At 66.1% G+C, this 56,147-nt stretch carries 49 protein-coding genes and 1 pseudogene (1 of these 50 running past the window's edge); 19 read left to right on the forward strand and 31 right to left on the reverse strand.

From position 1 onward, the window contains the following. Positions 1 to 4: 4 nt before the first annotated feature. Positions 5 to 571, reverse strand: coding sequence for a hypothetical protein (locus QRO95_RS06665; protein WP_236494342.1), 567 nt, complete (start codon positions 569 to 571; stop codon positions 5 to 7). 236 nt (positions 572 to 807) lie between these two features. Here QRO95_RS06665 and QRO95_RS06670 point away from each other — a divergent pair, with 236 nt between their 5' ends. Continuing rightward, entirely contained in the window at positions 808 to 1,989 is a 1,182-nt protein-coding gene (locus QRO95_RS06670) for an efflux RND transporter periplasmic adaptor subunit (protein ID WP_285302036.1), read from the forward strand. A gap of 2 nt (positions 1,990 to 1,991) precedes the next feature. Beyond that, positions 1,992 to 3,935: a MacB family efflux pump subunit gene (locus QRO95_RS06675; protein WP_285302037.1), complete on the forward strand. Its 1,944-nt coding sequence runs from the start codon at positions 1,992 to 1,994 to the stop codon at positions 3,933 to 3,935. Positions 3,936 to 4,012: 77 nt separating this feature from the next. On the opposite strand, the gene QRO95_RS06680 is transcribed toward QRO95_RS06675, so the two are convergent. Together QRO95_RS06680 and QRO95_RS06685 are read right to left on the reverse strand one after the other, a co-directional pair. Then, complete coding sequence (locus tag QRO95_RS06680) at positions 4,013 to 5,722, reverse strand: PAS domain S-box protein (RefSeq protein WP_343237323.1); 1,710 nt, start codon at positions 5,720 to 5,722, stop codon at positions 4,013 to 4,015. A gap of 435 nt (positions 5,723 to 6,157) precedes the next feature. Continuing rightward, positions 6,158 to 6,811 carry a TetR/AcrR family transcriptional regulator gene (locus QRO95_RS06685; RefSeq protein WP_285302040.1) on the reverse strand — a complete coding sequence of 218 codons (654 nt, stop codon included), beginning with the start codon at positions 6,809 to 6,811 and terminating at the stop codon, positions 6,158 to 6,160. A gap of 123 nt (positions 6,812 to 6,934) precedes the next feature. On the opposite strand from QRO95_RS06685, the gene QRO95_RS06690 reads away from it, so the two are divergent. Further along, positions 6,935 to 9,223 carry a TonB-dependent receptor gene (locus QRO95_RS06690; protein WP_285302041.1) on the forward strand — a complete coding sequence of 763 codons (2,289 nt, stop codon included), beginning with the start codon at positions 6,935 to 6,937 and terminating at the stop codon, positions 9,221 to 9,223. 17 nt (positions 9,224 to 9,240) lie between these two features. Next, entirely contained in the window at positions 9,241 to 10,137 is an 897-nt protein-coding gene (locus tag QRO95_RS06695) for a tyrosine-protein phosphatase (protein WP_285302042.1), read from the forward strand. 53 nt (positions 10,138 to 10,190) lie between these two features. Here the strand turns inward: QRO95_RS06695 and QRO95_RS06700 are convergent, their stop codons facing one another. The 4 genes from QRO95_RS06700 to QRO95_RS06715 form a co-directional block, all read right to left on the reverse strand. Further along, positions 10,191 to 11,855, reverse strand: coding sequence for a tyrosinase family protein (locus QRO95_RS06700; protein ID WP_285302043.1), 1,665 nt, complete (start codon positions 11,853 to 11,855; stop codon positions 10,191 to 10,193). Between the two features lie 276 nt (positions 11,856 to 12,131). Beyond that, positions 12,132 to 12,389: a hypothetical protein gene (locus tag QRO95_RS06705; protein ID WP_032127215.1), complete on the reverse strand. Its 258-nt coding sequence runs from the start codon at positions 12,387 to 12,389 to the stop codon at positions 12,132 to 12,134. Then, positions 12,386 to 13,738, reverse strand: coding sequence for a TFIIB-type zinc ribbon-containing protein (locus QRO95_RS06710; RefSeq protein ID WP_285302044.1), 1,353 nt, complete (start codon positions 13,736 to 13,738; stop codon positions 12,386 to 12,388). The genes QRO95_RS06705 and QRO95_RS06710 overlap by 4 nt, the downstream gene beginning before the upstream one ends. 20 nt (positions 13,739 to 13,758) lie before the next feature. Next, positions 13,759 to 14,898, reverse strand: coding sequence for an SPFH domain-containing protein (locus QRO95_RS06715; RefSeq protein WP_049401484.1), 1,140 nt, complete (start codon positions 14,896 to 14,898; stop codon positions 13,759 to 13,761). 216 nt (positions 14,899 to 15,114) lie between these two features. Here QRO95_RS06715 and QRO95_RS06720 point away from each other — a divergent pair, with 216 nt between their 5' ends. After that, the gene (locus QRO95_RS06720) at positions 15,115 to 16,161 is read left to right on the forward strand and encodes a hypothetical protein (RefSeq protein WP_285302045.1); all 1,047 of its coding nucleotides are present in this window, start codon (positions 15,115 to 15,117) and stop codon (positions 16,159 to 16,161) included. 22 nt (positions 16,162 to 16,183) lie between these two features. Here the strand turns inward: QRO95_RS06720 and QRO95_RS06725 are convergent, their stop codons facing one another. The 6 genes from QRO95_RS06725 to QRO95_RS06750 form a co-directional block, all read right to left on the reverse strand. Continuing rightward, a complete protein-coding gene (locus QRO95_RS06725; RefSeq protein ID WP_285302046.1) occupies positions 16,184 to 17,476 on the reverse strand; it encodes a transporter in 1,293 nt (430 codons plus the stop codon). 46 nt (positions 17,477 to 17,522) lie between these two features. Beyond that, positions 17,523 to 18,272, reverse strand: a complete 750-nt coding sequence (locus QRO95_RS06730; RefSeq protein ID WP_285302047.1) for a hypothetical protein — start codon at positions 18,270 to 18,272, stop codon at positions 17,523 to 17,525. A 13-nt stretch (positions 18,273 to 18,285) separates the two neighbouring features. Further along, positions 18,286 to 18,990: a C39 family peptidase gene (locus QRO95_RS06735; protein ID WP_180837209.1), complete on the reverse strand. Its 705-nt coding sequence runs from the start codon at positions 18,988 to 18,990 to the stop codon at positions 18,286 to 18,288. 99 nt (positions 18,991 to 19,089) lie between these two features. After that, complete coding sequence (locus QRO95_RS06740; RefSeq protein WP_180844317.1) at positions 19,090 to 20,406, reverse strand: adhesin; 1,317 nt, start codon at positions 20,404 to 20,406, stop codon at positions 19,090 to 19,092. 43 nt (positions 20,407 to 20,449) lie between these two features. Then, positions 20,450 to 21,067 (reverse strand): hypothetical protein, encoded by a 618-nt coding sequence (locus QRO95_RS06745; RefSeq protein WP_180837205.1) that lies wholly within the window; start codon positions 21,065 to 21,067, stop codon positions 20,450 to 20,452. Then, positions 21,064 to 21,594 (reverse strand): hypothetical protein, encoded by a 531-nt coding sequence (locus QRO95_RS06750; RefSeq protein ID WP_049422221.1) that lies wholly within the window; start codon positions 21,592 to 21,594, stop codon positions 21,064 to 21,066. Before QRO95_RS06750 ends, QRO95_RS06745 begins: the two co-directional genes overlap by 4 nt. 396 nt (positions 21,595 to 21,990) lie before the next feature. On the opposite strand from QRO95_RS06750, the gene QRO95_RS06755 reads away from it, so the two are divergent. After that, a complete protein-coding gene (locus QRO95_RS06755) occupies positions 21,991 to 23,346 on the forward strand; it encodes a sigma-54-dependent Fis family transcriptional regulator (RefSeq protein ID WP_285302048.1) in 1,356 nt (451 codons plus the stop codon). Here QRO95_RS06755 and QRO95_RS06760 read toward each other — a convergent pair whose 3' ends face one another. Next, on the reverse strand, positions 23,347 to 23,655 hold the full coding sequence (locus QRO95_RS06760; protein ID WP_106468122.1) for a DUF6958 family protein: 309 nt from the start codon (positions 23,653 to 23,655) through the stop codon (positions 23,347 to 23,349). After that, complete coding sequence (locus QRO95_RS06765; protein ID WP_285302049.1) at positions 23,648 to 23,965, reverse strand: hypothetical protein; 318 nt, start codon at positions 23,963 to 23,965, stop codon at positions 23,648 to 23,650. The genes QRO95_RS06760 and QRO95_RS06765 overlap by 8 nt, the downstream gene beginning before the upstream one ends. 3 nt (positions 23,966 to 23,968) lie before the next feature. On the opposite strand from QRO95_RS06765, the gene QRO95_RS06770 reads away from it, so the two are divergent. After that, positions 23,969 to 24,274 carry a hypothetical protein gene (locus tag QRO95_RS06770; protein ID WP_285302050.1) on the forward strand — a complete coding sequence of 102 codons (306 nt, stop codon included), beginning with the start codon at positions 23,969 to 23,971 and terminating at the stop codon, positions 24,272 to 24,274. Here QRO95_RS06770 and QRO95_RS06775 read toward each other — a convergent pair. After that, complete coding sequence (locus tag QRO95_RS06775; RefSeq protein ID WP_285302051.1) at positions 24,253 to 25,134, reverse strand: TolB family protein; 882 nt, start codon at positions 25,132 to 25,134, stop codon at positions 24,253 to 24,255. The genes QRO95_RS06770 and QRO95_RS06775 overlap by 22 nt on opposite strands. Beyond that, on the reverse strand, positions 25,131 to 26,171 hold the full coding sequence (locus QRO95_RS06780; RefSeq protein WP_285302052.1) for a hypothetical protein: 1,041 nt from the start codon (positions 26,169 to 26,171) through the stop codon (positions 25,131 to 25,133). Before QRO95_RS06780 ends, QRO95_RS06775 begins: the two co-directional genes overlap by 4 nt. Positions 26,172 to 26,262: 91 nt before the next feature. On the opposite strand from QRO95_RS06780, the gene QRO95_RS06785 reads away from it, so the two are divergent. Genes QRO95_RS06785 through QRO95_RS06800 form a run of 4 tightly spaced genes read left to right on the forward strand, consistent with a single transcriptional unit; the run spans position 26,263 to position 28,310 of the window. Then, positions 26,263 to 27,189, forward strand: a complete 927-nt coding sequence (locus QRO95_RS06785; RefSeq protein ID WP_285302053.1) for a LysR substrate-binding domain-containing protein — start codon at positions 26,263 to 26,265, stop codon at positions 27,187 to 27,189. Next, the gene (locus QRO95_RS06790) at positions 27,186 to 27,647 is read left to right on the forward strand and encodes a helix-turn-helix domain-containing protein (protein ID WP_285302054.1); all 462 of its coding nucleotides are present in this window, start codon (positions 27,186 to 27,188) and stop codon (positions 27,645 to 27,647) included. Before QRO95_RS06785 ends, QRO95_RS06790 begins: the two co-directional genes overlap by 4 nt. Before the next feature lie 10 nt (positions 27,648 to 27,657). After that, a complete protein-coding gene (locus QRO95_RS06795) occupies positions 27,658 to 28,083 on the forward strand; it encodes a VOC family protein (RefSeq protein ID WP_071228312.1) in 426 nt (141 codons plus the stop codon). Further along, positions 28,080 to 28,310, forward strand: a complete 231-nt coding sequence (locus QRO95_RS06800) for a hypothetical protein (protein ID WP_285302055.1) — start codon at positions 28,080 to 28,082, stop codon at positions 28,308 to 28,310. Before QRO95_RS06795 ends, QRO95_RS06800 begins: the two co-directional genes overlap by 4 nt. A 7-nt stretch (positions 28,311 to 28,317) precedes the next feature. Here the strand turns inward: QRO95_RS06800 and QRO95_RS06805 are convergent, their stop codons facing one another. After that, positions 28,318 to 29,013, reverse strand: a complete 696-nt coding sequence (locus QRO95_RS06805; RefSeq protein ID WP_285302056.1) for an HAD family phosphatase — start codon at positions 29,011 to 29,013, stop codon at positions 28,318 to 28,320. A 34-nt stretch (positions 29,014 to 29,047) separates the two neighbouring features. After that, the gene (locus tag QRO95_RS06810; protein WP_049401502.1) at positions 29,048 to 29,977 is read right to left on the reverse strand and encodes a LysR substrate-binding domain-containing protein; all 930 of its coding nucleotides are present in this window, start codon (positions 29,975 to 29,977) and stop codon (positions 29,048 to 29,050) included. Between the two features lie 116 nt (positions 29,978 to 30,093). On the opposite strand from QRO95_RS06810, the gene QRO95_RS06815 reads away from it, so the two are divergent. Next, positions 30,094 to 31,131 carry an NAD(P)-dependent alcohol dehydrogenase gene (locus QRO95_RS06815; RefSeq protein ID WP_285302058.1) on the forward strand — a complete coding sequence of 346 codons (1,038 nt, stop codon included), beginning with the start codon at positions 30,094 to 30,096 and terminating at the stop codon, positions 31,129 to 31,131. 82 nt (positions 31,132 to 31,213) lie between these two features. Here the strand turns inward: QRO95_RS06815 and QRO95_RS06820 are convergent, their stop codons facing one another. Together QRO95_RS06820 and QRO95_RS06825 are read right to left on the reverse strand one after the other, a co-directional pair. Next, positions 31,214 to 31,954, reverse strand: coding sequence for a DNA/RNA non-specific endonuclease (locus QRO95_RS06820; protein WP_164079510.1), 741 nt, complete (start codon positions 31,952 to 31,954; stop codon positions 31,214 to 31,216). Positions 31,955 to 32,242: 288 nt separating this feature from the next. Beyond that, positions 32,243 to 33,547 (reverse strand): hypothetical protein, encoded by a 1,305-nt coding sequence (locus QRO95_RS06825; protein WP_404830337.1) that lies wholly within the window; start codon positions 33,545 to 33,547, stop codon positions 32,243 to 32,245. A 151-nt stretch (positions 33,548 to 33,698) separates the two neighbouring features. Between QRO95_RS06825 and QRO95_RS06830 the strand changes: the two genes are divergently transcribed. From QRO95_RS06830 to QRO95_RS06840, 3 genes are all read left to right on the forward strand, one after another. Beyond that, entirely contained in the window at positions 33,699 to 35,273 is a 1,575-nt protein-coding gene (locus QRO95_RS06830) for an alpha/beta fold hydrolase (RefSeq protein ID WP_032127239.1), read from the forward strand. A gap of 87 nt (positions 35,274 to 35,360) precedes the next feature. Next, entirely contained in the window at positions 35,361 to 36,812 is a 1,452-nt protein-coding gene (locus tag QRO95_RS06835) for a S41 family peptidase (protein ID WP_285302060.1), read from the forward strand. Positions 36,813 to 36,860: 48 nt separating this feature from the next. Then, positions 36,861 to 37,013 (forward strand): hypothetical protein, encoded by a 153-nt coding sequence (locus QRO95_RS06840; protein WP_157805904.1) that lies wholly within the window; start codon positions 36,861 to 36,863, stop codon positions 37,011 to 37,013. Between the two features lie 12 nt (positions 37,014 to 37,025). Here the strand turns inward: QRO95_RS06840 and QRO95_RS06845 are convergent, their stop codons facing one another. From QRO95_RS06845 to QRO95_RS06870, 6 genes are read right to left on the reverse strand one after another with little or no spacing between them, the layout of a single operon-like run. Next, a complete protein-coding gene (locus QRO95_RS06845) occupies positions 37,026 to 38,045 on the reverse strand; it encodes a sugar kinase (protein WP_285302061.1) in 1,020 nt (339 codons plus the stop codon). A gap of 10 nt (positions 38,046 to 38,055) precedes the next feature. Then, positions 38,056 to 39,243: a GDSL-type esterase/lipase family protein gene (locus tag QRO95_RS06850; protein WP_285302062.1), complete on the reverse strand. Its 1,188-nt coding sequence runs from the start codon at positions 39,241 to 39,243 to the stop codon at positions 38,056 to 38,058. Between the two features lie 14 nt (positions 39,244 to 39,257). Further along, positions 39,258 to 40,010, reverse strand: coding sequence for an SDR family NAD(P)-dependent oxidoreductase (locus QRO95_RS06855; protein ID WP_180837175.1), 753 nt, complete (start codon positions 40,008 to 40,010; stop codon positions 39,258 to 39,260). 60 nt (positions 40,011 to 40,070) lie between these two features. After that, a complete protein-coding gene (locus QRO95_RS06860; protein WP_285302065.1) occupies positions 40,071 to 41,375 on the reverse strand; it encodes an MFS transporter in 1,305 nt (434 codons plus the stop codon). Next, positions 41,372 to 43,600: an oligoalginate lyase gene (locus QRO95_RS06865; RefSeq protein ID WP_285302066.1), complete on the reverse strand. Its 2,229-nt coding sequence runs from the start codon at positions 43,598 to 43,600 to the stop codon at positions 41,372 to 41,374. The genes QRO95_RS06860 and QRO95_RS06865 overlap by 4 nt, the downstream gene beginning before the upstream one ends. Then, the gene (locus QRO95_RS06870) at positions 43,597 to 45,036 is read right to left on the reverse strand and encodes a polysaccharide lyase 6 family protein (RefSeq protein ID WP_180837169.1); all 1,440 of its coding nucleotides are present in this window, start codon (positions 45,034 to 45,036) and stop codon (positions 43,597 to 43,599) included. Before QRO95_RS06870 ends, QRO95_RS06865 begins: the two co-directional genes overlap by 4 nt. A gap of 241 nt (positions 45,037 to 45,277) precedes the next feature. On the opposite strand from QRO95_RS06870, the pseudogene QRO95_RS25300 reads away from it, so the two are divergent. The 3 genes and pseudogenes from QRO95_RS25300 to QRO95_RS06890 all read left to right on the forward strand — a co-directional run bounded on the left by QRO95_RS25300 (position 45,278) and on the right by QRO95_RS06890 (position 49,686). Then, positions 45,278 to 48,170: pseudogene (locus tag QRO95_RS25300) on the forward strand (TonB-dependent receptor). Between the two features lie 102 nt (positions 48,171 to 48,272). Next, a complete protein-coding gene (locus tag QRO95_RS06885) occupies positions 48,273 to 49,016 on the forward strand; it encodes a FadR/GntR family transcriptional regulator (RefSeq protein WP_049401514.1) in 744 nt (247 codons plus the stop codon). A gap of 178 nt (positions 49,017 to 49,194) precedes the next feature. Continuing rightward, positions 49,195 to 49,686: a hypothetical protein gene (locus QRO95_RS06890; protein WP_285302070.1), complete on the forward strand. Its 492-nt coding sequence runs from the start codon at positions 49,195 to 49,197 to the stop codon at positions 49,684 to 49,686. Between the two features lie 144 nt (positions 49,687 to 49,830). Here QRO95_RS06890 and QRO95_RS06895 read toward each other — a convergent pair whose 3' ends face one another. Further along, a complete protein-coding gene (locus tag QRO95_RS06895; RefSeq protein WP_285302071.1) occupies positions 49,831 to 51,477 on the reverse strand; it encodes a fatty acid--CoA ligase in 1,647 nt (548 codons plus the stop codon). Between the two features lie 129 nt (positions 51,478 to 51,606). Here QRO95_RS06895 and QRO95_RS06900 point away from each other — a divergent pair, with 129 nt between their 5' ends. After that, a complete protein-coding gene (locus tag QRO95_RS06900) occupies positions 51,607 to 52,281 on the forward strand; it encodes a response regulator transcription factor (RefSeq protein WP_032127250.1) in 675 nt (224 codons plus the stop codon). Between the two features lie 4 nt (positions 52,282 to 52,285). On the opposite strand, the gene QRO95_RS06905 is transcribed toward QRO95_RS06900, so the two are convergent. The 3 genes in view from QRO95_RS06905 to QRO95_RS06915 are tightly spaced (at most 36 nt apart) and all read right to left on the reverse strand, a layout consistent with a single transcriptional unit that may run on beyond the window. Beyond that, the gene (locus tag QRO95_RS06905) at positions 52,286 to 55,615 is read right to left on the reverse strand and encodes a PAS-domain containing protein (protein ID WP_285302073.1); all 3,330 of its coding nucleotides are present in this window, start codon (positions 55,613 to 55,615) and stop codon (positions 52,286 to 52,288) included. Positions 55,616 to 55,651: 36 nt separating this feature from the next. Continuing rightward, positions 55,652 to 56,128, reverse strand: a complete 477-nt coding sequence (locus tag QRO95_RS06910; RefSeq protein ID WP_285302074.1) for a MaoC family dehydratase — start codon at positions 56,126 to 56,128, stop codon at positions 55,652 to 55,654. Further along, positions 56,125 to 56,147 carry the 3' end of an alpha/beta fold hydrolase gene (locus QRO95_RS06915; protein WP_049461116.1) on the reverse strand. The gene runs 856 nt beyond the window's last position, so only the last 23 of its 879 coding nucleotides appear in the window; its start codon lies beyond the right edge, outside the window; the stop codon is at positions 56,125 to 56,127. The genes QRO95_RS06910 and QRO95_RS06915 overlap by 4 nt, the downstream gene beginning before the upstream one ends.

Here is a 56,147-nt window from a genome sequence, read left to right on the forward strand (position 1 = left end):
CGGGTCATCGTCGGCACTGCATGTCCTGCGCCTCTTCGTTGGCAGCCCAGGCCAGGGTGGCCAGCACCAGCGTGCGCCGCAGACTCGGTTCCACTGCACCTGCGCCGCGCAGCTGCTGCAGCATCAGGGTGGACACCGCCGCCGGCAGCTTGCTCCAGCGCGATGCCATGGGAGTGGCATCTACCCGGGCCTGCAGCCGCAAGGCCATGCCCAGGATGGCGCGCAGGCGCAGTGCCAGCAGGGCGACGACCACGAGAGTGGCTAGGGCGAGCAGCAGATGCAGGGTGGCGTCGGCGACCGGGTGCGTTGCCGCCCAGACCGCCAGACCAATCAGCGCCAGCGACGCGAGTGCGCCGGAACGGCCAGTGCCACCGGGCCCATCGCTGCGGAACCCCACCAGGGCGGCCGCCCCGAAGCCCGCCAGCAGCGGGGGTAACGGATCCGGCGCGGCCAGCATCCAGCTGGTGGTCGATGCCAACACGACGGCGATCAACCACGGCGAAGGCGCACACCACGCCAGGTAGGCACGGCGCACATCGATGGGTGGCAGGTCTGGATGGGAAAGGGACACGGCAGGCGGGCAGTCGGCGAGGCCGACGAGGCTAGCGACCGTTGATGGAGACTCGGTCGAGATTGTGTCGAGATTGCGTGGACGCAGGCCGCAGCATTCAGGCGCGGGGCTGGTGCCTGAACGGCTGCCGCGCCTCCATGCAATCTCCACAGTGGCTCCAAGAAACGTCCATCCGCGGCTTCCAGACTGCGGTTTCGGCGGTCGCACTGGGCGCCTGCACGCAGCCGGGCGTTTCGATGAGCAACCGCAGGACCTGGATCATTGCCGCTACGGTGGCCACATTGGCCGCCGGCGCTGGATGGTGGGCGTTTGCCGGCGGCGATGATGCCGCGCTGATCACCGCACCGGCAAGGGTGGCGGATCTGGAGAAGACCGTACAGGCGGTCGGCCGGGTCCATCCCAAGGAGCTGGTGGCGGTGGGTGCGCAGGTGTCCGGCCAGGTCAAGCGCCTGCATGTAGTGCTGGGCCAGCGCGTACAGGCCGGTGACCTGATCGCCGAGGTCGATTCGCAGCCGCAGCGTATCGCGCTGCGCAGTGCCGAGGCGGCCACCAACACGCTGCGCGCCCAGCATGCCGCCAGCCAGGCCCGCTATGCGCAGGCCAGTCGTGCTTACCAGCGGCAGTCGCAGCTGGTGGCGTCGCGCCTGGTGTCACAGGAAGGTTTCGAAGCCGCACGCGTGGCACGCGATGCGGCACGCTCAGAGGTGGCCGCGCTGCAGGCGCAGATCGACCAGGCCGTGACCCAGGTCGAAACCGCACGGATCAACCTGGGCTATACCCGCATTGTTTCGCCCAGCGACGGTTACATCGTGGCCATCGTTACCAAGGCCGGGCAGACGTTGAACTCGATGCAGACCACGCCGACCATCGTGATGCTGGCGCAGATGGATACGATGACCGTGCGCGCCGAGATCGCCGAGGCCGACGTCGAGCTGGTGGCACCGGGACAACCGCTGTGGTTCTCGACACTGGGGCCGAGCGGCCGCCGCTATGAATCCCACCTGCAGCAGCTGGAACCGGCGCCGTCCTCGATTGCCGACGTCGCCACCGGCAATGCGGGTGGCTCTGCGCAGACGCCGAAGGCGGTGTACTACGCCGGCCTGTTCGACGTGGCCAATCCCGGCCTGAAGCTGAAGCCCTCGATGACGGTGAAAGTGACCCTGCAGCTGGCGCGGGTCGCCAACGCGCTGCAGGTGCCATTGACGGCGCTGGCCGATTCGGATGGCAAGGACGGCAGCCGTGGAACCGTGCGCGTGGTGGACACCAAGGGCCGCCCCCAGCAGCGTGCGGTGACGACCGGCCTGCGCACCGCCACCGCCGTGCAGATCCTGTCCGGCCTGCGCGAGGGCGAGAACGTGGTGGTCGGCCAGGCGCCCAGCGGCGGCGAATCCGAACCGACCAGCCTGCTGGGGATGTGAGCATGGCCGACGCACTGCTGGAACTGCATGGCGTATCGCGCGCCTATCGCTCCGCCGCCGGCGAGGTGGTGGTGCTGAAGGACGTTTCGCTGCGCATCGATGCCGGCGAGTTCATCGCCATCATCGGCCCCTCGGGCTCGGGCAAGTCCACGCTGATGAACATCCTTGGCTGCCTGGACCGGCCGACCGAGGGCAGCTATCGGGTGAACGGCGAGGCCACCGAGCAGATGGCGCCGGACGCGCTGGCACGCCTGCGCCGCGAGCATTTCGGCTTCATCTTCCAGCGCTACAACCTGATGGAGAACCTGAGTGCCACCGAGAACGTGGCGCTGCCGGCAGTCTATGCCGGCGTGGAGGCGGACGTGCGCACTGCCCGTGCACGCACGCTGCTGGAAACGCTGGGGCTGGGCGAACGCATGGCGAACCGGCCGAGCCAGCTTTCCGGCGGCCAGCAGCAGCGCGTGTCCATTGCCCGTTCGCTGATGAACGGCGGCGCGATCGTGCTGGCCGATGAACCCACCGGCGCGCTCGATCACGCCAGTGGCCAGCAGGTGATGGCCGAGCTGAAGCGCCTGCATGCACAGGGCCACACGGTGATCCTGGTGACACACGATGCGGCGATTGCCGCCAACGCGGCGCGGGTGATCGAGATCGCCGACGGCCGGGTGGTGGCCGACCGCGGCGAGCGGGGATCGCGTGCTGCGGCTGAAACTCCCGGGACCGAACGCGGCGTGTCGCCGGTCACCGAGCGCCGCGCACGCATGGATGCGATTCGCGAAGCCGCGCGCATGGCCGTGCGCTCGATGCTGGCCCATCGCCTGCGCACGCTGCTGACCATGCTTGGGATCATCATCGGCGTAGCGGCCGTGGTGACCGTGGTTGCGCTGGGCAAGGGTGCACAGGCGCAGGTTGAATCACAGATCACCGAACTGGGCGCCAGTACGCTGGAGATCTTCCCGGGCTCGGATTTCGGTGACCCGCGCTCGGCGGAGATCGAGACGCTGGTGGTGGGCGATGCGGACCATCTTGCGGCGTTGAGTTACGTGGACAGCGTAAGCCCGAACCTGAGCGGATCGGTGGCAGCGCTGCAGGGCAACCGGCGTGCCAACACCCAGGTGCTGGGCGTAGGCGCCGACATGCCGCGCGTGCGTGGGCTGCGGCTGAAGGCCGGCCGCTTCTTCACCGACGCCGAAGTGGATGCGCATCGCGCAGTGGGTGTGGTCGACCAGAAGGCCGCCAAAGCGCTGTTCAGCGGCAACCCGATTGGCAGCACGGTGCTGCTGGGCGGCATGCCGGTGGAGGTGATCGGTGTGGTCGGGGCCAATGCGTTCGCTGGCGGTGCAACCCCGACGGTCTACGTGCCGTATACCTCGGCGGCCTCGCGGCTGCTGGGCAGCGAGCGCCTGGAGAGCATCACGGTGCGTGTGCGCGACGACGTGCCCACCAACGCCGCCGAGGCCTCGCTGGGGGCCGAGCTGGAGCGGTTGCATGGCCGTCGTGACTTCTTCATCTACAACGCCGACCAGATCCGCAAGGCGGTGATGAAGTCCAGTCAGACCATGGCAGCGTTGGTTTCGGCCATCGCAGCAGTGGCGCTGGTGGTCGGCGGGGTGGGGGTGATGAACATCATGCTGGTCTCGGTGAAGGAGCGCGTGCGCGAGATCGGCGTGCGGCTGGCGGTGGGCGCGCGGCAGGGCGACATCCTGCGCCAGTTCCTGATCGAGGCGGTGCTGATCTGCCTGTTCGGTGGCGCGATGGGGGTGCTGTTCGCGTTCGGGGTGGGTGCGCTGTCCAGCCTGCTGTCGCTGGGTGTGCCGTTCCTGTTCACGGCGGGGCCGGTGCTCGCCGCGCTGGCATGTTCGTCTGCGATCGGGCTTGGCTTCGGCTACTTCCCGGCGCGCAGCGCGGCGCAGCTGGACCCGATCCAGGCGTTGGCAGCGGAGTAGGCGCAAGCCCGGTGCGGGCATCTGTGGAGCCCAAGGGAACGGCAGGGGCCGTTGCCTTCGGCTCCACAGGAGCAGCCTCAGGATGAGGGGCGCGGATGCGTGCGCACGCGTGCACGCTCGCGATACAGGCGGCTGTCGGCGCGCTGCAGGGTGTCGGCCACCGTCTCGCCGGGTGCATGGTGGGTCGCGCCCAGCGAGAAGGGTGTGGGTGACTGCCCGGCATGCTGCGCATACCACTGCTCCAGCGCGGCCAGCCGTCCCGGTTCCGGTGCAGTCAGCACCACCATGAACTCGTCGCCACCCATACGCACTACGCTTTCCATTGACCCCAGTGGAGCGCGCAGGAAGGCGGCGAACTCGACCAGCACCGTGTCACCCCGTGCATGGCCCTGGGTGTCGTTGATCTGCTTGAAATGATCCAGATCGAACATCAGGCAGGCCCAAGGCTGGTCGATCAGTTCGTCCAGGCGGGGCAGGAAGCGGCGGTTGTAGCTCTGGGTGAGGGGATCCTTGAAGGACATCTCGCGCAACTGCTGTTCCTGCATCCGCAGTGCGGTGACGTCCTGCGCATGGCCGAGCACGTAGGGTGGGGTGGCCTCGTTGTCGAGCACGTTGTGATACGCCCAGAAATGCCGGGTACCATCGGCGGCGATCAGCTCGATGACGCCGGCATCGGTGTGGTTGACTGCGATGCGTTCCAGATACGCCTTGAACGCGACCCGCTTCTCCGGCGGCATCAGGTCGCACAAGCTGCGCCCGATCATGTAGCTCTCATCGAAGCCCAGTGACTGCACAGCCGCTGGATTCACCGAGGTCAGCACGCCCTCCAGCGTGTGGGTGCAGATCAGGCCAAGGCTGTAGTGGAACAGCCGCCGGTAGCGGGTTTCGCTGGCTTCCAGTGCATCCAGCGCGGCGCGCTCCTCGGTGATGTCCTGTATGGCCCCGACCAGCCGCGGCCGGCCATCGACCTGCTGCCGGCCTCCAACCACGCGGGTCCAGATGGCTCGTCCGTCGGCGGTGGTCATCGGCAGCTGCACCTCCCACGACGTGCCTTCATCGATGCAACGCTGCACCGCCGTGCGGATGATGTTTCGGCTGTCCTCGCGATAGAACGAGAGCGCAGTTTCGAGCGTCGGTTCGAAGTTGCTGCGCACGCCGTGGATCTGCTTGGTTTCGCGGGTCCAGCGGACCTCGTTGCTGACCAGGTCCATTTCCCAGCCACCCACCCGGGCCGCGCGGTTCGTGCGCTCCAGGAAGTCCTCGCTGCGCTTCAGCTCACGATGCAGGGCCTTGGCCTGGCCGACCTGGGCCATCAGCGTGCTGCGCTGCTCCAGCACCTGAGTGGTGACCCGGGCCAGATGCACCATCAATTCGCGCTGGGAGGGAGACAGAACGCCCGGCATCGGGTCGAGCAGGCACAGCGTTCCTATGCGCGCGCCATGCGCCGAGCCCAGCGAGATCCCCGCGTAGTGGCGGATGCGCGGGCCGCCGGTGACCAGTGGATTGCTGGCGAAGCGCGGGTCCTGGCGCGCGTCCGGAATCTCGAACAGCGTGTCCTGCTGTATGGCATGGGTGCAGAATGAAATCTCGCGCGCGGTTTCGCTGACACCTTCCAGCCCGATGTTGGCCTTGAACCACTGGCGCTCGTCGGCAACAACTGAAATCAGAGCCATGGTCATGCCGGTTGCGGCACGCGCGGCGGCGACGATCGCATCGAAAACAGGCTCTGGTGGCGTGTCGAGCAGGTGCAGGCGGTCGAGTTCAAGCAGTCGTTCGGCTTCGTCCATGGCACTTTTCAGGGCGGGGTGGCAAGGGCGGCTTCGGCTGTCGGGCACTACGCTAGTGCGTACCGCGTTATGTATCGCCAGCGTCGGGTGATGCCGGTGTGACGCGTTGGCATCAGCGTTTCGGTGGGCCGCACGTGGGTCGAGCCAAAACGTGACGGCGGTCGCGGACATGCAGCGCGTGTCGAACGACGGGGTAACGACGGGGTAGTGCCGGCCGCTGGCCGGCAACCTCATGACATCCGGATCATTGCAGATGCCGGCCAGCGGCCGGCATTACCGGTCGATTGGCCGGCAGGCGACGCAACGCGCAACGCACGCATCACGGGGCGTTCCGCCAGCAGCCGCAATGGTGGGCCGCATAGGCTGGGTAGTGCCGGCCGCTGGCCGGCAACTTCGTGACGCCGGGGTACTGCAGATGCCGGCCAGCGGCCGGCACTACCCCATCACACGACCAATGGCATCGGCCAGCAGGGCGCGCACCCGTTCCGGCGGCAGGTCGGGATCGCGCACGGCACGCATCGCCAGCCCTTCCACCAGCAGTCGCAGCAGCAGGGTTCGGCTGGCAATCCGCTCTTCGTCCACGGCGCGGCCCAGATTGACGTCACGCTGGCGCAGCCAGGCATGGATCGCGGCGCTGGTCTGTTTGTCATGGGTACGCAGCACCTCGGCCAGCATCGGGTCGCGATGCGCCTCGGCGTTGATTTCCGCATACAGCGCCACGCTGGCGATGGCATTGCCGTGGATCGGCAGCACTTCGCCGCGTGCCCATTGCTGATAACACTCCAGCAGCCCGTCCACCAGGTCCGATGCTGCCGGCATCTCGCTGATCGAGGCCTGGTCGTGGCGCAGCTGGCGCTCGATCAGGGCCAGGATCAAGGCCCGCTTGTTGGCGAAGTAGCGGTACATCAGCCCTTGGCTGATCTCAGCTTCGGCGGCGATGTCGCCGATCGAACCGGCATGGAAACCACGGGTGATGAAGCACTTCTGGGCGGCGTCGAGGATGCGCCGGCGCTGGGCTTCGGCATGGGCGGCGGCAGGGGCGGCGGCAGGGGCGTCAGCGGGTGCGGCTACGGCGGTTTTCGGCGTCATTGCATGAAGTCGGGGCGTCCAGAGGCGGGATAGTACGTCACAAAAGGTGTGAATGAACGGTCATTCATTTGTAATTCCCGCCTCCCAGACTGCGCCGGCCTTCTCCTTCCGCGAATGAGTCCGATGCGCCACGCCCTGCTGCACCGCCCGCTGCTCACCCTCGCCATTGCCGCCGCACTGCCGGCGCTGGCCCATGCCGAAGACAGTCCCAGCGCCGACGCCGAGGCATCCGCCGATGCCGCGCGCACCGTGGTCGCCCTTGACCAGGTGATGGTGACTGCGCAGAAACGCGCCACCAACCTGCAGGAGACCCCGATCTCGGTATCGGTGGTCGATGCCGAAGCGCTGAAGGACCGCAGCGCGATTTCGCTGGGCAGCTTGTCCGATGGCTCCATCCCATCACTGCGGGTCACGCCGTTCGCTACCCGCAGTTCGGCGCTGAACATCGGCATCCGCGGCATCGGCGCCTCCGGCGACGCCAACCAACCGGCCCGCGATGCCGGCGTCGGCATCTACGTCGACGGGGTGTTCATGGGCCGCGCGCAGGGCCTGGGCAGCATGCTCTACGACGTGGAGCGCATCGAAGTGCTGAAGGGGCCGCAGGGCACGCTGTTCGGCCGCAATACCGAAGGCGGCGCGGTGAGCATCGTCACCAAGGCGCCGACCGGCGAGTTTGGCGGCAACGTCAGCGCTGGCGTGTCCAACTTCAGCGGCTACAACAGTGCGCTGCACCTGGATCTGCCCAAGGTGGGCGATGTCAGCTTCAAGATCGACGCCGTGCAGGCCAAGCGTGGCGGCACCACCGACAATCCGATGCGCGGCGAGCGTGACTTCAACAGTTACGACAAGCGCGGCGCCCGCCTGAGTGCGCTGTGGCAGCCGAGCGATGACTTCTCTTTGTTGTACGCGTTCGATCGCTCCTATGATGCCACCACGCCATATCACACCCAGGTGCTGGTGCCAGGCGCCTACCTCAGCCCCCTGCAGAAGGCCGGCGCCAGCCAGGATCGCCGCGACAGCGCCATCCTGGGCGGGCCGCAGGAAGACAACATCGGACGGACCAGTGGCCATCTGTTGAACCTGTCGTGGACGCTGAACGACAACCTGGAGTTGAAGTCGATCAGTTCCTACCGTGAACTCACCCAGGGGCAGTTCGACATGGGGCTGGTCGATGCGATTTCGGCCTATGGTGGCGCAGGCACACCCTTCGGGCGTTACAGCCTGGCCCAGGTCTACCAGCACCAGTACAGCCAGGAATTCCAGCTGATCGGCAACACCTCGCAGGTGCAGTTCCTGGGCGGTGCGTTCTATTACCACGAGACCGCTGGTGACAATGCGCAGACCCCGAACATGCTGGTCTGGGGGCCGGGTGGCAACAGCTACACCGTGAATCCGGCGACCAACCCGCTGGATCTCTCGCGGGTACGCATCGATCGCGCCAGCAAGGCCTGGACCGACAGCCTGGGCGTCTTCGGCCAGGCCACGTGGACCCCGGAAGCGATGCAGCGGCTGCACCTGACAGCGGGTGGCCGCTATACCCGCGATGACAAGAAGGGCAGCCTGTACATCGTCAATGGTGCGGCGACCAACCTTGCGTTCAAGGATCGCTGGAGCCGTTTCGACCCGATGGTCAATATCGCCTACGACCTCGGCGAGCACGCGATGGTCTATGCCAAGTACAGCACCGGCTTCAAGGCCGGCGGTGCCAACTCGCGCTCGACCAACTACAGCGCGTTCGGTCCTGAAGAAGTGACGGCCTATGAGCTGGGCTTCAAATCGCAGTTCTGGGACAACCGCGCGCGCCTGAACCTGGCGGTCTTCGATTCGACCATCACGCACAAGCAGATGGACTTCTCGCTGCCGTTCGACCCGAACAGCGGCGAAACCCGCACCACCATGGTCACCACCAATGCATTGAGCGATGGCAAGTCGCGCGGCGCGGAGCTGGAGTTCAACGTGATGCCGGTGGACAACCTCACCCTCGGCCTCAACTACGCCTATACGAAGATCGACGCGCAGACCGCGACGGACCCGTTCGGTGCAGGGGTGCAGGTAACGGTCCAGCCGCTGCTGGCGCCGAAGAACGCCGGCAGCCTGTCGGTCGACTACCTGGTGCCGTTCGCGAACTTCTCGGCACTGAAATTCCATGTGGACGGCAACTGGTCCGATGGCTACTACACCAGCGAGTACGACCAGATGCTGACCGACAGCTCGTTCGTGGTGAACGCACGGGTGGCGCTGGTGGATGTGCCGGTCAACAGCACTGGCACCACCATGTCGTTCTCGTTGTGGGCACGCAACCTGCTCGATGAGCAGCACCTGTTCTACAAGATCAACAGCGCAGCGCTGGGCCAGAGCGGCATCTTCAACGACCCGCGTACCTTCGGCCTGGAAATGGCCGTCAACTTCTGATTCGAACGGAGAATTCCATGAAGCACCGCTCTACCGAACTTGTCCTGGCCCTGATGCTCAGCCTGCCGATGGCTGCGACGGCGGCTGCCGCTGATGCGCCGCAGGTCGCCGCCGCGAAGCCGACGGCCGTTGCGAACGTGATGCCCGTCGCTGCCGATGCGCAGCGCGTGATCCCGCTGCAGGGCGCCTGGAACGTGCGTACCTTCGCCGGCCTGCAGGGCCGCCACGGTCCGATTCCGGCCGATGCGTTCGTGCGCACCGCAGACCTCGGCCGCCTCACCGATGCCGACCGTGATGCCCTGGCCGCGGCCGGCGTGAAGCTGGATATCGACCTGCGTACTGCCGATGAAGAGGCGCAGTCGCCGGACCTGCTGGCCAGGGATGATCGCTTTGCCTACCAGCGCATTTCGCTGATGGGCACCGACAAGATGGACCTGCAGAAGATGATGACCAGTTTCCCGGATTCGCTGGGCGAAGCCTATGTGCAGTGGCTGGGCCACAGCCAGCCGCAGTTCAAGCAGGTGTTCCAGCGCATCGCCGCGCAGCAGGACGGTGCCGTGCTGTTCCATTGCACGGCCGGCAAGGACCGCACCGGCATCATCGCTGGCCTGCTGCTGGACCTGGTGGGCGTGCCGAAGGCCGAGATCGTGCACAACTACGCGATCTCCGCGCACTACCTGGAAGGGCAGCCGAAGGACAGCGCGATGAACGCGCAGATCATGGCGCTGGTCAAGCAGAACCCCGAGATCGGCCGCAAGATGGCCGGCATGTCCGGTACCGCGCCGGACAACATGGAGCAGTTCCTGGCGGTACTGCACAGCCAGTACGGTGGTGCAGAGGGTTACCTGAAGTCGATCGGGGTCAGCGAACAGGAGATCCAGCAGTTGAAGGTACGGCTGGGGCAGGCTGGCTGAAGACTGCCAGGCTGAAGGCAGGTGCCGGACAGCCCGGCACCTGCCGTGCGTCATCACGGCTGCGGCGGCGCTACCAGGATGGCGGCATCCAGCACCGGGAATGTCTGCGGTGCCTGGCCGGACGATGCAACCAGGCGGATTTCCAGCGTGGTCGTTCCCCCATCGGCGGCATTCAGCGCCTGCAGGGCCCCCAGTTTCTGCGGCAGCGGCACCGCGAACGTGGTTGGGTGGCTGTGATCCATCCCGGCCATGGTCGGCCCGAAGAACGATACGGTGCCGGCGTAGTACGGACTGTCGGCCGCCACGGAGGCGGTGCCCGCCGGTGCGTTGATCAGCACGTCGAACTCGCGCGTATTGTTCAAACCGCGTGGTCGCTCCAGGGTCACTTCGGCAATCAACTGACGCGGGCCCGATGTGGTCAGATGCGCGCGCACCGCCTCACTGGGGACAGCCACGCGGACGGCGCCATCGGAGCGTGTGCCGCGCACCAGCCGCACCGCGCCGGCAGCTGCTGGCAGCGTGACCGCCTCCAGCATGTCGTTGCGGCGCGCGTAGACGTAGTCGTAGTCGAAGGCCGTGGTGGAGAAGAACGCACTGGCCGGACGCTCGCCAACGGGCTTGCCCTGTGCATCGACGAAGAACCGGAACGGTTCGTTCATGAACTGACGCCGCTGGTCGACGTTGATGGGCATGATCGGCTTGCCGCGGGACTGCTGCAGCTGGTTCCACACATCCCACAGGCGGTCCATGTTGGCGTGGTGCAGGTAGAAGATCGGATCGAGTGGTGACAGGAAGTTGGTCATGTTGCCGTAGGGGCCGGGATCGACCGCGCCGACGCCACCGATGCAGTTGTGCACCTTGTTGTGCGGGAATCCTTCCAGTACCGAGAATTTCGTGGCGCCGTCAGGCTGCACCACGTGCGAGGCCGTACGCGAGCTGGTGAAGCTGCGGCTGACATCGTCGTTGTAGAACTCGACCGGCGACAGCCCCGCGTGGATGGTGTCGGGAGACACGGCCGAAGCGGTCTTTGCATCGAAGCCGGGATTCTCGCGCCAGAGGTAGCGGGCGCCGCAGGTGATCGCATAGGCCGCATTGCCCGAGATGCCGGTCTTTTCCGCGACGCTGTAGCCGGTTACATCGTTCCAGACATCGTCTGCAGTGAGGTAGCCGCGGAACTTGAGCTGGCCGCGTTGGCCTGCATCCAGTGTGTCCCAGTAGCGCTGCAACGCCGGGCGCATGAACCGGGTGAAGACCGCCAGGTTGCGCGTATACGGCGCATAGGCGCTGTCAGTGGGCGTCAATACGCCGTCGAACATCGCCGGGGGAATCCGTGGCAGCTCGGTCCAGTCCCAGTAGGGCATGGCGAACTGCGGATCACCGCTGAGCGTACGGATGGTCTGTTCGAAGTAGCCGACATAGCCCCGGTGCCAGACATAAAACCACCAGTTGCCGTGCGGGCAGTCCATCAGATGCACGAAGGCATTGCGGAACCAGTTGCGTGGATCGTCTGCCGGCAGTGCCAACATGGCCTTGATGCCACGCGCGTAGCTGGCCAGCATGCGCTGGCCTTCGGGGCTGGTGACGTTGTAGCGGTGGTAGCGCGCCTGCGCGGCCTTTCCGGCCGGTGCGGCGCCGCTGGCCCAGGCTCCGGGCGCCACCAGTGACGCCAATGAAGCGCTGGCGGTGGTGGCAAGAAAATCACGACGTGTGTAGCGCATAGCCTTCCCCCTGGTGATTGGTTGAACCGCGTTGGGTTACAAATCACTGGCAGGGCCGGCGGCAGCGTGTCGGCCGGCCCGACGGGGACATCCAGCCCCGCCGCTTCCACCGGCAGGTGCAACGATGGCCGGGGTGGAAGCGGCGGTAGTATAGGCATGGCAAACAAAGCTGATCTGCGAAGCAGGCCACAGTCGCAGGCGCGTACACATCTGCCCGGCTGAAGCTGTTCACCGTCGTCGTTGCGACGTTGTCGATCAGCCAGGCATGGCCTGGCTCTACTGGTCGGGTTTCACCCTTGCCACCCGTTTCCGGTACTCGTACACGTTGTCACCGCGTATGCGCTTTTCCTCGGTGCCGGTGACCCGGCCCACCTGCTGGTCTGAACCGGTCACGGGCTGCGCCTCGATTTCGGTCTCGTGCTCGAAGGAATGTGATTTGTCGGTGTTGCGGTAATAGCGGTACAACGCCCAGTACAGCGCGGTTGCGCCGGCCGGACCTGCCGCCAACAGCCAGAGGCCACTGTCGTCGCTCATGTCGATGCCACCAGGAAGGCAATTGCGAGGGCTTCAATGACGGTGCCGGTGGCAAGGGCCGCCAGCAGCATCTTCCATTGCTGCACGGGCACGCTGCCCATGGTTTCGCCGGTACGGCCGTTCACCGCGATGTAGTGCAGCATGCCGCCGTTCTTGCCAGGCTGATGGTACGAGTACAGCCAGACCGGCAGGTACATCGACACCCAGCGGGTGCCATGCACCTCCAGCTGTTCCTGCTCCCAGCGCACGCCGCGGTTGTAGCGCTTCACCGAGCCTTCCACCTGTGCGCGGGCAATCGACAGCAGCTGGTCTTCCAGCCGCGGCCGCAGCTTTTCCACATCCAGGTTGCGCTTCTCCGAAGTGAAGCCGGCCAGGTAGGAGGCGTTCCATTTCACCGCGTTCTTGGTATCGAACGGCAGGATGGTGTTGATGATGTTGTTGGTGTTGGCGCGGGTATCCAGGTTGCCGCGCTCGGCCGAGGATTCCAGCGGAAGATCGTCGACGGTGAAATCGACCTGGCGTTCGACCTGGTAGACATCGGCGTCGTAGAGGGTGCGCTTGTTCTTCTCGCTGCCGACCGTGTATTCACGGGTCTTGATCTCGCCTTTGCCGGCCACCGCAGCGCTGACATTGCTGTCGACGATCATGTAGGGCAGGAACACGCCCACCACGTTTTCAGGGGTGAACTGGTCCTTGAACGCCTTCAGCGCGAACATCCGGCGCTTGTCGACGAACTGGCGGATGCGCGCGACCGCATCGTCCTTCTTGATGTGGAAGGGCAGCACCGCATCGGGTACCGCGCCATTGGCAATCTGCTCGTTGACGCCGAAGACGTGGCGGCACCAGTGGCAGCGCGCCGTCATCGTGCTTTCGGTGTTGACCGTGACTTCTGCGCCACAGCCCGTGCACTTGAAGGTCATCAACGCCGAGGTGTCGGCATCGATGTCGCGTGCGCCGGAGGCGATGACGGTACCGCGCAGCTGGTCGATGGCCTCACCCAGCCCGAACTCCTCCTCGACGCGTGCACCATGCCATTCGTGACGGCAGTACAGGCAGATCAGGATATCGGTACCGGCCTTGGGCCGGATGTCGGTGGCGCCGCACTTCGGGCAGCGGTTGAGGCCGTCCTTGAGCTCGCTGGCCGAAGTATCGATGGCCACAGGATCGGGCGCTTCCACTTCATCGCGGATGGCCTGTGGCAGTTTCGAGGTGTCCAGCGGGAAGCTGCCGGGCAGGGGAGGGACGTCCTGCGGCGAACCGGGCCCATCCAACGACGCCGCCGGCAAGGGCGGCGGCGTCGCGGGCGCGGATCCGGGCAGCGGCGGCGGGCCGTTTCGGGGATCGGACATGTTCGTTGTGCGTCCTGCTGTTACAGGCCCAGTGCCTTGGCTTTCAGGGCGTCATAGTCGCTCTGGGTGATCAGGCCCAGGTCCAGCATTTCCTTGGCCTTCTTCAGCTTGGCGACCGGGTCATCCGCGGCCGGAGTGACCGGCTGCTGCATGCCACCCACTCCGAACATGCCCGAGGCCATGCCGACGCCGACCAGGCCGGCCGCGCCGCCGTTCTCGCCGGCCGACTGGATGCCCTGGGCGACACTGGCCTGCAGGTTGGAATTGCCGCGCGAACCGGACAACGCATCGGCGCGCTGCACGGTCTTCAGCAGTTCGCGGGTATTGGCGTCGTATTCAATCGAGACGATAGCGGTCTTGACGATGGCCAGGCCACGGTCGGACTTCCACTGGTAACCCTGTTCGACCGCAGCCGACAGGCTCTGCGCGAAGCCCAGCGAGTCCTGCTGCAGCTTGGTGATGCGGTTGCCCTTGCTCGGGTCGTTGGTATACAGGCTGAAGGCCGGCGCCAGCGAACCGACCACTTCATTGAACAGCTGGCTGGCCGCGGCGTTGTCCAGATCGGTGAAGTCGAACACCTGTCCCGGCTGCAGGTAGCTGGCCGGCACGAAGTTCTTCACGAACAGGATCGGGTCGACGATCTTCAGCGTGTACGAACCACGCGTGACCGCGCCGACCTGGGTGTTAAGGAAGCCGTCGTCCCAGTAGATTTCCGACTGGGTGCCGAAGCGGTTGTCCGGCAGTTCCTTCAGCGAGACGAAGTAGGCCGCCTGCTGCGAGCCCGGCTGGCCGCCGAACTTGAAGCGCTCCCAGCTCTGCTTGATGAAGGTGCTGACCAGGCCGTCACCGGCGAAGATCGACTGCGAGTTCAGATCGTCAGAGCGCCACTCGTAGCCGCCCGGTTCGGCGACGAACGCGGTGATCGCGCCGTCCTGGAACAGCAGCAGGCCATAGCCCTCCGGCACGATGATCTTCGAGCCGTTGGTGATGATGTTGGACGAGCCGCTGGTGTTGGAGCCGCGGCCGGCATTGGTGCCCTGCGGCACGGCCGCGAACAGCGCCGCCGTGGACGGCAGGCCCGCCGGCACGGTGTAGAAGTCCTTCCACTGGTCGGCCAGCACACCGCCAACCGCACCCTTCACCGCCTGTACCAGACCCATGACCAACTCCCTGTGATTCGAGGGCAGGCACCATGCCTGCCGAGCTGGACTGAATATAGCAGTGGCCGGGGGCGGCTGTGGTGCCGGTGGGTGAATCAGGGACTGTGTTGGCGCGGTCATCCCGCCAACGGGGCGTCAAGCACCGGCAAGCACTCGTCTGGCGGAATCCGCTACAGTCCGGCGGGAATCTTAGCTAATCTTCAAGGATGGAATGACATGAGTTCCGGTGCAGCCTTCACGGCCAAGAACATCGACGATCTTGTCTCCCGGGTACACAAGAAGCGAGGCAGAAGGGGGGAACTTCAACAGCTTGCGGCGTTGTTCTCGCCCGGATTCTGGAAACCGTTCGAGGCGCTGATCCGCAGCGATAGTAGTTTCTCCAGCAGCAATGGCATGAAAAGGACGGTCGAAGTCAGCCTCGGTTACATTGACAAAATCCCCATGGCCGGATTCACCAATGTTGTGAAGGACCATAGGGGCCAGGAGATAACCGAGCGGGTTGAGATTGGCGATGCGGCGGTCTTCTTCATCGACCGGCTTCAGATCCACTCTGGCACCTGCTTCGTGAGGGCTGCACGTGGCTTGATCCTGCAGGCCAAGGTGGTAGGAAACGCAAAAGGAAAAAAGCTGGTGACACCTGTCGTGTCGCTTCCTAGCAAGAAGAACGACTCGACATTGAAAGAGCTTGCTCTGCTTTCAGAGTGGCCCGCATTCGACCTCTACTTCGCTGCAGGGTCGAATGCGGCGCTACAGAACGGCTACCAAATTGGTGCCGGCAGTTACGTTCAATCCAAGCAAGCACCGCCGCACGCGTGGTACATCGGTGCTTCTTCTGATCCGAAGCGTCCTTTCAGTCCTCACTGGGTAGCAAGCGCTGCCAAACGGGGTGAGCCGTGCGACCAATCGCTTGGGACGTTGCTCGAAGCTCTGGTACGCACGGGCTCTCTGGCTTGCGGAAGAGAGGTGGGTGCGGATTTCACGTTTGACGCATCCCGGATCGCAGGCAGGAATGATTTCAAACTTGCATTCACCGCCTTACCGCCAGATTGGAGTGATCTTTGTCATCAGCTGATCCTGGCTTGCAACAAGTACGCTATGCCAAGCCATCTGCTGAACAAGGGAGAAGATGCCGGGCGCTTCAACACGGCCCATGCATGTTCAACGCCCTACCACCTGGTCTGGAATTGGCTGGTTGCGCGCTTTTCCCGAAAAAGAAGATTCCCTGTGGTTGTCATTTCGGTCAGTAGCCACGAAGGACGTTGATGAGGTCGCATGGCAGATGCAGCTACAACATGTACGGAATCTTGAACGCCAACGTGAAGTCCGGCGCATCCGGGGTCAACCCGATGCCCAGCAGCGTCACCAGCGTGGTGTGCTGGTTCAGCGCATAGGTCACGCCCAGGTTAAGTGATGCCGCATTGGCATCACTGCCGATTACCTTCATCCACTTGCCGCCCTGGAAGCGGGTGGAAGCGCGGGCGCTGATGCGGTCACTGAAGGACAGGCTCAGGCTGGTCCGCTCGTTGAATGCGAAGGCCACGCCTGCGCCGAAGTACACCGAGCCGCCCAGCTTCACATCGCCCGGGTTCACCGTGTCCGGATTACTGTCGATGTCGTCGAACCCGCGCGGGATGGAGTGCACGTAGCCGATGTTGGCAAACAGGATGGCCGGGTCGGCGGTCTTCACCATCGACAGGCCCAGGTTGGCCTGCCATACGCCATTGCCAGTGGGTTGCTCGCGCGGCACGGCGAAGCGGATGTAGTCGTCGTCATCGCGCTCGATCACCTTCCAGTCCAGGCCGTAGGGTGCGCGCCCGGTGGGGGCGGTGACGCCGGCGGTAAGCACGGTCTCAGGGCGCCAGCCGCGTTCGCCGAACAACCGGTAGTTCGCACTGAGCCCGATATCACCCAGGCCGTTGCCGTTGGTCTCTTCCTGTGCAATGGCGGCCGCTGCTCCGCCGGCGCCGCCCTTCTGGTATACGGTGCGCCGGGCCAGGTAAGGCACGTCCAGGTTGAGCGTCAGGTTCGGGCTGACACCCCAGCGGGCCGCCACGTTGTAGGTCAGCGAGTCGGACTCCACGTTCTCGATGGCGATATTGCCGAGGAAAATGGCGTCCAGCGCGAGGAAGCCGTTGAGGGTGAGCTGCTTGCGGTCGTAGCGGGCGTAGGTGAGGCTGTTCTCGATGGTGAAGCGGCGGGAGAACAGGGCCGATTGCTGTTGCTTCACGTCGTCCACGCTGCGCCGCGACTCCTGCTTGGCCTGTTGCGCCTCGGCGGCGGTACTGGCGTAGCCCTCGCTGCTCGGTGGGACCGCGGCGGCGGCCGCCTGCGCCAATGGCGCGGCCGGTGGGGCTGTGACCGGGCCAACCCGCCCGCTCAAGCGCGCCTGCATGGCCTGGACCTGCATGTCCAGTTCGCGTAACCGCCGCACTTCCTGTGCGTAGTTGGCCTTCAGCTGTTCCAGCTGGTTGGCCAGGGCCTGCACGTCAGCGCCATCGTCGGACGTCGGCGGTGCGGCAAGGGCGGTGCCCGTCAGCGCCGCCAGCGCCAACGGGGTGATCCTTATCAGGGTGTGCATGTTGGTGTCCTGCGTTGTGGAGCGTTTCCCCCAATGCCAGGCCCTGTTACTGGCCTGGCCCCATGCCGCGGTTCAACGCAATCGCCTGGGCCACGTTCTGGCTCAACGGCAGGTTGCTGCCCACGGCGTTGCGCACCAGCTCCAGCCGCAGCTGGTTACTGGCGATCTGGCCGTCACCGGCGAGGGCGATACCCTGGCCGACGCTGCCATTGCGGATCCACTGCTGCACCAGCCCCTGGCCATCCACCTGCAGCAGCAGGCGTGCCTGGTTGCCTTCCAGCATGGCGGTCGCGCTGGCGCCGGCCTGCTGCGCGGTGACGTTGCCTGCGCCATCAGAGAGAACGGCTGGCACGCCACCCTCGCGGACGGTCAGCGTGGTGACGTTGCGCGCGAAATTGCCATCGCCGGCCACCTGCACGCTCTGCACCAGGCCGCTGGCGTTGGCCAGACCGCTGCTGTCGATGCTGCGTCCGTGGGTATCGGGCAGCGGCGCATCGGCTGCCGTGACATGCACGCTGGGCTGGAAACTCAGCTTCGGCACGCCACCACCACGGAAGTCCATGCCCAGGGTGAGGCTGCCCTGCAGCGTCGCGCCGTTGCTGGCCTGCCACTGCGACACCATGGTGACCCCGAACCAGGCAACGTTGTTGCCACCCACCGTGTAGCGCCCCCGCATCAGGCTCAGTTCCGGGTCCGGAATTTCCTTCAGGCCGCGACCGGGAGCGCCCTCTGCCGCCTGCAGGGGCAGGGAAGGGAAGGCCAGCAGCAGAGCCATCATCATCGGTTGGCGGAACATGGTCGAACCTCCTTCAGAACAGGTCGGCGTGGCTGAAGCCGAAGTCGACCAATTCGGCATCGGTGATCGGCCCTTGCCGCGCGTAGAGCGCGCGGGCGCTTGGCCGTTCGCTGGGTTGCAGAAGAGCGGTGTTGCGATCGAAGTCGCTGCCGATCACCACGAAGACCGCGCGCGATGGCCAGGCGGCCAGGAACTCCGGAAGGGCCAGGCTGCGGTTGCCCAGGATCGGGTCGGCCACTTCCACGATGCCGTTGCGCACCTGCTTGAGCACCACGAAATGGCGGAAACCGCGCACGTCCATCAACACCAGTCCTGGCACGCGAAGGGTGCGCAGTCGTGTTTCATCGATGCGGTAGCCCCGACCGCGCATGCCCAGCGATTCCACGTAGCGCTTGATGTCGAGCAGCGAGAAGCCGCGCTCGGCTACCAGAGCGGGATCGGAGACCCCCATCATTCCCTCGATCACCGTCGCCTCGTCGGTATCAAGGTGGTAGGCGTGGCGCAGGATGGTGGCCAGCGCGGCGGCCCCGCAGCTGTAATCGGTGTGCTGCCGCACCACGTTGCGGTAGCGCCGCTCCTGCATGCTCTCCACCTTCTGCTGCAGCAACGCGCCATTGGGCAATACGCCGCTGAAGCGCACCTCGCCCGCCCACGCGGAGGCGGTACCCAGCAGCAACAGCATCGCCAGCAGGCGCAACGAGAGGCGGCAACGGATCATCACGTTCTCCGGCAGCAGGGGGGAGCCCCTGTCCCAAGGGGGAGGAGGAACAGGGGCTCCCGGGAACCCGGCCATTGGCGGACGGCCGGGGTGTTGCGCTTACTCGCCGGTGCCGCCACCGCCGCCGGTGCTGGGCTGGGCGACGGCCAGGGCCAGGCTGTTGGCCTGCAGGTTGCCGGTGCCCGCAGCAACGTTCACGCCGATGTTGCCGGAGGCGCCGGAGAAGGCACTGCCGGACAACGCCGAGGTGTTGGTGGCGTTGACGTTCACCCAGCGCGTGGTGCTGACCGTGCCGCTGAGGCTGGCGTACAGATCGGCCACGCCCAGTTCGACGAACTGGCTGGTGCCACTCTCACGCGTATCGAAGCCCAGGCCGCCCACTCCCGGCCGGTTTGGGTTCATCGTGGCGTTCTGGATCTCGTTGTCCAGGTCGATGTGGCCGGTGCTGTTGCCACCCGGATGTGGAAGCTCGCCATTCCATGTATCCAGATAGTAGTTGGCCATCTGGTAGGCGTTGCCGGTGCCGCGGTAGGTGCCCGCGCCATAGGCCAGGGTCAGGCCGCTGACGCCGCCACGCATGCCGACCTGCACGGTATCCGTGTAGGACTGCACGAAGCCGGCATTGCTGACCGTGTTGCCGGTGGAGACCTGGTTGGAGCTGATGCTCGACTGCGCCACCGCGGTGGTCGCTACCGAGGCCGCGAGCGCGTTCTTCTGCTCGTTGTTGTTGCCCGAGGCGATGTTCACGCCGATGTTGCCCGAAGCACCACCGAAGGCGTTGCCGCCGAGACCTGCGGCGTTGGTGACGCCGGAGTTCATGGTGGCGTTGCCGAAGCCGGCCTGGTTGACGAACACCTCGGCGTCGGCCATGCCGAAGCTGAAGGACGCGTCGGCAGCGGACAGCGACGCGGCATTGTCCTGCGCGTTGTTGTCGCCGGACACCACGTTGAAGCCGAGATTGCCCGAGGCGCCGGCACCCACGCTGTCACCGATGGAAGCACTGTTGGTGACCAGGCTGTTGCTGGTGGCGTTGTTGCTGATCGACTGGCGGTTGTCGATCACGGCAATGGCCGCCGAGTCGAGGTCAATGTCGCCGGTGATGTTCGGGTCACCGGAGAAATTGATGTCGGTGCTCAGCCGCAGGTCCTTCTCCAGGTTCACGTCGACGCCGTGGTTGTTCTTTTCCTTGCGTTCGTCGGCCTGGATGTTGCTGTGTTTCTGCACATTGACGTTGACGGTGCGGTTGCGTACGTCGTTGTCGGTGTGGTTGTGGGTGTCGTTGCGGGTCTCGCTGACGGTGTGGTTGTGATTGATGTTCGCGTTGGCGTTCTGGTTGTCCCAGCCATTGGCCGCAGCGGCGGTCGAGGCAGTGGCAATCGCCATGGCGAGCATGGTCTGTTTGACGGTCGCTTTCATGGTGCCCTCTCTCTCATCAGGTGGTGCATCGGTTGGGTGGTTGTCACGGGCGGTCCTGCACGACCAGGCCCAATACGTTGGCCGTGTCGTTGCCGTTGCCCGCGATCTGATTGAGTTGCAGGACCCCGTCGAATCCCCGCAGTGCGGTGCTGGCTACACCTGCGCTGCGGGTGCCCGTCGCGACGCCGTGACCGGTGTCGTCCCGCCCCCCTGCCAACGCGGAACCCTCGGCGGCCAAGACCGTATCGTCGGTTTCGCGTATGCCCTGTCGGGCCAGCGTCGCGCTGACGACGTTGAGCGTCGTGTTGGCGATGCCGCTGGCCTGGTTGATGGATGCGATGCCACTGGCACCGGCCAGTGCGTCACCGCCAATGAATGCAGTGGCCTGCAGCGGCCCGGACAGCACGCGGTTGCCCTGCTGCAGCTGCCGCGCATTGATCGCGACGTCGGCGCGATCACCCTTGGCGATACCCCGTAGGTTGGCCTGCACGTTGAGGTCGCCGGCGGCCTGGTTCACGGCGATGGCGCCATTCGTTCCGGCAAGTGCGTGGCCGTCGATGCGGGCCACGTCGAGATAGGCGAGCATGCCGCTGTAGTCATCGGCCCGGGTCGCCCAGGGCGCGGCAGCGAGCAGCAGAAGCAACCCGTGCAGCGCCTTCATTTTCCACCTGCCGGGGCCGTGCCCTGCAGCGGGAACTGGGCCAGTGCGCCGCGCACGGTATCGGCGATACCGCGGGTGCTGCTGCCCACAGCACCGAGCGGTCCACTCATGGCACCCCCCAGATTGCTGCCGACCATGCCGTCGCCACTGCGGCCCAGCGTGCCGCCCAGGGCCTGCTGGGTGACCCGTTCAACAGTGGTGCCACCCGGCGCCGTGATGGACGCGGCCTGGCCGGCGCCCATGCCGGCATAGTCCTCATCGCTCAACTCGTCCATGCCGGTTGTTGTGCCGCCGGCACCCAATGCGGTGGCGATCTCGCGCTGCGGCTTCGGGTCGGCAATCAGCGCCATGCCCGGCGGTGCCATGCGGTATGCCGGGCGCGCGGATACATCCCGCAGCAGGACGATCTCGCCCGGTTGTGCCTTCACGCCTTGGCGGGCGCCGGATGCGGATGCGCCCGCGCCAACCGACAGCAGGGCCACTGCCAGTGCTGCGGCCAGGCCGCGAATCAGGGTGGAGCCGTCCATGCCGATCTCCCGCGATGGGTGCGGCGGAACCACGCATCAACCGTGCCAACTCCGAAGTGCCCACCGGCCAATGTCGGCACCGTGCCGCACCTGACCGGGCTGCTGCCACGCTGTTACAGGCACGTCGTGGAATTGTTGGGATTTCGAAGCCCCAGGCACCGCAGGGCAAGGGCGGCGGGCGACTGTCGCATCCGTGTTACAGGTGGCGTCGCGGTCTGCAACGGTGCCGCTTCAGCCAGGAATTTCTTGACGCACTGCTCATTGCGCCGCCGTTTAGGGAAGCGCTAGGATCCGCCCAACAAAGGCCGCCCCGGTGGCCGTAGAGGTCCCGGCGGGGGGCGGCACGCCGGTGATTGCCTGACAGTCCGCCGACGGTGTCCGGATGCTGGGGGAAGCATGGCAGCGGTCCCGGAGGCTTCACCGTCACGTTGCGTGCTCTGGTTTGGCGAGCCGTTGGCGAACGAGCGCAGTGCGCTGGCGGCAGCAGGCTGGTATGTGCGCAGCATCCGTCCCGATCCCGCCATGGCGATTGGCCTGCGCGGGCGCGATCGCTTGCTCGCCGTGCTCGATCTGCGCCACCTCGATGCGGTCGCGCTGCAGCTGCTGGTACCGTGGATCGAGCAGCACCAGCATCTACCCTGGCTGGCGGTACTGCCACCGGGTGCCGGACCTGCTTCAGCGGCCTGGCTGCCGTTGCTGCAGCGATGCCGTGCCCGCTTCACGCTGCCGTTCGGCCTGCAGGATCTGGTCTGCGCAATGCGCCAGCAGTTCGACGCAGATGATCCGCCTGTCGACGCAACCTGCAGCGGGCAGGGACCGCACGCATTGATTGGTGAAAGCGCTGCGCTGCATGCGGTGCGCACGGTGCTGCACAAGTTCGCGCCGGTGGAGCTGCCGGTGCTGGTCACCGGCGAAACCGGTACAGGCAAGGAACTGGCCGCACATGCGCTGCATGCGTTGTCGGGGCGTGCTGGCAGGCCTTTCATTGCGGTGAACTGTGGTGCGATTCCGGCCAACCTGGTGCAGTCGGAGCTGTTCGGCCACGAACGTGGCTCGTTCACCGGTGCCGACAAGCGGCAGATCGGCGTGTTCGAATCCGCGCACGGCGGCACGGTGTTTCTGGACGAAGTCGGTGACCTGCCGTCGGAGGCACAGACCAGCCTGTTGCGTGTACTGCAGGAAGGCACCTTCGAGCGCGTCGGCAGCAGCCAGCCGTTGCGGGCGGATGTGAGAGTGCTGGCTGCCACCCACGTGGAACTGGAACACGCGGTGGCGCAGGGCCGGTTCCGCAGCGATCTCTACTACCGTCTGAACGTGCTGCGCCTGCTCATGCCACCATTGCGTGAGCGCGGTGCCGATGTGCAGCTGCTGGCCGAACACTTCCTGCGCTGTTTCCGGCAGCGCCACAGCGTGCGTGCACGCGGCTTTGCGCCGGCCGCACTGCAGGCCATGCGGCGTTTCGAATGGCCCGGCAACGTACGCGAACTGCTCAATCGCGTGCAGCGTGCGGCGATCATGGCCGAGGGCGAGCTGATCAGCGAGCGTGACCTGGAGCTGGGCGCATCGGTGGCGGTCCTGCCTGGGGCGATGCTGCACGATGCGCGGGGCCAGGCCGAGCGCGATGTGCTGCTGCAGACCCTGCGCCAGACCGGCTACAACGTTTCCGAGTGCGCGCGGCAGATGCAGATCTCGCGGGTGACGGTGTATCGCCTATGCCGCAAGCACCGGTTGGAGCTGCCTGCGCAGCGCTGATCAGCCGGCCGCCAGGTGCTTGAACAGGCGCAACGGCTTGCCCGTGACGCGCTCGATCACGCCCTTGGCTTCCAGGTCCAGCTGCACGGCCTTCAACCACCAGCCGGCGGTGGCGCCTGCCGGGAACAGGGCGGCGGGCAGGTGCGGCAGCAGCGCCTGCTTGGCCTGCGCAACGGTCAGGCCTGGAGGTTGCGCAGGCAGGGCCTGCAGCAAGGCATGGCGCATGGCGAGATACTTGGCACGATCCACGCGCTGGATGTGCCCGGGCGTGGTGATGCTCTCGATCTCGATCCGCTCGGGCTCAGACATGGCTATCTCCCGCGACTTCGATGCGTGGGCTGCGGAAGCCCATGGCGATCCACGCCTTCATCAACCGTGCATGGAACCGCAGCGACCGGGTCTGCAGGTTCGGCACATCGTCCGGAAGGACAGACGCATCAGGAAGATCACTGACCATCGTCCGCATCTCCACGGCGGGTCTTGCCGATGCGGGCCACAGCAGGCCATACAGGCTCAGCCAATGGCCGCCACTGAACTCCAGGAACAGCGGCGTATTGCAGCAGCCCGCCAGGACGCGGCGGCTGCCGCCCCTGCTGGACAAGCGCAACGCACGCAGCATGGAATGTCCGGCATCGATGCTGACGCGATCCTTGCGGTGCATTACGAAAAGCGTCTGGCCATGCGGGCCCAGTACTTCGGGTGCTCGGGGCAGCGACTGCAGCATGGCGCCGGCCTTGCGGCAGCTGTCGCAGCAGCATTCGACGGTGGCAATGGGTTGGCCCGTGGCGGTCAGGCGGACCTGGCCGCAGGCGCAGGCAAGGGACTGATGGGAGGGCATCTGCATTTTCTCCTGGGGTATTCATCCTCTCGACGAACCGGGGTGCCGGGAATCGACAACATCCGCCTTCAAGGGCGCTTCATCCGGTAGCGGATGCGGTACAGGTCCAACCCTGCACCGTCCGCACGCCGGGCCGAATAGGTCAACGTGCCGGGTTGCGAGCCATCCAGCATCGCGCCGTAGCTGTCGCCGGAGGTTTCGTTCAAGGGCGAGGGCAATGCATGGCCCGCGTCATAACGGCCTCCACGTTCGTAGGCAATGAACTGGCGCACCGGTGCGCTGCCGAAGTCGAGAGCGCGGGCAAAGACCACAGTACGGCCATCCCCGAGGAAGGTGGCATCGAACTCCTGCGCCGAGGTATTGAGGTCTCCGGGCAGTGGCCGCGCGGGCTGCGCCTCACCACGGACCATCGCTGCGACGTAGAGGTCATGGCCACCCGCACCGCCTGCGCGATCGCTGGAGAACAGCAGCGTGGCTGCGTCTGGCGAGAGCATTGGCGCGAACTCATCGGCCGCGCTGTTCACTGCGGGGCCGAGATTGACCGGCTCCCCGAATCGACCGTCGCTCCCCACGCTGACCCGATACAGATCGTCGCCGCCTTGGCCGCCTGCTCGATCCGAGCAGAAATACACCGCGCGGCCATCGGCGGAAAAGGCGGGATCGAAGTCACGTCCCGGCGTGTTGAACGGCACCGGCTTCGCCGGCCGCCAGCGCTGCCCATCGTTACGGGAGACCCAGATGTCATACCCGCCCGGACCGCCGGGCCGGTTGCGGCTGAACCACAGTGCGGTCTTTCCGTCCGGGCTCAAGGTCAGTCGAATCTCGTCGTACTGCGTGGATGCAATACCCGGAGCAAAGCGCTCGGCCGGGCCGACGATCTGCAGCACCCTGGATGGAGACGCGCAAGGCGACGCAGACACCAGCAGCATCACGGCCAGCAGCGCCTTCATGCCTGCCGCTCGAAGTCGCTGACCCAGTTGGTTTCCCAGCTGCGTCCACCATCGGTCGAGGCCGCCTGTTCCCAGCGCGCCGAACGCGGGGTAATGCGTGACCAGATCACCCGCGTCCGGATCGCTCGTCCGTCGTGCTGGTCTTCGCCGAAGAAGCGACCGACACCGGCCTCGAAACGGCCGAGCAGTGGCGCGCCGATCCGGGTCGGTTCCCGGCCATCCAGCCACCAACTCAGCCAGTGCCGCTCAGCCGCATTCCAGGCGCGGATGCCCATGCCGCGCAGCGGGGCTCCTGGCACGTCCATCAGATTGTCACCTGCGTTGCCGAATCCTCCCAGTACCGGCCAGTTGTGCAGGGTGCCGTTGAACGCGTCCCACGCATCGCTGCCTGCCAGTCGGGCGCGCAGGCGACGATGGCGCACGTTCCAATGGCCCACCAGGAAATCAAAATCGCCCGGTGCATCCGGCAGCTTCGGAAGCGGCGAGGGGGCCGCAGCCGTGCGGCGGAACCAGTTGCGCCAGTTCACCTCCCAGTGCGCACCGGCGTCGTCGGAGAATGCCTGTTCCCACCACGGCTCCTCGCCATGGATGGCGTGCCACCGGAACCACACGTCGATGGGGCGTCCGTCGATCCGGTCGGTGCCGCGGAAGCTTCCGGCATCGCCCTTGAAACCGCCGCGTACGGGGGCTTCGATATGGGCAGGATTGCGGCCATCGATCCACCAGATCGACCACGTGGAAGACACCGGATCAAAGGCACGCACGCCCAGGCCCCTGTAGGGACCCGAAGGCAGTGCCATGACGTTGTCATCGATGGTGCCGAGCCCGCCCAGGGTGAGCCAGACCGCGCTGGCGCCGGTGAAGGCTTCCCAGCGGGTATCGCCCACCAGCCGCTCCTTCAGGCGTTGGTGCCGGACCTGCCAGGTGCCCTGCAACCATTTCCAGTCATCGCTGTGACTGGCCAGGGCCCACCCGGCGGGCAGGGCGGTGGACGCGGCCGTGGCGGCCAGGGTGACCAGGAACTGCCGTCGATCCATATGCGTGATCCCCTACCGAAGGTGCCCCCATCGTTGCGGGTACGAAGGGGATTGACCACGCAGATATCGGGGCTCAGGCTAAGCCACACTTATGGTCACCCAACGCCAGCTGCCATCGCTTGCCGCCATCCGCGCCTTCGAGGCGGCGGCGCGGCTGGGCAGCTTCGCGCGTGCCGCAGAGGAGCTCGACACCACTGCGGCATCGGTGAGCTATCACGTGCGGCGGCTGGAGGCCCAGACCGGTACCTGCCTGTTCCTGCGCCACGCACAGCACGTGGAACTGACGGTGGTGGGTGCCAGCGTCGCGCAGGAAGCCACCCGGGCATTCGACGCACTACGCGCCAGCTTCATGCGCGCCGCTGGCATGGATGCGGCGCGACTGCGCCTGTCCGTACTGCCAACGCTGGGCACCAGTTGGTTGACGCCGCGGCTGGGTACGTTCCGCGCCCGCCATCGGCAGCTCCTGCTGGAACTGGATCTGTCGGCAGAGCCGCAGGATCTTGCCGCCGGCCACTTCGATGCCGCCATCCGCAACGGGCATGGCGAGTGGCCTGGGCTGCAGGCCACACCCTTGTTCCCCAGCGTTTTCATGCCGTTGTGTGCGCCGGCGCTGCTGCCGTCGGCCCGTGGGCTGGGCAGCACCACGCTGGAGATTCCCCTGCTCGGTCGGCCGGACTGGTGGGCCCTGTGGTTCGCCGCGCACGGGCACCTTCCACCGCCGGCACCAGGGAGTCTGGTCACGCCCTTCGCCGTCGAGCATCTGGATGTCGGTGCCGCGATCGCAGGGCAGGGCATCGCCATCGGTTCGCCGATCCTGTTCCAGGCCGAGCTGGAGAGCGGGCGCCTGGTGCAGGCGCATCCGGGTGTCGCCAGCGACGGTCGCAGCTTCTGGTTCGTGGCGCCCTCGGCGCGGAGTGGGAGCGCCAAGGTCATCGCATTCCGTGACTGGTTGGTCGAACAGGCCGCCGAGGCACGGCACGCAGCACGCCATCATCTGGCCCAAGCGGTGACGCTGTGAACCAGAGCCCCGAACTGCTGCGACGCCTGCTGCGTGCCAAGGACCGGATGGACCGGGCCAGCCATGAGGAATGGCCAGTCACACGCCTGGCCGAGGTCAGTGCGGTGTCGCCGGCGCACTTCGCCCGCTCGTTCAAGCAGGCATTCGGGTTGCCGCCGCACCGGTATCTTCTCAGCCGCCGCATCGAACGGGCCGTGGCGATGTTGCGTGACACCGACATGCCGGTCACCGAAATCGCCGTGCAGACCGGGTGGAGCAGCCTGGGCACCTTTGGCCGCATCTTCCGTGACATCACCGGTGACAGCCCGGGCAATGTGCGTGAGCGTGAGCGTGCAGGCCAGGCGGCGTCGGCCAGCGTGCCGGAATGCCACGCACGTGCCGCACAGCGACCGGACCTTAAGATCGCAGTTTTGGAGAAGCGTCGCCGCGAGGCGGTTGCTAATGTGGACCCCACCTGAGGGAGGTCCCATGACGAACACTGTGAACACGGTCGGCCTGTATGTGCGCGACCAGGATGAGGCGCTCGCGTTCTATGTCGGCAAGCTCGGCTTCGAGGTGCATACCGATGTACGCAACGGCAGCTACCGCTGGCTGACGGTACGCAGCCCGGGCCAGGACGGTTTCCAGCTGGGCCTGTTCGTGCCTGGCCCGCCCACCCACGATGCGGCCACCGCGCTTTCGCTGCAGCAGCTGGTGGCCAAGGGCGCAATGCCGCCGCTGGTGCTGGCCGTGGATGACTGCCAGGCGCGCTACACGCAATGGCTGGCGCTGGGCGTGGAATTCACCCAGGAGCCGATCGAGCGCTATGGCGCCGTGGACGCCGGATTCCGCGATCCATCAGGCAATGGCTGGAAGATGATCGAAGCCCGCTCCGAGACGAGGCGCCGGCAATGAGCCGCGGTGGCTGGGCACGGCCCGTGCACCGTTGGACCTCGATCGTGTTCACCCTGGCGGTGATCGCCAACTTCGTAGTGCGCGCGATGGGACAGGGCGAGCCTGTGGCGTGGCTCACCTACTCACCGTTGCCACCCCTGTTCCTGCAACTGTTCACCGGCCTTTACCTGTTCGTGCTGCACTACGCCGGAAGGCGCCGCAGCGCCGCACTCGGCGCTGCGGGCTGAGGCAAGGTCAGGCGACCGCGTCGACCGCATGGGCGGCAAGCAGGGCGGGCAGGTCTTCCATGCGCTGGAAGATCACCTGTGCACCCGCCGCACGCAGGGCCTCCGGCGTACTGTGGTGCGGACCGCCTTCACTGAAGCCGAACACGGTTGCGCCAGCGGCCACACCGGCCGTTGCACCGGTAACAGTGTCCTCGATCACCGCGCAACGCTTCGGGTCCACGCCCAGCGCAGCGGCGGCGGCCAGATAGACATCCGGATGCGGCTTGGTGTGCGGCATGTCCTGGCCGCTGAACACGTGGGCCCCGAAGGCATCAAGGATGCCGACCTTGCCCAGCTGCAGCTTCACCTTGTGCAGATCGGCGCCGGACGCGCATGCAATCCGGCCGTCGGTGAGCGCCGCGATCGCACGCACCGCCTCGGGCGCACCCTGGATCGCAACCAGGTCACGTTCCAACGCGCGGTTGCGCTGCTGGCGGAACTCTTCCAGCCATTCCTCGGTGAACGGCTTGCCGGTGCGTTCTTCGATCAGGCCGGCCAGATGGGCCACGGACTGGCCCAGGAACACCTCACCGGCCTGCGCCGGGGTCAGCGGCCAGCCGCGCTCGGTCAGCATTTCCGAAAGCACGCGGGCGACCAGCGGCTCGGAATCAACGAGTACGCCATCGCAGTCGAACAGCACGGCATCGAAGGGGAAACGGGACATCTACAGCTCCTTGAAACAACAGCCATGGGGGCGATCAGCGGGTATTTTCCCACGGTGGAGACGGAACGAACGCCTCGACCAGCGCATCCACTGCGGCACGCACCTTGGGAGCAAGGTCGCGGGTGGTAGGCCAGAGCGCATGCAGGGGCGCGCCCGCGCTACCCGAGGCAGGGAATACGGCCACCAGTGCGCCGCTGCGCAGCGCGTCCCCCACCAGCCAGGTGGTCGCTTCTGCAATGCCCAGCCCGGCCAGCAATGCGCTACGCAGCGCATCGCCGTCACTGATGCGGTGGCGCCCTTCAATGCGGTGCTGGACAAGCCCGCCGGAGCCGTCCGGCACCGTCCAGGGCAGCGCGTGCCCCTGCCGACCGAAGGTGATGCAGTCGTGTCCGGCAAGATCCTCGGCGCGCACCGGGACGCCACGTGCCGCCAGGTATCCGGGTGCAGCGCATATCACGGCATGCTGGCGGCCGAGCGCCCGGGCAGAGAGCGAGCTGCTGTCGTCAAGCGGCCCCAGGCGGACGGCCAGATCGACGTTTTCCTCGAGCAGATCAACCCTGCGGTCGGTGAAGCTGACATCGAGCTGCAGCCGCGAATGGCGCTGCGCCAGTCCGATCAGTACCGGCATCACCCAGCGCTGCCCGAACGCTACCGGCAGGCTGACCCGCAACAGGCCGGAAACCTCCTGCCGCCGCGACGCTGCGTTGGATTCGGCTTCGTCCAGTTCGGCCAGGATGCGCCGGCAGACCTGGTAGAACTCGGCGCCCTCGACAGTGAGCGCCAGCCTGCGCGTGGTGCGATCCAGCAACCGGGTGCCCAGTCGCCGCTCCAGCGTGGCCACACTCTTGCCAACGGCCGATTTGCTCAGCCCCATGCGCAGACCGGCTGCGGTGAAGCTGCCGGCGTCCACGGCCTGGACGAACACACTGATGCCCTGCAGGCGCGCCGCACTGTAGCTGGTCATATGCGTCAATTGGGGAATTTATGGATTCAGTGTATCGACAATATCCCGTCACTGAACACATCCATGCGTCAATAGACTTTCCTGGCGCACTTCCGCGCGCCAATGAGTGATTTCCCATGTCTGTTTCGACCATGAAGGTCTGGGAGCTCGATGCCCCGGGCCTTGCTCACCTGCGCTGCGTACGGCGCCCCATTCCCAGGCCAGGCCCTGGTGAGGTACTGGTCAAGGTCGGTGCCGTGTCGCTCAACTACCGCGATCGCCTGGTGATCGACGGCGGACTGTTGTCCGGTCCGCTGCCACACCCGTTTGTTCCCGCTTCGGACATGGCCGGCGTCATTGTCGAAACCGGAAGCCCAGCGCGACGCTTCAGCGTTGGCCAGCGGGTGATGGGCAATTTCTGGACGCAGTGGCTCGATGGCGCGCCTCCGCCCGAGATGCTGCAGCACGGACTGTCCCTGGGCGGTCCGCTGCCGGGCGTGCTGGCGGAGTATGTGGTGCTGCCGGAGGACGTGGCAGTCGCTACGCCCCCCTCGTTGTCTGACCTGCAGGCCAGCACGTTGCCGGTGGCGGCGCTGACGGCCTGGTTTGCACTGGTCGAGGCCGGCCAACTCGCTCCTGGCCAGACCGTGCTTGTGCAGGGTACCGGTGGTGTTTCCTTGTTCGGGCTGCAGTTCGCCCAGCGGCTGGGAGCCCGGGTAATCGTGACTTCACGCAGTGGCAGCAAGCTTGCCCTTGCAGAACGGCTGGGTGCATGGGCGTCGATCAACACGCGGCAACATCCTGCATGGGGCGCGCGAGCGATGGAGCTGAGCGGAGGGCAGGGCGTCGATCATGTGCTTGAGCTGCTCGGAGGCGGCAACCTCGCCCAGAGCGTGGAGGCGCTCGCAGTGGGCGGGCACATCCTGCAGATCGGCTTCCTCGAGGATCCCGACCTGCACATGCCGGCGGTTCCTCTCATGCTGCGCCGCGCGACGCTGAAGGGGGTTTCGGTTGGCCATCGCCAGGCCTTCGAGGCGATGAACGTCTTCATCGAACGCGAGCGCCTGCAGCCTGTCATCGACAGCGTGCATTCGTTCGCCGGCCTGCCTGCGGCACTGGCAGCACTGCAGCAGGGGCCGTTCGGCAAAGTGGTGGTGCAGGTGGCAGAGCACTGAATCCAACTGCGCCGTACCTGTCCAGGCGAAGTGCGCCTGTGCGGCCGGAATCGCGACCGCACGGGCGTCCTGGCAGCTCAGCTCAGCTCAGATCACAGCCCGCCGGCTGCGGCCAGGTGGTGGCCGGCAGCATGTTCTTCAGCGAAGCGGGCGCGTTGATCGCCACATAGCTGGCGCCCAGCAGCTCCTCCAGGTCGGCGATGGTCACCAGGTAGCTGTCCAGGCTGCCCAGGTTCGCTTCATTCGGGATGATCCAGCTGATCGCCTTGGCGGTGCCGGTGTTCGGGTCGCGGGTGATGATCGTCTTCCAGAAGAACTCCGGCGTGGGAATGCCGTGGCTGGCAAGGAAGTAATCGTTGGACGCGTCGCCATAGACCACGCCGCCGTAGACATCCACCGGCGCGATGTCGCGGTAGCACTCGGCCACGTTTTCGGCCTTCACCCAGACGCCCTGATTGAAGCTGGAAACCTGCGGAACGATGTTGGTCATGTAGTTGGCGCGACGGATGTAGGTCGCGTTGTAGTCCATGTGGTTGGAGGTCACCAGATGGCCGCGGTCATAGCCGCTGCGGATGCTGGCATACGACGCGGTGCTGTTCTGGCCGAGGCAGCCGGCCGGCAGGTCCGGGTCTTTGTAGAAGCTGGACGGGCGCGCGGCGGAGCCGGTGTCGGCGGTGAGCGTGTATTCGTAGCGGGTGGCGCTGTGGATGCTGCAGTCGTAGGTGAGCACGAAGCCGCCCTTGTTGAGGGTGACGACCTGGGCCTGGGCGGCACCGGCGAAGGTACTGAGGACGAACGCGAAGAAGAAACCTGCAAGGCGCATTGCGATTCTCCAGCAGAAGTTCAGAGCGCAGCCGTCCGCTACGACCGGGCCGGAGCGAGGTCATGTGAGGACACTGCGTAGTCGGGTAGTGCGGAATGCGTGGGACGTGACCGCGATGACAGGGCCGCGGAGGCCGTGCGGTGTCGTAAGCGTCACAAGCTGTCGTCTTTCGGTCAATGGCGAAACGACGAAGCTGTGACAGCGCGCAAGCACTGGAGATGTGTCAGATCATGCGGCGCGTGGATGAAACGCAGGCGTGCTAGGACATCGCGCTGCCTGTAGCGATGGTCAGGGGTTCGTCTTCAACACGTAGTCGCCCTTGCGTGTTCCCGGCACCAGCGACCATCCCGGCTTCAGGCTCAGCGACCACCCCGGCCCCTCCAGTGGCGGTTCAGCACTTGCCGGGGCCTGCACGAATACGACCTTCCAGTCGCTCTGCAGCAACGCACCGTCGGTGACATCCAGGCTGCCCCAGATGTCGGACAGCCGCATTGCTGGATACACCATGCCTTGGCCTGGCAACGGCTGCATGGTGTTGGGATCGAACTGGATGCGCATGTTGCGCAGATCCAGGCGCACGACCGGGCCTGTCACGAAGCGCGCACGGTTGTGTTCCAGCTGCGCAAGGCGCTGCTGTTCGCGCAGCGTTTCGGCTTCGTGCAGCTCCGGCCCGTCATAGCGCGCGGCAGCCGCTCCCAGCGCGGTCGCGTCCAGCTGCAATGGGGCCTGCGTCACTTCGGCCAGACGCGTGCCGAGATCGCGAGCCTGGTGGGCGAGGTCGCCGCGCCAGCCAGGTGCCGCCTGGTCCAGCAGCAGGCCATAGGCCGGGCCGGTGGCATAGGCGAAAGAGCGGACGAAGCTGCGATCACCCACGTGTGCGCGAAGGTCATGCAGTGCCGCCTGGATACGTGTCGACGGCGTCGGATTGCCGACGAACACGCCGGTGTACTCGGCCAGGCCCTCGTTCAATTCCAGCGCCGCTTCTTCCTGCGCGGCCGCAGGGAACCGGCGGTAGCGCTCGGCGCGGAATGCGAGTGCGTCCGTCATCGCAGTGTGCTGCGCTACTGCATCGGTGGATTCGAGTGCGTCCGCAAGCGCGCGCCATTCCAGTTGCAGCCAGTAGCGTCCTTCAAGCGTGTCGAGGTGTTCGTTTCCACCTTCCGCCGGCGCGATGATGGGCAGCGCCGGCTGCAGGCGATGGAACATTTCGTGAGCCAGCAGCGTGCTGCGTCGGGACGCGTCCTGCGGCAATGGCCAGAGCAGCTGCGTCCAGCGTATGCCGGACCAGTCCACGGCGGTGTTGGCGACGATCGCATCAGATGGAAGCTGGCCTGCGAACACATCGCCGCGCTGCTTCAGCGCACCATGTGCGTCTGCCTGCGAGGCGATGACCTGCCGGCTCTTTGGATCCACCAGCATCATCGGCCCGCACAGGGATTGACCCCACAATCGACCCCGGTCTCCGTTGCAGAGCTGTTCGGCGCGCCGGAAGACCTCGCGGGCCGCCGCATCGGAGAACGCCTGCTCGTTGGCCATCACGGTTCGTTGCGCACATAGCGCCAGTACAGCGAAGAGCAGGAAGCGTGACCTCATGACGTCCATTCATCCTTGGGGCCCAGCTCTCATAGCATCGATCCCATAGGCCGGCAATGCAGCAAACGTCATGTTGCGTCGCAAGGTGCCACCCACCATTCGCACTGGTACGGTCCAACCCGTTGCACCACCACCGACGGGACAGACGACGATGCGCAAGGTATTGCTGCTGTTGATCCTGCTGACCGGACTGGCGCCCACCGCCTGGGCCGCCACGGTCAAGACCACCCACCGGACCATTCCCAGCTGGGATGGAACGCCTCTCGGGGCCTTCGTCATCGAACCGCAGGACGCGGGCAGCGGGCGCTATCCACTGCTGGTGATGCCCAGCAGCTGGGCGGTACCCAGCGTGGAGTATGTGGGGGTGGCGCAGTCGCTGGCGCGGCGCGGCTATGTGGTGATCAGCTACAGCTCGCGGGGTTTCTGGGAGTCCGGCGGCAGCATCGACATCGCAGGGCCAGCCACGGTCGAAGATGTCAGCGCCCTGATTGATTGGGCGCTGGACAACACCCGCGCCGATCCGGCCCGGATCGGCGTTTCGGGCATCTCCTACGGCGCAGGCACCAGCCTGCTGGCGGCGGCGCGCGATCCACGCATCAAGGCCGTGGCGGCGCTGAGTGGCTGGGCCGATCTGCAGGCCTCGCTGTACAGCAACGACACCCCCAGCGCGCAGGGCATCGCCTTGCTGGTGGCAGCCGGCCTGGCCACCGGCCGCCCGGGACCGGAACTGACGACCATCAATCGCAATGTACTGGTCGGCAACTACCAGGGCGCGGTGGATTCGCTGTTGCCGGTGGCGGCGCAGCGCAGCCCCGGGTCCAGCATCGATGAGATCAACGCCAACCAGCCAGCGGTGTTCCTCGCCAACGCCTTCAACGACAGCCTGTTCCCGCCGGGCCAGCTGGTCGATTTCTTCACCCGGTTGAAAGGCCCCAAGCAGTTGCAGCTGCGCCATGGCGATCATGCGCTCAACGAAGCCTTTGGCGCTCTGGGTGTTCCCAACGAGGTCTACGATTCGGTGGGCGACTGGTTCGACCATTACCTCAAGGGTGAAGCCAATGGCATCGACCGCCAGCCTGCAGTACAGCTGAAATCGCAGAAGGGCAGCTGGAGTACCTATCCGAACTGGGAGGCGACCAATGCCGGCGCTGTCAGCTATGCGCTGAGCGCACCCAAAGGACTTCTGCTGCCCACGGGCGGCCTCGTCGCGAGCGGCAGCAGCACCGGCTGGAGTTACCGGATCGGAAGCGGGCTGCTGACCGCCGCCAATTCCGGCGTGGCGATGGCCTCCGGTGCATTGCAGATGATCAACCTGCCGCCCGGTGCCTATGTGCCCTTCGTGGGCCGCAACGCCGCAGGTGTCTGGCAGGGGCCGATCCAGTGGAGTGCGCAGCGCCTGGATGGAACGCCGGAGGTACGCTTGACCGTCACGCCCAGCCGCGCCAACACCACGCTGTACGCCTACCTGTACGCCGAGGATGTGCTGGGCAACGGCCAGCTGATCAGCCACAAGCCCTATACGCTGCGTGGTGCCACGCCGGGGCAGGCGAAGACCATCGACCTGCGGTTGGAAGCCAGCAGCTGGAACCTTCCGGCCGGCAGCCGCCTGACCCTGGTGGTGGACACCGTGGACCTGCGGTATGCGGGCATCAGCCAGCTGGGTGGCACGGTGACTTTCAGTTCGCCGGCCAATGCACCTTCGGTGTTGAAGGTGCCGCTGCATTGATGGAAGGCCGCGCCCGTTGCGGCGGGCGCGGTACGCCAGGCAGTAGAACTGCGAGACTGGCGTTTGTTCCGGGGACGGGAAGAATCCATGGTCATTGCTTGGCTGTTGCTCGGTGCAGCGCTTGCGGCACCTAACGCGCAAGGCGCGCCGATCGACGGGTCGGATACGCTGTTGAAGGATCTGGACGCTGCCGACGCCGCCATGCGCGGCAGCCATCCGGGCGCCGTGGACCTGCGCAATCCTGGTTTCGGCGCACAGCTGGACGATGCCCTGGCGCTTGCACGCTCGCGCGCCGAACGGGTCGCCAGCTACCCGGGCTACTGGTGGGCGATGAAGGGCTATGCGGCCTCCTTCAACGATGGGCATGTCAGCCTCAACGCGCTTGCCGATGCTCCCGATCTTCCAACGCAGTGGCCGGGCTTCCTGACCGGCTTCGACGGCGATGCGCAGGTGGTCATGACCGTGGATGGTGGTCCGGGCCATCCGCCGCTGGGCGCGCAATTGCTGTCGTGTGACGGCATTGATGCGCAGACGCTGGCTGTACGCCGGGTGGGTGACTTCAGCGGTCGCTGGAACCTGCAGGCCAGCCGCATCCAGGGTGGTGGTGAAGTGCTGCTAGAACAGGGCAATCCATACGTGCCTGCATTGCGTACCTGCGTTTTCCAGGTGGGCGGACGCGAGACATCCTATGCACTGCGGTGGCACCCGCTGCAGGCAGCACAGCGCAAGGAGCGCTTGGCTGATACCCGGCGCAGCTTCCGTCCCCCCAACGGCTGGCACGCGATGCCCGATGGCAGTTACTGGATCACCACCAGCAGCTTCAATGCCGACCCTTCGGAGCAGAACTTCAAGGAACTGACCGCGCTGCTTGAGCAGCTTGAACCGCAAGCCGAAGGGCTGCAGCAGGCACCGACGGTGGTGCTGGACGTGCGTGGCAACACTGGCGGTGCTTCGCAATGGAGCATCGAGCTGGCGCGATTGATCTGGGGCCGGGCCGCTGTCGACGCGCTGCCCGACCGCAGCTGGGTAGAGTGGCGGACCTCGGAGGGCAACATCGCCCGGCTTCGCGGCTTCCTGCAGAAGCTGGAACAGGCGCCCGACGCGTCGCCTGAGCTGCGTCGCATGCTGGAATCGGTGACGGCAGGCATGGCGCAGGCTCGCGGCCGGGGTGAGGCTTTGTGGCGCGAGCCATCCGAGGCCAGCGCAGATCCAGCATCCGCCCCAAGCCAGGCCGGACCTGTGCGCAAGGGCAGGGTCCTGGTTGTGGCCGATGCTTCCTGTGGCTCGGCCTGCCTGGATGCATTGGACCTCTGGAAGCGGCTGGGCGCGGTGCAGGTGGGCGTCGAGACCTCCGCCGACAGTCTGTACATGGATGTGCGGCCGGAGCGGTTGCCCAGCGGGCTGGCCAGGATCTCGGTGCCGATGAAGGTGTTCCGTGGGCGGGTACGTGGTTCGAATGAACCGCACGTGCCCGATCATCGCTATATGGGCGACATGCGCGACACCCGGGCGCTGGAAGCGTGGCTGCTGACGCTGTAAGTGCGCGCAGGACCTCGTGCAGGGCTGAATTCCGCAGGAGAGGATCGCATGAACATCCCGCCACCCAGTGCTGCCAGGCCGCCATCGCGGGCAGGAGCCTTCCGTCGTTGGATGCTGACACCCGGTGCATTGCTCGGCGTGGCGCTGCTGATGTACATGGTCGGCGTACGTGTGCCGCTGGCCAGGCTGAGCGGCCTGTAGGGCGGAGCGAGATCAGCGCCGGACGTCGAACTGGTCACTCTCCAGCAGCGCCCAGACCTCGGCCTCGCACACGGGACTGAAGTCTCCGGGAATGGAGTGCTTCAGCGCACCTGCCGCCAGACCGAAGCGCACGGTGCTCTCTGCATCGAACCCGGACGCCAGCCCGTGCAGGATGCCTGCCGCGAATGCATCGCCGCCGCCGATGCGATCAACGATACCGGGCAATGGCCGCGAGGGGGCCTGCGCACGGGTACCGTCGCGTCCCAACAGCAGCGCGCCCAGGATGTGATGGTCTGCACTCACCACGTCGCGCTGGGTGCAGGCCAGCCACTGCAGGTGCGGGAGGGCCGCGAACGCGGCCGCTGCAGCCGCCTCGGTCCGCGCGATGGGGCTGTCCTCGGCGAAGCGCAGTCCCAGCACCAGTTCGATATCGCGATGGTCGGCAAGGACGATATCCGCCTCTGCGAACAGTTCCCGCAGGATGGCGGCGGCGTTGCCGCCCCAGCGCTGCCAGAGCGAAGGTCGGTAGTTGCCGTCGAAGGACACACGCACGCCTGACCTGCGTGCGGCCCGTGCAGCGCTCAAGACGGATTCGGCCACATTGGCACCCAGTGCCGGACTGACGCCGGAGAGGTGCAGCCACTGCGCATCACGCAACAGCGTTGGCCAATCATGGTCGGCAAGGGCAGTGTTGGCGAATGCCGAACCCGCCCGGTCATACACCACTTCACTGGCGCGCTGCAGCGCGCCGGTGGCCAGGAAATACAGGCCCATGCGGTCAGCCTCCACTTCACGCACACCTGCCACGCCCACACCATGCCGCCGCAGCTCGGCCACAGCATGCCGGCCCAGCGCGTTGCCGGGCACCGTACTGACCATCTGCACATCGTGGCCGAAACAGGCCAGTGAGACTGCCACATTGGCCTCGGCGCCCCCCACGTGGACCTGCAGCTGCGGTGTCTGCAGCAGCAGTTCACGACCGGGTGCGCCCAGGCGCAGCAGCAGTTCACCGAAACAAACGACGCGGCTCATCGGTTCTCTCTCACTCGGTGGGGGTGCAGCCCAGCATGCGCAGATCGATGGCATCGGCCATGCGCCGGTAGCCTTCGTCATTGGGATGCAGATGGTCGCGGGTGATGTCGTTGGGCAACGATTCCACGGCCTTCGGGTCACGCAGCGCGGCATCGAAATCGATGATGCCATCGAACCCGGTCTTCCCACCGCGTGCCCACTGGTTGATCGAGGTGCGGGTCGCTGCGGACACGGGCTCGTAGCGCTCGGAACCACCGAATGGGGTCAACGTACCCAGCCAGGCGCGGATGCCGTGCGCATGCAGTCGCGCTGCAACCTGCTGATAGCCCAGCAGCATGTCCGCCGCACTGCGTCCAGGCAGCGGCTGCGTGCCACCACCGTGGCGGATGTCATTGATGCCCTCGAACAGGATGACCTGATCGGCATCGGCCACCGCGATCACATCGCGATCCAATCGTGACAGGGCGCTGTGGCTGCGGCCATGGTCAAGCAGCTTGTTGCCGCTGATGCCCTGATTGAGTACCACGAACCGGTTCGGGCAGGCTTGCTGCAGGCGCTGCGCCAATCGCTCCGGCCACTGGTTGAAGGTTCCGCGACGGGCGGTGGCACCTTCCGTGATGGAATCGCCGAGTGCCACGATCACCTGGGGACGATCAGCGCGCTGCACCATCACGGCCGAGAACACGTTCTGCTGGTAGCTCAGCCGCACGCTGTCGGCAACCGATGTCTGCCTGCCGTCCGCTACCCGCACTTCGGTGCGGCGCACCGCCGGGCGGGTCGGTTGCGGAAAGTAGGCCGTCACGCTGATCTCCTGCAGCGGCGTCACCGGCATCGGTACCGGGTCGCTCAGCAGCGCGGCACCCACCGGCACCTCGATGACCGCGCGGCCATCCACCGTTACCGGCAGAGGAGCGGACGTGCCGTTTTTCACTCCTGCGCGCAGGTCCTCGACCCGTAACGGCGCCGTGCCGAGTTCGTTGCTGATGCGCAGCCGCAACGCGTCGCCACGGCTGCCGATGCGCATGTCCTGGCGCACGGTCTGCGCGGCGAACTGTACGGGGGCCTCGGCGGTGCCATCCTTGCGGTCCGGTGCCGGCGAGGCGGTCCACGCGGTGACCCAGACCGGTGCGGCCAACGCGCCGGGCGCAGCTGCGGCGGAACAGATCGTCAATGAAAGCAGGAGCGTCCAGCGCTGCATGGTCAGGATTCCAGTCAGGAGAAGTAGGTGCCGCCGTTGACGTCCAGATTCGCACCGGTGATGAACGCCGCCGCATCCGAGGCCAGGAATACCGCAGCGTCGGCGGCTTCGTCCGGTGCCCCTTGGCGGCGCAGCGGGGTAGCGCCAGCAACGGCCGTGCGTACTTCCGGCTTGGTGAACTCGTCATGGAAACGGGTGGCGATCATGCCGCAGCACAGTGCATTCACGCGGATGCCCTTCGGCCCCAGCTCCTTGGCCATGGCACGGGTGAAGGTCATTACTGCCGCCTTGGCGGTGGCGTAGATCGATGCGCCCGGGCCGCCGCCATCACGACCTGCCTGAGAGGCGAAGTTGACGATGGCTGCGCCGTCGCGCATGTGTGGCACCACCGCGTGCGTGGTCAGGTAGGTCGAGGTCAGATTCAGGTCCATCACGGCGTGGAAGAACGCCGGGTCGATGTCAGCTAGCGGCCGACGCTGCACCATGCCACCGGCCACGTTCACCAGCAGGTCGATACGCTCGCCGAACGCGGCCTGTACCGCAGCGACCAGGCCGGCCACGGCGGCGGCATCGGTGACGTCGGCGCGATGCACGATGGCCTGGCCACCGGCCGCCTGGATCTTTGCCAGCGTTTCCTGGGCACTGGCTTCATCATGGGCGTAGTTGATGCAGACGCGTGCACCGGCGGCAGCCAGTTTGATCGAAACGGCGCGGCCGATATCGCGGCCACCACCGGTGACAATGGCCACCTTGTCCTGGAACGACATGCGGAAAACTCCTTGGTTTGCGGGGGAATGGAAGTACTTGGAAAAGAAGGAGACCCAGGCTCAGCCGCCGCGACGGTCGAGCTTCTGGATAGGTCCGGTCCACCACCACAGCACAGCCAGCGACAGCGGCACCAGCGCGGCAACGAGGATGAAGATCGGGGCGTAGGAGTGGCGGGTCAGCACCGGCACCAGCCAGGTGGTGATCAAGGTGCCGGCGACCGCCGCCAGGCCACCCAGGCCTGCCAGCGTGCCCACCGAACGGCCGTCGAACAGGTCGCCGGGCAGGGTCTGGATGTTGCCGATGGCTACCTGGAAGCCGAACAGCACCGCAGCGATCGCCAGCACCGCCAGCAGCGGCTGGTTGGCCAGCACAGCACCCAGCAGGGCAGGGGCCATGATCACGCACCCCAGGGTGATGGCCAGCTTACGGGCGCGGTCCACGCTGTGTCCGGCGCGGATCATGCGACCCGACAGCCAGCCGCCACTGAGGCTGCCCAGCATCGCGCCGACGAAGGGTACCCAGGCGAACAGGCCGATCTGCTTGATGTCGAAGCCGAAGGTTTCAGCGAGATAGATCGGCAGCCAGGACACGAACAGCCACCAGATAGGATCCAGCAGGAAGCGGCAGGCGAGCATGCCCCAGCTCTGGCGATGGGCCAGCAGCTCGCGCACGCTGGCTTTGGGCGCCGCCTCTGTCTGCTGCCCGGCCTGGTCTTGCTGGATCAGCCGGCGCTCGGCATCGCTCACCCACGGATGCTTGTCCGGCCCGGCGCGGTAGACAAACAGCCACGGCAGCAGCCACAGGAAGCCGATCGCACCGACCAGCACGAAGGTGCCGCGCCAGCCCAGCCACAGGTACAAGCCTGCGATGGCGGGTGCGGAGACGATCGCGCCGATCGACGCACCCGCGTTGAACACGCCCTGCGCCAACGCGCGTTCGCGCGCAGGGAACCACTCGGCATTGGCCTTGACCGCGCCGGGCCACGCACCCGCTTCGCTGATGCCGAGCATCGCCCTTACCAGGCTGAAGGAAAGCATCGAATGGGTGATCGAGTGCAGCGCGATCGAGATCGACCACACGCTGATCGACAGGGCGAACCCCAGGCGCGTGCCGATCATGTCGAACAGGCGCCCGAACAGGAACTGGCCGGCGGCGTAGAACAGCATGAACACCGTTACCAGCAGGGCATAGTCGTCCTTGGTCGCGCCTACTTCCCTGGCGATTTCCGGCCACATCACCGCCAGTGCATTGCGGTCGATGTAGTTGATGACCGTAGCGATGGCGATCAGGCCCACGATCAACCAGCGCACTGCTGAACGCACCGGCACCTTGCGCAGGTTGGCCACCACGGCAGGGCCGTTCATTTTCCGTCACCCTTGCTGCGGTCCATGCGCGCATGGCTGCCGCTCCAGCGGTAGGCATGGCCGTCCACGGTGACGCTGTGCTCGCCCTTGGCGCTGCTGTCGTCGGCCACGCCGAGGGCGATGCGTGCGCCGCTGGCCAGGCGCAGTTCGATCACCTCTGCATCGCTGCCCCGGCTGCGCACGATGTCCTTGATGCGGCTGTCCGCACCGTGCACGTACTCGGCGGTGCCGTTGTACTCGCCATGCGGCTCCAGCACGCTGAAGAAGGTCACGTCCCTCTGGCCTTCCACGCGCTGCAGCAGGGCCGGTTCACGGCGCAGGTTGAACTCCGGATCGTTGGCACCACTTTCCACCAGCAGCGCCTGTGCCGGCGCACTGCTGCCGAAGCGGAAGGTGTAGAAGCGCCCATCCAGCAGCCACGCCAGCGAACGCGGTTCGCTGCCGGGCGTGCTGCGTGCATCCAGCCACAGGTGCTGGTAGCCGTTGTCCTTGCCCAGCACCGGGCGCTGGGTGGGGAAGTGTTCTGCCTCGAAGCCGGTGGTGACGATGTGGCCGTTGAAGTGCAGCGGCAGGTCGTAGCGCGCGGCCTTGTCGCCGTGTACCTGCAGCAGGTCCAGCACCACCGGCAGGCCCAGGTCGGGGTGGCGCAGCAGCGCCTGGGTGCGGGTGAACACCACGCCGGGGTAGGCATCGCGCATGGTCGCCGAGGCAACCTGGGTATCGGCATCGGCCTGGAAGAAGCGCACCTGCGGGGCATGCTCCTCGCCGCGCTTCCAGTCGCCCTTGAAGTGGCTCTGTTCGTCCACCACCAGGGTGTTGTGGGCCACGGTCTGTTTGGCCCAGCTGCGGTTCTCGGCCAGGTAGATGCCACCCCGCTTGGCTTCCACGTTGAGGAAGCGGGCAGCGCCGTAGTCAGTCACCACCGGATTGCCGTTGTCGTAGAACAACCAGTTGAGTTTGTCGAAGTGGCCATGGCCCATGCCCTGCATCGTGTCCTTCTGCACCAGCGCCTGGCCGCGTTCGCCGTTCATGCGCAGGATCGCCAGGCCACCGCGGTCGCCGTCCGGGCCATCGCGCAGCAGCATCGGACGGTAATCGAAGGGCTTGGCCTTGTTGGCGGCCAGTGCTTGCGCCACCTGCAGTCCCTCGGGGGACAACAGCAGGCGTTTCTGCTGCTGGGCCACCGACAACAGGCGGTCGTCACCGGTGCGCGCATAGGCAATGCCGATACCGGCCACCAGTTCCTCGGTATCGATGCCCTTGTCCAGGATGGCATCGTTGATCGGGAAGAACAGGCCGTCATAGCTGGACTGCACCAGCACATCCACGGCCTTCAGCAGCACGCCGTCGCGGCGCGCGAAGATCCTGCGCTGCGGCTCGTTGCGTTCGATGGCGTTGGCGAACAGCAGGAACGGTGCCAGTGCGTAGCGCTGGTAGTACGGGCCTTCCTCGTAATAGCCATCGGGCGAGAACAGCAGGTCGATCTGGCGAAGGAAGCCGAACTGATCGTTCTTCTGGCTACCGCGCAACGATTTCTCCACCAGCTCAGGGTCGCGCAGCACGTAGCCGGTCATGCCAGTGGCGGCCACCGCCCAGGTGGCATGGTTGTGGATCTGGTCGTAGTTCTTCGGCTCGCTGACGAGGAACTCAGCCATCGGCCGGAACACCTTCGATTCGATGGTGTCGCGGTCCTCGGCGGACAGCGCGTCGCGGATCGCGTCGTAGCCCTGGATGGCGTTGACCAGCCACACCGAATCGTTGAGCACCTGCCAGAACACGCGGCCTGGAATCTGTCCGCGGCCTTCGGGGTGCGGGCCCAGGGTGGGGTAGAGCCTGGCGTACTGCAGCAGCATGTCGCGCGCGTAGTCGACATAGACCTTGTCGCCGGTCAGCCGGTACAGGGTGCCGGCCGCCATCAGGGCCTGGTAGTTGCGCTTGTGCTGTTCATGGGTGCGGCCGCCGCCCTTGTCCTTCGGTACCGGCACGTCGATGCCGGCCTTCATCATCTTCTTCAGCGATTTTTCCGTGCGCGCCTGTTCCTTGGCGAACCACGGGTAGCGGCCGCCTTCGCTGGCCATCCGCTGCCACTGCGCTGCGGTCACCAGCACCGGCGCGGTGTCGGCCTGCCTCGCTGCGGCAGCGGGGGCTGCGAACAGCGGCGCGGCCGGCAGCAGGGCAAAGGGGGTGGCCAGGGCCAGGGAGACGAACAGCGGCTGCAACCTCATCGATCAACTCCATTGCGGGTGCGTGACAGGGCAACTTCGCCCACCTTGGGATACCAGTCGACGCCGGTTGCCTCGCGCGCGGTCATCGCCAGGGCAGGATCGGCACCCACGGCGGGCAGGGCGGGCGCGGCCACCCACAATCCGCTGGCAGCCTGCTGCAGGCTGACGCCACGCCCCTCTACGCCGCCCGGGAATACGGTGCTGGCTGCCGGTGACTGCACGTTGCCACTGAAGTCGATGCCGGCCAGCGAACTGGCGGCATTCGGCGGGTTCCTGCTGGTGCGGTTGACGATCAGGTTGGCGCTGAAGCGGCTGTTGCTGGCGGCGACCACGATGCCCTTGGCTTCATCATGGCCGACGCCGAAACTGATCTTCGCCACGTCCACGAAGGTATTGCGGTTGATCGTGGCATTCACCACCGGCGCATAGCCGGACAGCGGCGGATCTGCCTGCGCGTCCATCACCGCCAGCGCGGAACGGTTGCTGGAGCCGGCCAATCGTTCGAAGTAATTGTTGCTGACGGTCTGGTCGGCATTGATGATGCGCACGCCGCCGGTGCCGGCCTTGTCGTCGCCCAGGAACACGTTGTCGATCACCCGGTTGCCGTTGCCATGGCGTAGCGTGAGCGCGCCGGCCGAACGGTAGAACACGTTGCCGCGGTAGGTATTGCCGCCGGACTTGTTGCTGATGATCTCGGTCTCGCCGTCGCAGCCTTCGAACCAGTTGTTCTCCACCGTACTGTTGGAATCGCTCAACGAAGTGTCGCTGGTGCCGACGCGGAGGGTTTCGCCGCCATTGACGCCCAGCGCCGGGCGCGGTCCGAACCAGTTGTGGTCGATGCGGTGCTGGTTGTCCAGGCCCTGGGTGGCATCGCGCACCACCACTACCGTGGGCCCTGCGTTGGTCTTGCCGCGCAGCTGGCTGTGATCCAACCGGTTGTTGCTGCCATACAGCGATACCCAGTAGTCCTGGTCGCTGGCATCGGGGTTGGTGTAGTCATCGATCACCAGGCCGGTCACCCGGCTGTGGCGGGCCACCGCCTTGCTGGATTCGCGGAACGCCACCACCGCATCACCCGGCGTATAGCCGTTGCGGAACACCAGGTTGGACACCTGCAGGTAGCTGCCCGCCAGGCGCAGGTCCGAACGTCCGCTGAGGACGACCTTGCCGGCGGTCTGCGCGCGCAACACGATCGGCGCGGCTGCCGTGCCCTGGCCTTTCAGCAGCAACCGCGCGTCGGTCCAGGTGCCGTCAGCCAACACGATCTCATCGCCGGGCTGCAGCGCCGAGGCGGCGGTAGTGAACTCAGCGACATCGTGGACGAGCCAGCTGGCTGCACTTGCCGCTGAAGTGGTCAGGCACATTGCCAGACCAGTGGTCAGGCAGAACAGCGATGGATTGTTGAGCGGATGTCGAGCAAGCGGACGAATGCGCATGAAATCCTTCCAGAGACGGCCGGGCCGTCGTTTCAGGGTGGGTCTGCATACCACTTCCGGGTTCGTTGTAAGCCAGCTTTCGCGCAAAGTCATGCTGCATGAGCACATTAAATTGCATTCAACTGGTATGGATGAAAGGCATTTGAACATTCGCATACCAATTGGTTGACATTTTCATGTCGCCGTGCCGAAGCTGCGTCCCACGCCTGGCATGCAGGCGATCCTTTGGGAGGAGGAAACCATGCGGCGACCCGCCGGAGCAGTGCACAGCATCTCGTTGTCCCCCACACCCCTGATCGTGGCGCTGCTTGCCGTGCTGGCGGGCATGCCCGCGGCCCAGGCGCAGTCCAGCAAGGACGCGTCAGGGCAGGATCCCACCACGCTGGACCAGGTGCAGGTCACCGGCATCCGCGAATCAATGCAGAGTTCGATCAACAAGAAGCGCGACGACACGGTCATCGCCGACGTGCTCTCGGCCGATGACATCGGCGACCTGCCGGCACCGTCGCTGGCCGATGCGATCGAGACCTTGACCGGCGCCGCCTCGACCCGCGACAAAACCGGCGCCTCGGAGATTTCCATCCGGGGCTTGGGCGCCTTCCTCAGCAGCACCAACTTCAATGGCCGTGAGATCACCAACGGCAGCGGCGACCGCTCGGTGAACTTCAACATGTTCCCGGCCGAGCTGATCAACACGGTGGCCATCTACAAGACCCAGCGCGCCGACATCATCGAAGGCGGCGTGGCCGGCACCATCGGCCTGGAAACAGTGCGCCCACTGGAGTACGGCAAGCGTGCAGCGCAGCTGGACCTGCGCGGCAGCTGGGCCGAGTACGACAGCAAGTACCGTGACAAGGACGGCATCGGCTATCGCGGCACCGCCAGCTACATCGATCAGTTCGAGTTCGGCAACGGGCAGAAGCTGGGCATTTCGCTGGGCTTCCAGCGCCTGGACGGCACCGATCCGGAAGAGAGCATTACCAGCGGTTCCACCTGGTATGCCTGCGATGGCACGCAGAACGTGGGCAATGCCAACTGCAACGAAGTGTCCGCGCAGGCCATCGCCAACGGCGCGCCGTACTACCTGGTGCCGAGCAGCCGCATCTACCGGCTCAAGCAGGAGCGTAACGACCGGCAGAGCGAGTTCGCCGCGCTGCAGTGGCGGCCAAATGATGTGGTTGAAGTGAACCTCGATTTCGAGCACACCGAGCGCAACTGGTATGAGAACCGCAGCGATCTGAGCCTGTCCAACGCACGACGCGGCATCACCCAGCGCGAGGTTGACGAAGACGGTATCGTGCGCCACCTGCACGGCAGCACCTCGATTGATTCCACCTCCAATCGCTACTGGCGTGGCGAGGAATACACCGGGGGGGGGGCTGAACCTGATCCTGCGCCCGACCCCGGCCTGGGAGCTGTCTACCGATCTTTCCTACTCGCACACCAATCGCCTCGACAGCGAGCGCATGACCCGCCTGCGCGCCAACCAGCGCGACGTCAACAATGCCGTCGTGCCCGGTATCAGCAGTGGTGCCACCGGCTACGTGGACTATGACTGGGACTGGCACGGCGAAGTGCCCAGTGTTGCCCTGGCGCCGAACTTCGACCCCAACAACTGGGACGCCTATACGGGGGCGGCGCGGGTGACCTCCAGCGCCACCGAGAATGACCACAGGATCAAGGCCGGCCGCTTCGATGCCAGCTTCATGCCGGAGTCCGGTTTCTTCACCCGCATCAAGGGCGGCGTGCGCGCCAGCCAGGCCGACTACCGCCTGCGCGACAACACCCTGGTAACCGACTACGACCAGCGCGTGGCGGCCGACAAAGCGAAGATCATCGCCGCCAACCAGGCCTGCCGTGCACCCTTCCCGCAGGATGACTTCATGGATGCCGCCAGCGGCAACACGATCTCCTCGTGGGCGTACTTCGATCCGAACTGCCTGTACCAGTCGTTCCGCGGCAGCCTCGACAGCGGGCTGGATCCGGGTTTCCAGGATCCGAACAATGTCGATATCACCGAGAAGACACGCGCGCTCTATCTGATGGGTGAGTTCAGCAGCACCCTGTTCGGCTTGCCGGTGACCGGCAACCTCGGCCTGCGCTGGGTCAAGACCGATGTTCGTTCTGAAGGCGTGCGTACCGGGCTGCGCATCGAGGACAACGGTGACGGGACGATCCGCCTGCAACCCACCGGCGAGTACAGCACGCAGGTGTTCAAGGCGGGCAACGACAAGCTGCTGCCCAGCCTCAACGCGGCCTTCGAGCTGCGCCCGGACGTGTTGCTGCGGGTCGGTGCATATCGCGCGATGTCACGGCCGGACATTGCCGCGCTGGGTGCCGGGCGCACCATCAACGTGAGCAGTGATGCCACCTACGGCAACCTGGCCGACGCGCTGGATGACATCAGCGCCAGCGGCAACCCCGCCGCGCAGCCGCTGATGTCCTGGAACGGCGACCTTTCCCTGGAGTGGTACCCGAACCCGGACACGATGCTGGCCGGCGCGGTGTACTGGAAGCAGTTCAACGGCGGCACCGCCACTGCGCTGGTGCCGGAGACCTACACCATCGACGGCCAGAGCGTGACCGTACCGGTGCGGCAACAGGTAACCACCGACGAGAACAGCACGCTGACCGGCTTCGAGCTGACCGCCACCCATCGGCTGTCGTACCTGCCCAAGCCGTTCGACGGGCTGGGTTTCAAGCTGAGCTACAACTACGCCGATGCCGACTATCAGACCCAGGACTCGCGACTGGGCGAGCAGCTGGCCAGCGATGGCACGATCATTCCGGCCATCGTGCCACCGGCTGGCCTGAGTGGTTTCTCGCGGCACGTGCTGTCCGGCTCGATCTACTGGGACGTCGGGCGCTTCAACATCCAGGCCATCGGCAAGTTCCGCTCGCACTACTACCAGGACTTCACCGGCAACACCGCGCAGCAGAACCGCTACTACGATGACAACACCAGCGTGGACCTGCGCCTGCGCTACCGGGTGAACAAGCAGTTGTCGCTGTCGCTGGAGCTGATGAACCTGACCAACGAGCCGCGCGTGGCCTACCAGCCGCTTTATGGGAACTTCCGCGAAGTGGTGACCTACGGGCGGCGTGCGTATTTCGGTGTACGATACAAGTTCTGAACAGGGCGGCGCGGCCAGTGGTCGCGCCGTCGCTCCAACCGGACCCTTGCCGGCCGCGGTGGCAGGGCAGGGACCCGGAAGGAATCGCCAAGGGTCAGCCGCATGTCCGCCAACCGCCTTTACCAGACCATCGCTGCCAAGCTCCGCAAGCTGATCGAGGACGGCGAATTTCCGCCGGGCTCGCGGCTGCCGGGCGAGCGTGAGCTGGCCGAACGGTTCGGTGTCAGCCGGGTCACCATCCGCGAAGCCGAGATCGCACTGGAAGCGCAGGGCTGGATCGCCATCCGCATCGGCTCAGGCGTGCATGTGAAACCGCGCCCGACGCAGGCGTCCGGCGGGCTGCCGGATGTCAGCGCCTTCGACCTCACCGCCGCCCGCGCGGTATTCGAGGCCGAGGCCGCCGCTCTGGCTGCCAGCAATCTGGATGATGCCGGCATTGCCGAGCTGCAGGCGTTGGCCGAAGCGCTGTGCCGTCGCGACCTGAGTGACGCGGAAGCCGGCGAGTACGACCGCCGTTTCCACCTGGCCATCGCACGGCTTTCCGGCAACCCGGTGGTCGAATTCTTCGTGCAGCAGATCTGGCGCATGCGCAGCGAACTGCCGCGGGTGACCGAGGTCTATGCCCGGGTCTGCCATGATGATGGCGCCAGCCGTGCGGACGAGCACATGGCGATCTTCGAAGCCCTGCGCGCGCGTGATCCGGTGGCCGCGCGCAATGCGATGCGCCTTCACTTCCAGCGCCTGTTCGAAGCCATGCTGCAGGCGACCGAAAGCCAGGCGCTGGAGGAGATCCGCCGCCGCACGCAGCAGGACCGCGAACGTTTCATGGCAACGACGCGGATCTGAGCGCCGCGTTCAACACAATCGGCGCTGCGACCTTCAGCAAGGCAGCTCGCGCTCGAAGCCTGATGGATATGAGAAATGGGCATGACTGCGCCGATGCCCAGCCTGTCCGCAATGCCTACACTGCCCGCGGGTCATAGACGGCCCGTTGAGAAAGCTGCATACACACAAGGAGCAGGGTATGAAGTTCTCGCTGTTGGGCGCGGCGCTGCCATTGGTGCTGGCACTGAGTGGAGTCCCCGGTGGGGGCGTCAATGCAGGACCGATCGCGGGCACCGCGACCGCCACTGTAGTTGCGAAGGCCACGTACGCGTCGGATTCGCTGGAAGCCGGCTACATCGTCGATTGGATCAAACGGAATTCGCCCGCCTACGCGCCGGCGTTGCAGACGGGCGAACTGGCCATCTCGCACAGCTATCAGTCTGCTGGCAGCCTGAAGCCGGCCGGTGCGGCGGGCCCGCCCGTTCCATTGCCTGCACGCGGTGTGGAGGGCGAGGTCATCTCGATCTCCAATACCTTGCCGAGCGGTGCTTCCGAGTCGTGGACATACCGATGGTCGAGTGGGTCGTGGAAGCTGATCAAGTACAGCTTTGATGCATGCCAGGGCCCGGCCAGCATCGGTGCGAAGGGATCCGGCACGGAGATCGCTGCGAAGGGACCCTGCATCGACTGAGAGTGACCGGTCCTGGCAGAACTGAATCAGGCCTGCTGCAGAGCAGTGGTGCCCCGGGAGATCATCATCCCGGGGCGCCGCTTCATACCTTGGCGTGCCCTGCATCGTGTCCTTCGAGCATTGACCTCGGCGATCGGGCGGAGATCACCCACGGCCCGAGCCAGTCGCTGGGTCATGCAACCCACGCAGCTTCTTCTTGTTGATCTTGCCCACGCTGGTCCGCTCGATCGATTCCACGAAACTGACCCGTTCCGGAATCGCATACCGTGAGATGTCCCCTGAGCGGCTTCGCGCGGCGACCAGTTCGATGATCTCCGCTTCGGTCACCTCACTGCCAGGCTGCCTGACCACCAGCGGCAACGGCCGCTCGCCCCATTTCGTGTCGGCGATGCCGATCACCGCGACTTCGCTGACCGCCGGATGCAGGGCGATGATGTCCTCCAGGGCGAGCGAGGAGATCCACTCACCGCCGGTCTTGATCACATCCTTGATCCGGTCGGTCACCCTCAGGTAGCCGCTTTCATCGATGTTGCCGATATCCCCGGTATGCAGATAACCTCCTGCCCACAGTGCTGCAGATGCATCCGGATCGTGCAGGTAGCCCTGGGTGAGCCAGGGTGCGCGCACGACGACCTCTCCGGTGGCGATGCCGTCGTGGGCGACATCCTTCATGTCCGGATCGACGATGCGCAGGTCCACCAGCGGTACCGGTATGCCGGCCTTGGTGCGCAGCGACAGCACCTCATCGGCATCGGTCACGCTGTCCACGTCGATCTGGGCGATGGTGAGCAGAGGGCAGGTCTCGGACATGCCATAGCCGCCGAAGATGTCGATGCCCCGCGTCAGTGCACGCTGCGCCAGCGCACGCGGCAGGGCGGCACCGCCGATGATCACCTTCCAGCCCTCCAGGTCGGTCTGCGCCGCGTCCGGATGCTCCAGCAGCATGTGCAGGATGGTTGGCACGCAGTGCGAGAAGGTCACCTTCTCACGCGCGATCAATGCCAGCAGCGTCGCAGGCAGGTAGCGCCCCGGATAGACCTGCCTGATGCCCATCGCCGTTGCCACGTAGGGCAGGCCCCACGCGTGCACATGGAACATCGGGGTCATGGGCATGTAGACATCGTCACGATGCAGGCGGCCTTGACGGGGTGCACCGCCAAGCGCGGCCATCGCCGCCAGCGAATGCAACACCAGCTGCCGGTGGCTGAAATACACGCCCTTGGGCAACCCGGTGGTTCCGGTGGTGTAGAACACCGTGGCACGGGCGTTCTCGTCGAAGTCCGGGAAGCGGACGATCGGCGTGGCATCGCGCAACCCCGCTTCGTACTCGGTGGCGAAGCCTGGCGGCAGCGGACCGCCTGCATCGTCCAGCAGGATGCGCGTGCGCAGGTCCGGCAGCTGCTCGTCGATGGCGTCCAGCAGCGGCAGGAACTCGCGGTTGGCCAGGATCACCCGCGCCCCGCTGTGGTTCAGCGTGTAGGCGATCTGCTCTGGGGCCAGGCGCACGTTCACCATCATCAGCACCGCACCGATCATCGGCACGGCGAAGTAGGCCTCCAGGTAGCGGTTGCTGTCCCAGTCCATCACCGCCACCGTGTCGCCGTGGCCGACTCCCAGCGAGGTCAACAGGCCGGCCAGCTGGCCGATGCGCGCCTGCAGGGTGCGGTAGTCGAATCGGACCTGGTCGCCGTAGACGATCTCCTGTTCAGGGCTCACCGCCAGCGGCATCAGCAGCAGCTGCTTGATCAGCAGTGGATAGGCATTGGCATCGGGAGTGGGGGCAGATGACATGGCATTTCCTCGTGGGCGGCGTTGCGGTCGCCGGCCTTCTCCGCACCACACTAGCAAGCCCTTCCTGCTGCACCAGCGTACCTAGGTACCTGTTCGCGCGCGCACCCGATTTGATAATCTCGCCAGGACATGCCCACCCTGCTCATCGCCGACGATCACCCCTTGTTCCGCGCGGCACTGCATCGCGCGGCGGAAGAGGCGGTCGCCGATCTGCAGATCAGCGAAGCTGATTCGCTGGACAGCGTGCTGGAGGTGATCGAGAACCAGTCGATCGATCTGATGCTGCTGGACCTGCACATGCCGGGCAACCACGGACTGGCCGGGCTGGCCACGATCCGTGCGTTGCAGCCGGGCCTGGCGATCATCATCGTCTCCGCCAACGAGGAGCCGCAGGTCATCCGGCGTGCCATCGACCTTGGCGCCGCGGGCTATCTGCCCAAGAGCTCGGGTTTGAACGAGCTGCAGTCCGCGCTGCAGTCCGTGCTGGAGGGCGAGCGCTGGATCCCGGCGCTGCTGCGCGAACCGGTGGCACGGGTGGCGACGTTCAGCAGGGATGCCGACCTGGCCGCACGCCTGGCCAGCCTGTCGGCACATCAGTACAAGGTGCTGGGCCTGGTGGCCGAGGGCCTGCTCAACAAGCAGATTGCCGACCGGCTGGGCGTACAGCTGCGCACGGTCAAGGCGCACATGACACGCATCATGGAGCGGCTGGGCGTGCGCAACCGCGCGCAGGCCATCCGCGTGCTGCACGAAATGGGATTGGCCGATCCGTCCCGGCAGATCGAAGAACTGCCTGAGCCCTGACCGGTCAGGGCGTGGTACTGGCCGCCAGCAGGTGGTTGATCGCCCAGCGCAGCGCCAACGGTTTGAACGGCTTGTTGAGCAGGGACAGCCCAACGCCGCGCACCGCCTCGCGCGTATCGCTGCCGGCATCCGCACTGAGGATCACCGTCGGACGCGGCCCATGCATGCCTACCAGCCGCTTCCACAGCGCAACACCGGTATCGCCATCATCCAGGTGATAGTCGAACAACCACAGCGCCGCCTCGTGCGCTGACGGTCCGATGTCATCGGCTTGGCCTGCCGCGATGACATCGCAACCCCAGGAAAGCAGCAGCTGCCGCATCGCCTCCAATGCGTCCGGGTCGTTGTCGACCACCAGCACGCGGACTCCCTTGAGCGCGCTGCTGCCGGCTGCCGGCGGCGAGCTGCGCGGGGTCGCAGGGGGTGCTGCGCGTTGCACGCTGATCGAGAAGGCCGAGCCGTGCTCGGGCACGCTGCGCAGGTGCAGGGGTGCGTGCAGCAGGTCGGCGATGCGGTGTGCGATGGTCAAGCCCAGGCCCAGTCCTTGGCCGTTGCTGCGATCGACCCGGTGGAATTCCTCAAACACCACCGCCTGCTGCTCCGGAGCAATGCCGGGGCCGGTGTCATGCACACCGATCAGCAGTGCCTGTCCCTGGCGGCGCACACCGAGCAACACACCGCCATGGCGGGTGTAACGAATGGCATTGGCCAGGAAGTTCTGCAGCACCCGGCGCAGCAGCAGGGGGTCGCTATGGACCCAGGCCTGGCTCCGCACATGGCGGAACTGCAGGCCGCGCGCCGCCGCCAGTACCGCGAACTCCTGCGCGAGCGGATCCAGGACGGTCGACAGCGCGAAGGGGCGCGGATCGGCGACCAGCCCGCCCGCCTCAAGACGGGAGATATCCAGCAGCCCGGACAGCAGGTCGTCGGTGGAGTCCAGCGCACCACGGATCTGGCGCAGGAAACTGTCGAGGAACTCCGATTCGATGTGCTGCGACATCGCATCGGTCAGCAGCTGCGCCGCATGCAGTGGCTGGATCAGGTCGTGGCCGACCGCCGTCAGGAAGCGTGTCTTGGCAACGTTCGCGCGCTCGGCTTCGTGCACTGCCTGTTCCAGCCGTGCGGTGCGGTCCTGCACGCGGCGCTCGAGGGTTTCGTTGCTGCGCTTGAGCGCTTCCTCGGCACGCCGGAAGGCGGTGACGTCGGTGAAGGTGGCTACGTAGCCACCGCCGGGCATTGGATTGCCACGGATCTCGACGATGGTGTTGTCGGGGAAGATCCGTTCGGACAGATGCGGCGTGCCACGCCGCATGTGTGCGGCGCGACGCTGCAGGGCCTTGTCGCGAGAGTCACCAGGGCCGTCGCCGATCTTCAGTTCGGCCAGCGCCCACGCTGTCAGATTGACCACCGGCTGCCCGACCTGCAGCAACTCGGGCGGAAACTTGAACAACGCGGCGTAGCGGCTGTTCCAGGCTACCAGCTGCAGCTGCGCGTCGACCACGCTGATGCCCTGGCTCATGTTTTCCAGCGCCGCTTCCAGCAGGCGCTGGTTGAAGCGCAGCGCCTGGGTGGCTTCGCCTACAGCACGGGTTACCGCATCCAAGGGCGCGGCACCGCCATCGCGAGCGGCCTCCACCAGCAGGCGCGCCATGCCCGCGCCGACCACGGCGCTCAGTTCGCGTTCGATGGTGATGACCCGGTCGTCGTCCAGCAGCTGCCCGGCATGCCCATCCATCAGTTGCCGGGCCCGCTCCTGGCCGAGGAAGCGTCCGGCCGTCCTGCGCAGCGAGGCTGCTGCCACCGCATCCCGTCGTCGCGGCAACGAGGGACGCACCGCGCGCGACACCAGCGCAACCATCAGCAGGTTGACCGCCAGACTGGCGCCCATGCTGATGGCGATATGGCCCGACTGCAGGCGCAGCGAGACCACGGACAGCCAGTGCAGGTCATCGGGGCCCGAGGCTGGGGGCGTGGCAGGGATCACCATCGGCAGCAGCACCAGCCACAGCCAGGCCAACGACCCCAGCACGATGCCGGCGATGATGGCCGGAGAAGGCGTGCGCGGGCGATACACCGCCAGCAGGACCGCCGGCGCCAGCTGCGAGAGGGCGGTGAAGGACATCAGGCCGAAATCGCTGAGTGCCTCGGTGTCGCTCATCGCCCGGCTGTACAGCCACGACATCAGGAACACGGCGAGGATGCCGGCACGGCGGAAGGCCAGCACGCGTGGACGCAGGTCGGCCGCCGCGGCACCGCCGGCAATACCGTCCAGCAACCGTGAGCCGAAGCCATGGTTGCCGAGCATGATCGACAGGGTCAGCCCCGAAAGGATCATCATGCCGGTGGCGGCGCTCAGGCTGCCCAGATAGGCCAGCAAGGCCAGCAGGTGGTGGCCGCCGGCCTGCGGCAGCGCCAGCACGTACAGGTCAGGCGACACCGATGCGGGCAGCTGCGCGGCACCGGCCAGCGCCATCGGCACCGACGGCAGCCCGATCAGCAGCAGGTAGACCGGGAACAACCAGCGTGCCGTCCTCAGGTCCGAGGTCTGGCGCAGCTCGACCACGCCGACATGGAACTGGTGCGGCAGGGTGAACGCGGAGATCGCGCCCAGCGCGACCATGGTCAGATAGTCCGGCATGATGGCCGGTGGCGGCAGCTGCGCCATCTTTTCCAGCAGCGGCGTGCCCGCCTGGCGCACCGACAGCGCCGCATAGAGGCCAATGGCGAGCAGCGCCACCAGCTTCAATACCGACTCCAGCCCCAGTGCGACCACGATGCCACGATTGGGCTCGGTAGCCGATGCTTTGCGTGCACCGAACAGCAGGGTGAACGCGGCCATCGTCAGGGCGAACCAGAACGACATGTCCAGCTGCGCGGCAGCAGGCGCGAAACGATCGCCCAGCAAGGCGCCCAGGCCCTGACTGACGGCTTTCAGCTGCAGGGCGATGTAAGGAATGATGCCGAACAGTGCCACCAGGGTGATGGTGAAGCCGAGACCGCGATCGGCACGCAGTCGTGCGACGACCAGATCAGCGATGGTGGCACTGTTGTGCTGCTTGGCCAGCCGCCCCAGGCGGAGCAGGAACGGCAGGCCGAAGGCAAAGATCAACGCCATGCCGGCCAGGGTGGGTGGAATGGGGAAGCCCCATTGCAGTCCCTGCGAGGCCGCGCCGTAGTAGGTCCACGCGGTGCAGTGCACGGCCAGCGACAGCGCATAGATGAGCGGCCATGCCTTCGAAAGCCGGTGCCCCCGGCGCTCACCCCACAGCGCCACGCCAAACAGCAGTGCGGTCCATGCAATGCAGGCGAAGAGGACGATGGAGGGCGTCAACATCGCTCCAGTGTAGGGAGAGAACCGGGCAGGGGGGTGCTAGGGGACGACCACGATCAGTGACAGCTGCTCAGCGACCAGTGCCAGCTCGCCATCGACAACCCGCTCGACGGCCTTGCGCTGGGTCAGCAGCCACTGGCCGGGCTGGCGCGCCTCCAGTGACACCAGCTGCGAGCGTACCCGCACCCCGGACCCGCTGGGTACCGGCGCCAGGAAGCGGATCTTGTTGAGGCCGTAGTTGAGCACATGGGCGATGCCGGGGAAGCCGGTGAGGGCGGCCACATCGTCCTGCACGGTGAGCGAGAGCAGCAGGAAGCCGTGCGCGATGGTCTGCCCGCCCGGCAGCTGCGTCTGCGCGCGGCCTGGATCGACGTGGATCCAGTTGTGGTCGCCGGTGGCGTCGGCAAAGGCATCGATGCGCGCCTGGTCCACGTGGGTCACGCCACTCACCCGCTCGCTGGCCGCCCACTGCTGCAACGCCTGCAGCGCGGGAGGCAGGTTGCTGTCTGCACTCACGCCACACGCTCCAGCAAGG

Source organism: Stenotrophomonas maltophilia group sp. Smal13, assembly GCF_030236855.1.
GTDB lineage: Bacteria > Pseudomonadota > Gammaproteobacteria > Xanthomonadales > Xanthomonadaceae > Stenotrophomonas > Stenotrophomonas maltophilia_A.

What these genes read in the sequence shown, in the direction of transcription:
- QRO95_RS06670 (WP_285302036.1), top strand. Translation starts at nt 808, where the DNA reads ATGAGCAACCGCAGGACCTGGATCATTGCCGCTACGGTGGCCACATTG.
- QRO95_RS06675 (WP_285302037.1), top strand. Translation starts at nt 1,992, where the DNA reads ATGGCCGACGCACTGCTGGAACTGCATGGCGTATCGCGCGCCTATCGC.
- QRO95_RS06680 (WP_343237323.1), bottom strand. Translation starts at nt 5,722, where the DNA reads ATGGACGAAGCCGAACGACTGCTTGAACTCGACCGCCTGCACCTGCTC.
- QRO95_RS06685 (WP_285302040.1), bottom strand. Translation starts at nt 6,811, where the DNA reads ATGACGCCGAAAACCGCCGTAGCCGCACCCGCTGACGCCCCTGCCGCC.
- QRO95_RS06690 (WP_285302041.1), top strand. Translation starts at nt 6,935, where the DNA reads ATGCGCCACGCCCTGCTGCACCGCCCGCTGCTCACCCTCGCCATTGCC.
- QRO95_RS06695 (WP_285302042.1), top strand. Translation starts at nt 9,241, where the DNA reads ATGAAGCACCGCTCTACCGAACTTGTCCTGGCCCTGATGCTCAGCCTG.
- QRO95_RS06700 (WP_285302043.1), bottom strand. Translation starts at nt 11,855, where the DNA reads ATGCGCTACACACGTCGTGATTTTCTTGCCACCACCGCCAGCGCTTCA.
- QRO95_RS06705 (WP_032127215.1), bottom strand. Translation starts at nt 12,389, where the DNA reads ATGAGCGACGACAGTGGCCTCTGGCTGTTGGCGGCAGGTCCGGCCGGC.
- QRO95_RS06710 (WP_285302044.1), bottom strand. Translation starts at nt 13,738, where the DNA reads ATGTCCGATCCCCGAAACGGCCCGCCGCCGCTGCCCGGATCCGCGCCC.
- QRO95_RS06715 (WP_049401484.1), bottom strand. Translation starts at nt 14,898, where the DNA reads ATGGGTCTGGTACAGGCGGTGAAGGGTGCGGTTGGCGGTGTGCTGGCC.
- QRO95_RS06720 (WP_285302045.1), top strand. Translation starts at nt 15,115, where the DNA reads ATGAGTTCCGGTGCAGCCTTCACGGCCAAGAACATCGACGATCTTGTC.
- QRO95_RS06725 (WP_285302046.1), bottom strand. Translation starts at nt 17,476, where the DNA reads ATGCACACCCTGATAAGGATCACCCCGTTGGCGCTGGCGGCGCTGACG.
- QRO95_RS06730 (WP_285302047.1), bottom strand. Translation starts at nt 18,272, where the DNA reads ATGTTCCGCCAACCGATGATGATGGCTCTGCTGCTGGCCTTCCCTTCC.
- QRO95_RS06735 (WP_180837209.1), bottom strand. Translation starts at nt 18,990, where the DNA reads ATGATCCGTTGCCGCCTCTCGTTGCGCCTGCTGGCGATGCTGTTGCTG.
- QRO95_RS06740 (WP_180844317.1), bottom strand. Translation starts at nt 20,406, where the DNA reads ATGAAAGCGACCGTCAAACAGACCATGCTCGCCATGGCGATTGCCACT.
- QRO95_RS06745 (WP_180837205.1), bottom strand. Translation starts at nt 21,067, where the DNA reads ATGAAGGCGCTGCACGGGTTGCTTCTGCTGCTCGCTGCCGCGCCCTGG.
- QRO95_RS06750 (WP_049422221.1), bottom strand. Translation starts at nt 21,594, where the DNA reads ATGGACGGCTCCACCCTGATTCGCGGCCTGGCCGCAGCACTGGCAGTG.
- QRO95_RS06755 (WP_285302048.1), top strand. Translation starts at nt 21,991, where the DNA reads ATGGCAGCGGTCCCGGAGGCTTCACCGTCACGTTGCGTGCTCTGGTTT.
- QRO95_RS06760 (WP_106468122.1), bottom strand. Translation starts at nt 23,655, where the DNA reads ATGTCTGAGCCCGAGCGGATCGAGATCGAGAGCATCACCACGCCCGGG.
- QRO95_RS06765 (WP_285302049.1), bottom strand. Translation starts at nt 23,965, where the DNA reads ATGCTGCGTGCGTTGCGCTTGTCCAGCAGGGGCGGCAGCCGCCGCGTC.
- QRO95_RS06770 (WP_285302050.1), top strand. Translation starts at nt 23,969, where the DNA reads ATGTCCGGCATCGATGCTGACGCGATCCTTGCGGTGCATTACGAAAAG.
- QRO95_RS06775 (WP_285302051.1), bottom strand. Translation starts at nt 25,134, where the DNA reads ATGAAGGCGCTGCTGGCCGTGATGCTGCTGGTGTCTGCGTCGCCTTGC.
- QRO95_RS06780 (WP_285302052.1), bottom strand. Translation starts at nt 26,171, where the DNA reads ATGGATCGACGGCAGTTCCTGGTCACCCTGGCCGCCACGGCCGCGTCC.
- QRO95_RS06785 (WP_285302053.1), top strand. Translation starts at nt 26,263, where the DNA reads ATGGTCACCCAACGCCAGCTGCCATCGCTTGCCGCCATCCGCGCCTTC.
- QRO95_RS06795 (WP_071228312.1), top strand. Translation starts at nt 27,658, where the DNA reads ATGACGAACACTGTGAACACGGTCGGCCTGTATGTGCGCGACCAGGAT.
- QRO95_RS06800 (WP_285302055.1), top strand. Translation starts at nt 28,080, where the DNA reads ATGAGCCGCGGTGGCTGGGCACGGCCCGTGCACCGTTGGACCTCGATC.
- QRO95_RS06805 (WP_285302056.1), bottom strand. Translation starts at nt 29,013, where the DNA reads ATGTCCCGTTTCCCCTTCGATGCCGTGCTGTTCGACTGCGATGGCGTA.
- QRO95_RS06810 (WP_049401502.1), bottom strand. Translation starts at nt 29,977, where the DNA reads ATGACCAGCTACAGTGCGGCGCGCCTGCAGGGCATCAGTGTGTTCGTC.
- QRO95_RS06815 (WP_285302058.1), top strand. Translation starts at nt 30,094, where the DNA reads ATGTCTGTTTCGACCATGAAGGTCTGGGAGCTCGATGCCCCGGGCCTT.
- QRO95_RS06820 (WP_164079510.1), bottom strand. Translation starts at nt 31,954, where the DNA reads ATGCGCCTTGCAGGTTTCTTCTTCGCGTTCGTCCTCAGTACCTTCGCC.
- QRO95_RS06825 (WP_404830337.1), bottom strand. Translation starts at nt 33,547, where the DNA reads ATGAGGTCACGCTTCCTGCTCTTCGCTGTACTGGCGCTATGTGCGCAA.
- QRO95_RS06830 (WP_032127239.1), top strand. Translation starts at nt 33,699, where the DNA reads ATGCGCAAGGTATTGCTGCTGTTGATCCTGCTGACCGGACTGGCGCCC.
- QRO95_RS06835 (WP_285302060.1), top strand. Translation starts at nt 35,361, where the DNA reads ATGGTCATTGCTTGGCTGTTGCTCGGTGCAGCGCTTGCGGCACCTAAC.
- QRO95_RS06840 (WP_157805904.1), top strand. Translation starts at nt 36,861, where the DNA reads ATGAACATCCCGCCACCCAGTGCTGCCAGGCCGCCATCGCGGGCAGGA.
- QRO95_RS06845 (WP_285302061.1), bottom strand. Translation starts at nt 38,045, where the DNA reads ATGAGCCGCGTCGTTTGTTTCGGTGAACTGCTGCTGCGCCTGGGCGCA.
- QRO95_RS06850 (WP_285302062.1), bottom strand. Translation starts at nt 39,243, where the DNA reads ATGCAGCGCTGGACGCTCCTGCTTTCATTGACGATCTGTTCCGCCGCA.
- QRO95_RS06855 (WP_180837175.1), bottom strand. Translation starts at nt 40,010, where the DNA reads ATGTCGTTCCAGGACAAGGTGGCCATTGTCACCGGTGGTGGCCGCGAT.
- QRO95_RS06860 (WP_285302065.1), bottom strand. Translation starts at nt 41,375, where the DNA reads ATGAACGGCCCTGCCGTGGTGGCCAACCTGCGCAAGGTGCCGGTGCGT.
- QRO95_RS06865 (WP_285302066.1), bottom strand. Translation starts at nt 43,600, where the DNA reads ATGAGGTTGCAGCCGCTGTTCGTCTCCCTGGCCCTGGCCACCCCCTTT.
- QRO95_RS06870 (WP_180837169.1), bottom strand. Translation starts at nt 45,036, where the DNA reads ATGCGCATTCGTCCGCTTGCTCGACATCCGCTCAACAATCCATCGCTG.
- QRO95_RS06885 (WP_049401514.1), top strand. Translation starts at nt 48,273, where the DNA reads ATGTCCGCCAACCGCCTTTACCAGACCATCGCTGCCAAGCTCCGCAAG.
- QRO95_RS06890 (WP_285302070.1), top strand. Translation starts at nt 49,195, where the DNA reads ATGAAGTTCTCGCTGTTGGGCGCGGCGCTGCCATTGGTGCTGGCACTG.
- QRO95_RS06895 (WP_285302071.1), bottom strand. Translation starts at nt 51,477, where the DNA reads ATGTCATCTGCCCCCACTCCCGATGCCAATGCCTATCCACTGCTGATC.
- QRO95_RS06900 (WP_032127250.1), top strand. Translation starts at nt 51,607, where the DNA reads ATGCCCACCCTGCTCATCGCCGACGATCACCCCTTGTTCCGCGCGGCA.
- QRO95_RS06905 (WP_285302073.1), bottom strand. Translation starts at nt 55,615, where the DNA reads ATGTTGACGCCCTCCATCGTCCTCTTCGCCTGCATTGCATGGACCGCA.